Below are 57,671 nucleotides of genomic sequence, written 5' to 3'. Positions count from 1 at the left end.
GACCGCGGCGGTGCGACTCGACAGCGCGCCGTCGGTGAAGATCTTCATCGGCCCGATGCGCAGGAAGTCGTCGCCGAAACCGCTGCGCAGCCCAAGATCCAGGCCGAAGGCGTCCGGACCGACCTGGTGCAGCACCTCGTTGGCGGGCATCAGCTCCACGCGCAGCGGCAGCTCGCCGCGCTGCCGCGCCAGCTGGTACGCGGCGGCCTCGGCCGGGCTGTGCCCGATCCAGCCGCCGCCGATGCCCGCTTCGGTGACGTGCGTGAGCCCTTCGGCCGCGTAGCGCTTCGCGGCGCGGCCGATCGCCGCCACCAGCTCCTCGACCGGGTAGGGCTTGACCAGCGCGTCGACCAGCTGCTGCGCCTGCTCGGCGAGCAGCCCGGTCGGCGCCCCCTCCGCGTCGCGCTCGACCACGCCGCCCTCGGGAACGCGGGCCGAACCGTCCAGAACGCCTGCCTTGGCGAGGATTTCGGTGCTGGCCACGCACATGTGCGCCGAGCGGTGCTTGAGCCACACCGGCCTGCCGCCGCCCGCGCGGTCGATCTTGGCGCGGTCCGGGTGCCCGCCGATGACGAAGTCGTCGTAGCCGGATCCGATCACCCAACATTCGGAGGGCAGTTCGGCGGCCTTGGCGGCGACCAGGTCGTAGAGCTCCTCGGCCGATCGGCAGCCGGACAGGTCGAGCTCGGCGAGCGAGAGCCCGTACCAGACCATGTGGTTGTGCGAGTCGGCGAATCCGGGCGACACGACCGCGCCGCCGCCGTCGATCACCTGCCGTGCGGGCAGGTCGGCGATCTCCTCGTCCACCCCGACGATCCGCCCACCGAGCACGCCGATGGTGTGCGCGGTGGGGTGGTCCGGGTTCATGGTCAGCGCGCGGACGTCGCGCAGCAGCAGGTCCAGCACTTCGTTCCTCTCCTCAGCCCAGGTGGTGCGTGCGGGTCAGCGGCAGCGTTGCCGCACGGTGCACGTCGATCTCTACACCGTCGACCGACACCGGGCCCGGTTCGCGCGGGACTTCCACGCGCGGGGTCGCGGTGTTGCGCACCATGTCCGCCCTCGTCAGCCCCCTGCTGTCGCGCACGGAGGCGTAGTTCGGGCCGCTGGGCAGGCGCGCGCGGTCGGCGGCGTCGGCGACGAACACCGCGGACAGCCTGCGGGGCGCGGCGCCGAGTCCGCCGAAGAAGGGGCGCATGACCCTCGGTTGGGTGAGCCGGGTGGACCCGGATCCCGATCCGCTGGCACCCCAGGCGACGAACCCGGACTTGATCACCAGGTCGGGTTCGGCGCCGAACCAGGCCGGTTGCCACAGCACGATGTCGGCGAGCCTGCCCGGCAGCAGCGATCCGACCTCGTGGGCCATGCCGTGCGCGATCGCCGGGTTGAGGGTGATCTTGGCGAGGTAGCGCAGCACCCGCTCGTTGTCGGCGTGCTCGGGCCCGGTCTCGCCGGCGAGCGCGGCCTGCACGTGCGCGAGCTGCCAGGTGCGGCGGGCGGTTTCGGCGATGCGGCCCATGCCCATGGAGTCGGAGTTGACGATGCTGATCGCCCCGGAGTCGTGCAGCGCGTTCTCGGCGGCGATGCCGTGCTCGCGAACCCTGCTGCCCGCGATGCTCTTGTCGCTGTCCACCATGGGGTGTCCCTTGTGGACGGTCATGGTCATCGGGAAGAGCTCGGCGACCGTCGCCCGGGTCAGCGGCAGCGTCGGGGTGGTCGAGGAGGTCAGCACGTGCGGACTGCCCACGACCTCCAGCAGGTCGGGATGCCCGCCGCCGCCCTCGACGTGGTAGGCGTGCACCGTGCGGCCCCGCGTCGCGTCGAGCGTGTCGGCGAGGAAGCCGGACTCGTTGAGCGTGTCGGTGTGCAGCGCGACCGGCAGGTCCGCCTGATCGGCCACGCCCAGGCAGGTGTCCACGATGTGCGGGGTGGCGCCCCAGTCCTCGTGGATCTTGAACCCGCCCGCTCCGGACAGGACCGCCCGTTCCAGCAGGTCGTTCGACGACGACGATCCGCGTGCCAGGAACGCGACGTTGATCGGCACGTCCCGCCACGCCTCGATCATCGAGTGCAGGTTGTGGGCGGGGTTCGCGCCGACGTCCCACACCCCGCCCATGCCCATGCCCACCAGCGAGGTCACCCCGGCCGCCAGCGCGGCGGGCACCACCTCGGGGCTGGACAGGTGCACGTGCGAGTCGACCACGCCCGGCGTGGCGATCAGGCCGTCGCCGGTGATCATCGCGGTGTGCGAGTCGACGACCAGCTCCACGCCGTTCCCGGCCTCCGGGTTGCCCGCGCGCCCGACCCCGACGACGCGTCCTTCCTTGATCCCGATGTTGGTCTTGCGCACGCCCAGCACCGGATCCAGCAGCAGCACCCCGAGGATCACCATGTCCAGCGCGCTGTCCCGGCCCGCCTTCGGCGCGACGAGCAGTCCGTCGCGGGCGGTCTTGGCGCAGCCGCCGAGCATCTCCTCGCCGGGCTCGGTGTCGTCGTCCTCGACGCGCACCCACAGGTCGGTGTCGGCGAGCCGCACCAGGTCACCCGTGGTCGGTCCGTACAGCGCCGCGTAGCGTTCCCGGGACAGGCTGGTCATCGTCGGCCTCCCATCGCCACGAGGCCGAGTTCCTTGCGCTCCCCCGCTTCCAGGCGCACCGCCGTGCCCGCGGGCACCGCCAGCCGGAAACCGGCGAGCTCGACATCGCTGCGCACCGCCGGGTTGAGCTGGTCCAGCGGGAAGTGGGAGGAGATCCACACCGGGCGTTCACCGGTGTTGTGCAGCCACGCCGTCCGCCGCTCGCGGCCGGCGGCCAACTCGATCTCGCCGTCGGCGGCGCGCACCGCTCCCGGCGCGTCCGGACCGGGCGGGCCGAACGGCTGCGGCACGTGCACCAGCGAGCTGCCGTGCGGGAACAACGCCTCGACCTGGATCACCGGGACGGCGGCGGGAACTCCCGGACGGACCTGGTCGGCGGTCAGCAGCGCGCCGGCCCGCCGCACGATCTCGTCGATGTCCACGCCGTCCCAGGCGAGTTCGCAGATCTCGTCGCACACGTAGGCCACGGCGTCGGGTGCGCCGAGCAGCGCGCCGCGGGCCAGCCTGCGACGGGCCAGCTCCGCGGCGGTGAACAGGTTCAGCCGCTCCTGCTCGCGGGGCGTCAAGTGCATGAGAGCACAGTCCTCTGGTCACCGGCCCAGCACAATGATGGAACCACGCCATCTGATCGCTCTAGATTGGGCGGATGCACACTTCGCTTCACGAGCCCGTCACACCCGACGGGCCGTTGCGCAGACTGGTGCACTCCTGCCTGGACGATCTCGACGAGCTGGTCGCGGTGTTCCTGGCGGAGCTGCGCTCGATGGAGCCCTACGCCAGCGACGCGGTGCCGTGGTCGGAGCTGCGCGAACACGCCGAGGGGAGCATGGAGCTGCTGCTGCGGCTGGCCGGTGGTCTGGCGGTGCCCGACCGGCTGGGCGACCTGTGCGAGCGCATCGGGCGCAGCCGCGCGCAAGCGGGCGTGCCGCTGGAGGTGCTGCTGCACGCGGTGCGCGTCGACTTCCGGATCCTCTGGGACGCCTTCGCGCGCCGGGTGTCCGAGGACGAGCTGCCCTCGCTGGTGCGCAGCGCCTCGCGGGTGTGGGCCGCGGTCGACCACCACACCACGCGCATCCACCTCGCCTACTTGTCCGAAGCCGCGGTGGTGGCCCGCGAGCAGGAGCACGAGCGCGCCCAGCTGGTGGCGCGGCTGCTGACCACCGACGCCCGCGATCCGCAGGTGGTCGCGCAGGTCGCCACGGCGCTCGACGTCTCCGCCGACGCGGACTTCGCGGTGGCCGCCGCCCCGCTGCCGGCCACCCGGCCGCTGCGCGACGCGGCCGACGAGCTGTCGTCCCGGGGAATCTCGGTGCACCTGCAGGACGTCGACCGGCGGCCGGTGCTCATCGCGCAGCTGCCCGCCGGTGTCGCGGCGGTGCCGCAGCGCTGGTTGCAGGAAGTCCCGTGCGGGCTCGCACCCGTGGCCCGCACGCTGGCGGGCGTGCCGCGCGCGGTGCGCATCGCCGCCGAGCTGGCCGGAACCGGCGCGACCGAATCGGGTCCGAGAGCGCTGCCCGACGTCTGGTCGTCGGTGGTGGCGGGCAGGCTGGGCGAGCTCGGCGACGCGCTGGCCGCCGAGGTGTTCGGCAGGATGCGCGGCATCGGCGCGGGCGAGCGGTCGCGGCTGCTGGAGACCGCGGCCGCCTACCTGCGCACCGGATCGGCCGGTGCGGTGGCCGGTGAGCTGTACTGCCACCGCAACACCGTGCTCAACCGGCTTCGCCGCATCGACGAGCTCACCGGCTGCGATCTCACCCGTCCCGACCAGGCCGCCCTGTTCACCGTGGCGCGGGCCTGCGAGCGGAGTGCGTGATTTCGGACCTCATGCGCGATATCGAACACCGTGCGGTGCATCGGCCGTCCGGCGTACTACGGTGGACGCGGACCTCTCCCGATCGCGCAAAGGATGGGACGTTGACCGCGACGCAGATCCCGGACACCACCCGAGCCGAACTCGACGCCGCACTCCAGCGGGCCGCCGACGCCGCCGAGCCCTTCGGCGAGCAGGCCCCGGCCGAGCGCGCCCGCCAGCTGCGGGCCGTCGCCGACGCCCTGGACGCGGCGGCCGGCGAGCTGATCCCGCTGGCCCGCAACGAGTCTCACCTGTCCGAGGGCCGTTTGACCGGTGAGCTCAAGCGGACCACCTTCCAGCTGCGCCTGTTCGCCGACACCGTCGAGCCCGGCGACCACCTGCAGGTCACCTTCGACCGAGCCGACCCGGACTTCGCGCTGGGCCCCAAGCCGGACCTGCGGCGGATGCTGCTGCCGGTGGGCCCGGTGCTGGTGTTCGCCGCCAGCAACTTCCCGTTCGCGTTCTCCGTCGCCGGTGGCGACACCGCTGCAGCGCTGGCCGCCGGTTGCCCGGTGGTCCTCAAGGGCCACCCCGGTCACCCGGAGCTGTCGGTGCGGACCGGTGAGATCGTCGCCGAGGCGCTGCGCTCGGCCGGTGCGCCGGAGGGCGCGTTCAGCGTCGTGCTCGGCTTCGACACCGGCACCGACGCGCTGCGGGACGAGCGGATCAAGGCGGCCGCGTTCACCGGATCCGTTCCCGCCGGGCGCGCGCTGTTCGACATCGCCAACTCGCGGCCGAAGCCGATCCCGTTCTTCGGTGAGCTCGGCAGCCTCAACCCGGTGTTCGTCGCCCCGGGTGCCGTCGCCGCGCGCGGCACCAACATCGCCAAGGGCTACGTGACGTCCTACTCCGGCAACGCCGGTCAGCTGTGCACCAAGCCCGGCCTGCTGTTCCTGCCCGCCGACCACGGTCTGGAGGGCGCGCTCGCCGAGGAGTCGGCGGCCGTGGCATCCCACCGGCTGCTCAACGAGCGGCTGCACGAGGGCTACTGCGGTCGGCGTTCGGTCGTCACCGACGTGCCGGGGGTGCGCGTGCTCGCCGACGGCGCGAGCGGCTCCGCCGAGGACGGGGCCGCGCCCACACTGCTGGCCACCGACGTGGACACCCTGCTGGCGAACCGGGACGCGCTGCTGGAGGAAGTCTTCGGCCCGCTGTCCATCGTGGTCACCTACACCTCGGAGGACGAGGCCCGCCGCGCTGCGGAGGCGTTCGAGGGCAACCTCACCGCGACGGTCCACGCGGAGGACTCCGACACCGACTTCGTCGCCACGCTCCTGCCGCGCCTGCGGGAGCGCGCCGGGCGCCTGCTGTTCAACGGCTGGCCGACCGGCGTCGCCGTCTCCCACGCCATGCAGCACGGCGGCCCCTACCCGGCCACCACGGACGCCCGCTTCACCTCGGTCGGCACGGCGGCCCTCGACCGCTTCCTCCGCCCGGTGACCTACCAGAACGTCCCGGCGGCCCTGCTCCCCGAACCGCTCCAGGACCAGAACCCCTGGAACATCCCGCAGAAGGTCCACGCAGCGGGGTAGGACAACGCCCCATCCGGCAACGACCGCAGCCGCACCACCCGCGCGCGAGTTCCTGTGCGGGCCGGGGGTCCCGTTGCCCACCGGGGCTCTTCCAATTTCGCGCGAAATTCGACGGCCTGAGCTCGCCTTCGAATTTCGCGCGAAATTCGAATTCGTCGCCCGTGCGGGTGACGTGGGTGCTCAGGGGGTTCGGCGGTAGCGGGCGACCGTGACCGCGGCCGTCGGGGTGACGGGTGACGGCAGGGCGGCGATCTTGGCTTCGAGGGCTTCGGGCGTGGTGTGCCAGGCGCTGGGCCCCATGGCCACGGCTGCCAGGGCCTCGGCGCGGGTCAGTTCGAGCCGGAACTCGACCGCGCGCCGCTCCAGCGGGGTGAAGTGCCCTCCGAGCTGGTCGGCGAGGCGTTCCGGTTTGGACTCGTCGACGTTGAGCAAGCCCAGGTGGTCGACCAGACCGGTCAGGTGACCGGGATCGGGGATCACGACGACGAGCTCACCACCGGGACGCAGGATCCGGCGCATCTCCGAGGCGTTGCGCGGAGCGAAGACGTTGAGCACGACACCGGCCGCGCCGGTGCGGATCGGCAGCGGCTGCCAGGCATCGGCCACCGCCGCGCCCACGCGCGGGTGCGCCTTGGCCGCCCGGCGGCACGCGTACTTGGAGACGTCCAGGGCCACGCCGATCCGATCGCCGAGGGCGCGGGCCAGGTAGAAACCGGTGCCGGCCCCGACGTCGACCACCGGGCCGTCGCCGGTGACCGCTGATGCCACCGCGTCGGCGATCGGGTCGTAGTGCCCGGCGCCCAGGAACCCGGCGCGGGCGGCGACCATCTCCGCGGTGTCACCGACGACCTTGCTGCGACCCGAGAGCAGGCTGACGTAGCCCTGCCGCGCGAAGTCGAACACGTGGTTCGACGAACACCGCAGCGAGTTCCCGCTGCGCTCCAGGTCGAGTCCGCAGTGCGGGCAGGCCAGCAGCTCCACCACCTCGTCCAGCACAGCCCAGCCTCCACACACTTCGCAGATGCGCGATTCTAGGTCCTGTCACGGAATCGCCCAGCGGTACGGGTGGCGGTGAGCGGCTCCGCGGACTCCGCCGCGGCGGTGCGGGGTGAGCCCGACACCTGACACAGTGGCTCCGCCGCATGGTCACCGGCGGATGCGGCGAGCGGCGCGGAAGGAGGCGCGGCGATGTGGCACTGGCTGAGCGCACCCGAGTACCAGGCGGCGAGGTTCGCCGTCACCCACCTGATCGCCCTGATCTACCTGATCGGCTTCGTCTGCTTCCTGCGGCAGTTCCGCGGTCTGCTCGGTGAGCGCGGGCTGACTCCGGTCTCCCGGTTCGTCGCGCGGGTGCCGTTCCGCCGGGCACCGAGCGTGTTCCACTTCCGCAGCTCCGACCGGTGGCTGGCGGGCGTGGCCTGGACCGGCATCGCCGCGAGCCTGCTCGCCCAGTTCGCGGACTTCGCTCCGGTGTGGGGCTGGATGCTCGTGTGGGCGTTGCTGTGGGTGCTGTACTCCTCGATCGTCAACGTCGGCCAGGTCTGGTACGGCTTCGGCTGGGAATCGCTGCTGCTCGAAGCCGGTTTCCTGGCGATCTTCCTGGGTCCGGCGCACGTCGCCCCACCGGCGCCGGTGCTGTGGCTGCTGTGCTGGCTGTTGTTCCGCGTCGAGTTCGGCGCCGGGCTGATCAAGCTGCGCGGCGACTCCTGCTGGCGCGACCTCACGGCGCTGCACTACCACCACGAGACCCAGCCGATGCCGGGTCCGCTGAGCCGCCGGTTCCACCTGCTGCCGCGCCCGCTGCACAAGGTGGAGGTGCTGGCCAACCACGGGACGCAGCTAGTCGTGCCGTTCCTGCTGTTCGCCCCGCAACCGGTGGCGACCGCGGCGGCGGCGATCATCGTCGTGACGCAGCTGTGGCTGATGCTCAGCGGGAACTTCGCCTGGCTGAACTTCCTGACCATCACCCTGGCGTTCGCCGCGGTCGGCGGGCCACCGGTCGCGCTCCCCGATCCGCCGGGCTGGTTCGCGGTGCTCGTGCTGGCGGTGACGGCGCTGTTCGTGGTGCTCGCCTACTGGCCGGTGCGCAACATGCTGGGCCGCGGTCAGGTGATGAACCGCAGCTTCAACCGGCTGCACCTGGGCAACACCTACGGCGCGTTCGGCAGCATCACCCGGGTGCGGTACGAGGTCGTGGTGCTCGGCGCGAGCGGCCCGGCGGGCCCGTGGCGGGAGTACGGGTTCAAGGGCAAGCCCGGCGACCCCGCGCGCAGGCCACCGCAGGTCGCGCCGTACCACCTGCGCCTGGACTGGCTGATGTGGTTCGTGGCCATCAACCCGTCCTACGGACGCGGCTGGTTGCCCCGGTTCATGGCGGCTCTGCTGCGCGGTGAAGCCCCGGTTTTGGCGCTGCTCCGCCACAACCCGTTCCCGGACGAGCCGCCGAAGCTGGTCAAGGCCGACCTCTACCGCTACCGCTTCACCACACGCCGGGACCGCCGCGAAACCGGCGACCACTGGAGCAGGACCAGGGCCTCGGACCTCGTTCCGCCCCTGAGCCTCGACGACCTGTGATCACCCCTGGGCGGCGGCTTCGAGTTCGGCGATGTCGAGCTTGCCCATCTTCAGCATCGCCTTCATGACCCGGTCGGAGACTGCGGGATCCGGTGAGGTGATCAGTTCCAGGAGGCGGCGGGGCGTGATCTGCCAGGACAGGCCGTAGCGGTCCTTGAGCCAGCCGCAGGGGCCGTGCTCGCCACCTTCGCCGAGCTGCTCCCACAGCCGGTCGGCCTCCTCCTGCGACTCGCAGGTGACCTCCAGCGAGACCGCCTCGGTGAACTTGAACTGGGGTCCCCCGTTGATCCCGACGAACTGCTGGCCGAACAGTTCGAACTGCACCACCAGCACCGTGCCGGGCTCGCCCGGACCGGCCTCGCCGTGGTGCATGACGTGCACGATGCGCGAATCCGGGAAGATCGAGCAGTAGTACGTCGCGGCCTCCTCGGCTTCGGTGTCGAACCACAGGTTCGGGGTGATCTTCTGGGTGAACTCGTACATGGGTCTGCCCTTCGTCGCGGGAAACCAGACTGAAGGGGTAGACCCGCTCACGCAGCGGAACTCATCGGTCAGAACCTTTGAGAACGCGGCGAAGCCGCTTTGCCTTTTCGCCATCTGCGCAACTGGCACCGCCGCGGGTTCTGAGCGGTGCTGTGCCGAGCACGCCGCGACGCCGATGTCCACCCTGGGGTAAGCGGAATACATAAGGAGTGGCGCGCGGAGTCCACAGCGCCGCTCAGGTTCCGCTACCCGCACCGTTGAGCAAGGTGACCCCAAACCGTCTTAGAACGCCGGGCGCAGCGGCATGCGCGCGTCGGTGCCGTCGAGCTTGACGCCCAGCACCTGGTGCAACTGGATGTTGTTGCGCTCGAACCCGAGCCGGCAGGCGGCCATGTACAGCCGCCACACGCGCGCCCGCGCGTGACCGGCCTCGGCGACCGCGGCCGACCAGTTGCGGTCGAGGTTCTCGCACCAGTGGGCCAGCGTCAGCGCGTAGTGCTCGCGCAGGTTCTCCTCGTGGCGCACCTCGAAGCCGTTGTCGTTCATCGCCGACACCAGGGTGCCGACCGGTTCGAGCTCGCCGTCGGGGAACACGTAGCGGCCGATGAACTTGCCCGTTCGCGCCCTCTGGTGACCGTGCGGGCGGGTGATGCAGTGGTTGAGAAGCCGGCCACCCGGCACCAGCTTGTCCTGCAGGAACGAGAAGTAGTGCGGCAGCTGCTTGAGACCGATGTGCTCGGTCAGGCCGATGGAGCTCACGGCGTCGAACCCGGTTTCCGGCACGTCGCGGTAGTCCATGTAGCGGACCTCGGCGAGGTCGGCCAGGCCGCGTTCGGCGATGGTCTTCTGCGCCCACTGCGCCTGCTGCCGCGACAGCGTGACGCCCAGCCCGCGCACCCCGTAGTGCTCGGCGGCGTGCATGACCATGCCGCCCCAGCCGCAGCCCACGTCGAGCAGCCGCTGGCCTTCGGACAGGTCGAGCTTGCGGGCCACCAGGTCGTGCTTGGTGAACTGCGCCTGCTCCAGGGTGGCGTCCTGCTCGGGGTAGACCGCGCAGGTGTAGGCCATTGACGGGCCGAGGACGTACTCGTAGAACCGGTTGGAGACGTCGTAGTGGTACGAGATCGACTGGCTGTCGCGGTTCTTGGAGTGCCGCCAGCCGCGCGAGCGGTGCTCGACCTCCGGCACCCGGACCGGCCACCAGAACCGGTACCCGGCCAGCTTGAAGAACAGTTCGCGGCGCAGCTCCGCGGGCACGTCGTTGAGCGTCACCGACGGGAACGCCGCCAGCGCGCTGTACATGTCGCCGTGCACTTCCAGCGCGCCGCTGACGTAGGCGCGGGCGAGTCCCAGTTCACCGGGCGCGTTGGCCAGGTGCGACAGCGCCAGCGGTGAGCGGACTTCCACGCGCACATCGGCCCCAGCGGTCCCGGCTCGGCTGCCGTCGAAGGCTCGGATCTCCACCGACAGGTCGCCGCCGAGAATCCGCTCGAACACCCCTGCCCATCCCATCAGAGGGCCTCCTTTCCAGTTTGATGTGTCGTCTGCCCGCGAGTCAGCGCTCGCGAACGCACTTCTCGTACAGCCCCGGCAATCGGTCCTTCGGGTCGTAGGTGTCCTTCAGTCGCTGGTAGGCCGGCCGGTTGTAGAGCCGCCAGAACTCGTCCTCCTCGAAGTAGGAGTTGGAGTACAGCGACTTGTGCCCGTCGAGCTCGGTCACCTTCCGCTCGATCGCGCGGTTGTGCCTGCCCGGCGCCTCGCCGGGGCGCAGCGGGACCGTCGCCCAGAACCCGACGTTGACGTAGAGGGTGTCGGGATCCATCGGGTACAGCGACCAGCCCTCGCGGTCGCGCAGCCGCACCGGGCACAGCCAGATCGGCGAGATGCCGATGTCGCGGTGGAAGAACTCCAGGAACTCCGGCAACCGCTGGACCGGGATCTCGACGTCCTGGATCACCGGTTCGTTGAGGCCCTTGCCCTGCAGCACGGCGAGCCGGTCGGTCACCGAGTGCCGCCGGTCCCAGGCGACGATCCGCCGGTAGACGTCGGAGCGCTTGTACTTCGCCGGCCAGAAGCGGCGGACCAGAGGGTGCTGCACACCGATCGCCCGCGAGCACCAGAACCAGTCGGTGTCCCAGCGCCACAGGTAGTCGTGGATGCTCAGGTGGTCGGTGCGGCGCTGCTGCAGCGACCGGTAGTAGATCTGCTCACCGGTGTAGTCGCTGGCGAACGGCGCGGAGTCCACGTAGGACCCGAAGGTGAGGTAGTGCTCGGTCGGCGTGAACACGGTCCCGTCGACGAAATCGACCTGCTCGCCGTCGAATTCACCGTCCGCGCAGATCCTGGCGATCGCCTCGGTGCACTCGGCGGCGGTGGCGAACGGGACGTGGCGGAGCTTGACGTAGGGCTTGACCCGCTCCAGCTCGATCTCCAGGCGCAGCGCGTAGCCCAGCGTGCCGTAGGAGTTGGGGAAGCCCCGGAACAGATCCGCGTGCTCGTTGTCCGGCCGCGCCACCACCACCGAACCGTCGCCGGTGAGGATCTCCATCTCGCGGACCGACTCGTGCGGCAGCCCGTTGCGGTAGGAGGTCGACTCGATGCCCAGCCCGGCCACCGCGCCACCCAGCGTGATGGTCTTGAGCTGCGGTACCACCTTCGGGATGTGCCCGGTGGGCAGCAGCGCGTCCACGATCTGCTCGTAGGTCGCCATGCCCTGGACCTGCGCGGTCCCGGCTTCGGCATCGACGTCGAAGACCTTGGTGAACCGGCCGACGTCGAGCCCCGGGGTATCCGAGGGGTCGCGGAACCGGAAGAGGTTCGAGGTGGGTTTGGCGAGCCGGACCGGTGCACCGGCCGGCAGTTGTGCGTACTGCGCGACCAGCTCGGCCACGTCGTCGGAATGCTCGCCGATCATCGGCGTTACCCGATCCGCCATACCTCGACCGTAATGCCGGATCCGGTCTCAAGCACCCCCTTTAAAGAGGGACCCGAACCCGCCCGCAAGCCGACGAACAGCCCAAAACCCGTCGGCGACGGGCGGTTCCGGGATCTTCGGTGATCGCAAAACCGCTGGTTGGAGCCACGAATGGGGAGGTCTCGCAGACACTTGCGTGATACATGCAAGTTCAGCGATATTTCGATCACATTTGCTGTGATCGGAGCAATCGTGCGACTCGCTTTCACCCGCGGCGGAGGACATTGCCTCGAGCGGGTGATTCTGGAACAGCTGCAGCGCCTAGCGCCGCTTGAGGGCCCAGGCTCGCAGGCCCCGGAAGCTCTGCACCTTCGTCGGCCCCACCGAGATGAGCTTGTAGCTCTCGTTGCCGCGCAGCGCGGCGGCCATCTCGCGGTCGATGAGCACCGAGGCGGGACGGGCGACCGACGTCAGGCGGCTGGCGATGTTCACCGTCGAGCCGTAGACGTCGCCGAAGCGCGCCAGCACCGGTCCCCGCGCCAGGGCGATCCGCAGCGGCGGCAGCAGGTCGTTCTTGGCGATCTCCTCGTTGAGGGTCAGCGCGATCTCCGCGCCCTCCTGCGGGCTGTCGGCCACGAACAGGACCTCGTCGCCGACGGTCTTGATGACGCGGCCGTGGTTCTGCGCGACCACCCCGCCGGCCAGCGACTCGAAACCGTCGATCAGCCGGGTCAGCTCCAGCTCGGTGAAGTCGCGGATCAACCGGGTGTAGCCGACCAGGTCGGCGAACCCCACGACCTGCACGCGCTCGTCGATGCCCGGATCGCGCTCGTCGAGCTCGCGGGCCACCGTGGCGGCCAGGTGCCGCCGCCACACGTAGTCCTGCATCTTCTCCATGACCGGCACGATCGCCGCCGCCACCTCGGTGGTGGTGTCCACATCGGTGGCGAAGCTCTGCCCCAGCAGCGACTTGAACAGCCCCGTCTGCCACTCGGCCAGCCGGGACATGGTCTGCGCCAGCGAACGGGCCACCGCGGATTCGAGCTCGTCGGGGATCACGTCCGCCGACACCAGCGACACCAGGGCGCGCAGCGCGGCGACGTCGGCGTCGGTGAAGATCACCTCGTCCGAGTCGACATGCGCGAAGCCCATCGCCTGCCACAGCTGCTCGGCGCGCTCCAGGGAAACACCGGAGGCCTCGGCGATCTCGTCCTTGGTGTACTGAGGCGGCGAACCGAGGAGGATCTCCTCGATTCGCCGGATCCGGTCATCGCGACGTTCGGACAACGAGCACGTCGCAATCAGATCGTCGGGACACCTCGGAGGGGACCGAACCGAGGATGCGCCCCTTGAGGGTGTTGAGCCCTCGGGAACCCACGACCAGCAGGTCGGCGCTCTGCTTCTCGGCCGCGCTCAGCAGCACCGAGACCGGCTCGCCGACGGCGGCGACGGTCTCGACGTCGGTCGCACCGGCCTGGCGGGCGGTGTCCGATGCCGTCTGCACCGTGTCCTGGGCCGGAGCCGAACCCATGACCTGGAAGGCCTCGTCGCCGAGCTGATCGGCGGCGCGTTCCAGCTCCTTGGGGTCGGTCGGGTAGTAGGCGCAGACGATCACCAGCCGCGCCGACGAGGCGCTGGCGACCTCGGCGGCCCGGCCAACCGCGCGCAGCGAAGGCGCGGAGCCGTCCGTTCCCACGACGACGGTGCGATAACTGGACATCGCTCTCCCACTTCCTTTGGGGCCGACATTCGACGCTCCGGGTGAGAACACTAACGATCGAGGACGGCCGCAGTCACGGCCCGTGCGCGGGGGCCGCCGCCAGTGCCCCACGCCACGGTGACCGACCTGGACCGTTGTGCCGTTCGACAACCACCTCCCGGAACTGTCGTCCAACAGCACAGCACGACGCTCGAACACGCGACGTACGTTTCGCCGCAACCTGTGATTCGAACAATGGAGTCGACGTGTCAGCACCGAGCCTGCAACCCGGGCGGGGAATATTTCGCCGCAAGCCCATCGAGACCATCACCTCGGACGGCGAGGAAACAGGTCTGAGCAAGTCCCTGGGCTTGTGGCAGCTCACGGCCATCGGCGTCGGCGGCATCATCGGCGCCGGGATCTTCTCGCTGGCAGGCGCGGTCGCCAACGAGAAGGCCGGGCCCGCCGTGCTGATCTCGTTCCTGATCGCCGGCATCGCCAGCGCCGCCGCGGCGTTCTCCTACGCCGAGTTCGCGGGCATGATCCCCAAGGCGGGCTCGGCCTACACCTACGGCTACGCCGTGCTCGGTGAGGTCGTCGGCTGGCTGATCGGCTGGGACCTGCTGCTGGAGTACACCGCGATCGTGGCGGTGGTGGCCATCAGCATCTCCGGGTACTTCAACGAAGTGGTCGGCTACATCGGCGTCGACCTCCCGGTGTGGATGCTCGGCGCACCGGGCACCGAGGAGGAGGGCGTCGCGCCCGGCAGCTACAAGATCAACCTCTTCGCCGTGCTGCTGTGCCTGTTCATCGCCTTCATGCTGAACCTGGGCATGAAGAGCGCCGCGCGGTTCGAGACCTTCCTGGTGTACCTGAAGGTCGCCGTGGTGCTGCTGGTCATCGGCGTCGGCGCCTTCTACATCAACACCGGCAACTACACGCCGTTCTTCCCCTTCGGCGCGAGCGGGGCCATCACCGGTGCCGCGACGGTGTTCTTCGCGGTGTTCGGCTACGACGCCATGAGCACCGCCGCCGAGGAGTCCAAAGAGGCCCAGAAGCACATGCCCAAGGCGATCCTGTACTCGCTGGGCATCTCGATGGTGCTGTACGTGCTGGCCTGCCTGGTGCTGACCGGCATGATCCCGTTCGATCAGATCAAGGGCGAGAGCGCGTTCGCCTCCGCCTTCACCGACGTCGGCCTGCCGATGCTCGGCGCGATCATCGGCGTGGGCGCGATCCTGGGCATCCTCACCGTGATGTTCACCTTCATGCTCGGCGTGACGCGCGTCGGCTACTCGATGAGCCGCGACGGCCTGCTGCCCGCGTGGTTCAGCAAGACCCACCCGGTGCGCAAGGTGCCCACGCGGTTCACCTGGCTGATCGGCATCGCCTCGGCGGTCATCGCCGGGCTGCTGCCCATCGGTGAGGCCGCGGAGCTGACCAACATCGGCATCCTGCTGGCGTTCGTGATCGTGTGCGCGGCGGTGATCGTGCTCCGCTACAAGCGACCCGACCTGCCCCGCGAGTTCAAGACGCCGGGCATGCCGGTGGTGCCGATCATCGGCATCGCGTTCTCGATCTGGCTGGTGACCTTCCTGGCCTGGGAGACCTGGCTGCGGTTCGCGGGCTGGTTCGCCATCGGCCTGGTCATCTACTTCGCCTACGGATACCGGAAGTCGAAGATGAACTCCTGACCGCCGGCACCGGGCCGGCGCGCGTTGCGCCGGTCCGGTGTTGATCGGTTGAGCTCATGTCTGCTGCGTCTCAGCGTGCACTGGATCACAGCGTTATCCGGTGTCGTATGCCTAGGGTTTTCGCTGGCGCCACCGGGGCTTTTCACGGTGCTGCCAGGAGTACGACCGGGCCTCGATGCTGAGGGGTGCTTTGTGACGCGCGTTCGCGAACTGAGCCCGTACGTGGAGCTGCACCGCGCGCAATGGCGGGAGCTGCGCGATTCGCTCCCCCTCCCGCTGAGCGAAGACGAACTGGTCGCGCTGCGCGGCCTCGGCGAACCGGTCGACCTCGACGAGGTCGCCGACGTCTACCTGCCGCTGTCCCGCCTGATCAGCCTCCAGGTCGCGGCCAGGCAGCGGCTGCACGAGAGCACCACGACGTTCCTCGGCGAGGAGACCGGCGGGACCAAGGTTCCCTTCGTCATCGGTCTGGCGGGCAGCGTCGCGGTCGGCAAGTCCACCACCGCCCGCATCCTGCGCACCCTGCTCGCCCGATGGCCCGACCACCCGCGGGTGGACCTGGTGACCACCGACGGGTTCCTGCACTCGAAGGCCGAGCTGGTCCGGCGCGGGCTGATGCACCGCAAGGGCTTCCCGGAGAGCTACGACCGGCGGGCGCTGCTGCGCTTCGTCACCGAGGTCAAGTCCGGGGCTCCCGAGGTCTCCGCCCCGGTGTACTCGCACGTCGCCTACGACATCCTGCCCGATGAGCGGCACGTGGTGCGCCAGCCCGACATCCTCATCGTCGAGGGCCTCAACGTCCTGCAGCCCGGCCCCAGCCTCACCGTCTCGGACCTGTTCGACTTCTCGGTCTACGTCGACGCCCGCACCGAGCACATCGCCCGCTGGTACACCGACCGGTTCCTGGCGCTGCGCAGCACCGCCTTCGCCGATCCGGAATCGCACTTCCACCACTTCGCGGAACTGACCGACTCCGAGGCGCGCGCCGAGGCCGACCACCTCTGGCGCACCATCAACGAGCCCAACCTGGTGGACAACATCCTGCCCACCCGCCCCCGCGCGACCCTCGTCCTCCGCAAGGACATCGACCACACCATCAACAGGGTCCGCCTCCGCAAGCTCTGACCCCGCCCAGCACGGTCGAATTTCGCGCGAAATTCGAAGCCCGAAGCTCGGCCCGCAATTTCGCGCGAAGTTTGAAAAGTCCTCCCTGCGCGGCGTGTTGTGCCTGGTCAGGTCGGGCGGTGTCGGGTGCGCTTGGTGAGCAGCAGTTGGAGGTGGGTGTTGAGGCGTTCGGTCGGGTCGGCGAGGTCGATGCCCGTGAGGTCGGTGGCGCGGCGAACGCGGTAGCGCAGGGTGTTGGGGTGCACGTGCAGGTCCGAACTGGCGGCTTTGACGTCCCCGAAGTGCTCCAGGTAGGCCAGCAGGCTGCGCGCGAGGTCCGTGGCGTGCTCGGAGTCGTGGTCGTGGAGAGCGGTGAGGCGGGCGTCCCGGTAGCGCTCGTTGCCCTGCAGCACGGTGAGGATCTCGCTGATCACCACCTGCGCGCGCACGTCGGAGATCGTGGCGACCTCGGCGTCGATGTCGTGCACCAGCGCGTCCAGCACCCGGTCGGCCTCGGCCCGCGACTCGGCCACCTCGTCCAGCGTCAGCACGGCCGACCCGACTCCCGCCTGCACCCGCGAGGTCAGGTGCTGCTTGGCGGCGGCGACGATCTCGCGGGTCAGCGACAGCGCCGACTGCGCGGCGGAGCGCTCCGGCAGCTCCGGCAGCAGCACGTACACCCGCGACCCGATGGTCGTGACCAGCGCGCTGCGCCGGTAGGCCGAGGCGTGCACCGAGATCAGGCCGGTCATCTCCGCCCGTTGCAGCTCCAGCTCCGAGCGGTCGACGCTGCCCATCGGACGCAGGGTGAACACCGCGACCACGGCAGGCCGGTCCGCGTCGGCGCCGATGTTGTCGGCGACCGAGCGCGCGTCGACCCGGCCTTCCAGCAGCCCGGCCAGCAGGTTCTCCCGGAGCCTCGGTCCCGCGGTGGCCTCTGAGCGCTGCCGGATCAGCTGCAGGGCCGCCAACCTCGCGGCACCGAGCAGCGCGCGTTCGGACCGCTCCGACAGCGGGCGCCGGCCCTCCTGCACCCAGATCGAGCCGAGCGGCTGGCTGCCCGCGTGGATGCCCACGGCCATCCGGCGCCGGATGCCCAGGTCCGGCCGCTCGTCGATGCGCACCACGTCCTCACCTGCGCGTAGTCGCTGGTAGACGCCCCATTCGCGCAGCATCGCCAGGTACTGCTCGGGACCTTGGCGGCCGAGGATGGACAGCCGCCGCAGCTCGTCGACCTCGTCGTCGGAGCGCGAGTAGGCCAGCACGCGGCTGGCGGTGTCCTCGATGCTGACGATGCCGTCGGTCATCGCCGCGACCGTCTGGGCGAGCGAGAACAGGTCGCCCAGCGCCTCGCCGACATCCGCGTCGCTGGTCAGCCGGGCGTTGTCGATCGCGTTGTGGGCGTAGGCCTCCAGGCGCTCCCAGCGGACCTCCGGTCGCACGCCCAGCAGCGCGACGCCGCCCGCCATCGCGGTGTCCCGCAACGCTCGCGCCTCGGGCTCGGAGCCGACCTTGACCGCCACCACCGTGGCGCCGTCGCGGGCCGCGGCCCGCACCAGAGGTGCCGCGGCCCGGCCGCGCGCGCCGATGACCAGCACGAAATCGCTGTCGCGAGCGCTGCCGGACTCCTCCTCGGGGTCGACAATGACCACATCACGAACCTCGACGTCCAAGCCTCGCGGCGCGGCGAGCACATCCACCAGGGGATCGCCGACCGCGGCCAGCAGCTGCCGCAGCGGCACTCCCACATCGGTCACTCCGACCGACTCGACATCACGCGCCATTTGTCCGATCCCACAAGCCGACACCATCAACAATAGCCAACTGAACAAGCTCCGGGCGTGCGTCACACCCTAACCTCCAATCAACACACCCACGGCGTCTCAAGGAGGCGGAACAAGCATGGACGCGATCACCTCGGTGCCGGTGCCCTACAACGAGCCGGTCAAGGGCTACGCGCCCGGTTCGCCGGAACGCGAGTCGCTGCAGAAGCGCGTGGCCGAGCTGGAGTCCGAGCGCATCGAGCTCACCCAGACCATCGGCGGCACCCAGCGCATGGCGGGCGGCGACCGCTTCGACGTCGTCCAGCCCCACGACCACCAGCACGTCCTCGGCACCGCCGCCCAAGCCACCGCGGGCGACGTCGCCGACGCGGTCGCCGCTGCCAAGGACGCCGCCGCCGGTTGGGCCGCGACCTCCTTCGACGAGCGGGCCGCGGTCATCCTGCGCGCCGCCGACCTGCTGGCCGGTCCCTGGCGCGACACCATCAACGGCGCCACCATCCTCGGCCAGTCGAAGTCGGTGCAGCAGGCCGAGATCGACGCCGCCTGCGAGTTCATCGACTTCCTGCGGTTCAACGTCCACTACGCGCGGCAGATCATCGCCGAGCAGCCCCGCTCGGTCCCGGGCGAGTGGAACCGCATGGACTACCGGCCGCTGGACGGGTTCGTCACCGCGATCACCCCGTTCAACTTCACCGCCATCGCCGGGAACCTGCCCACCGCGCCCGCGCTGATGGGCAACACGGTGGTGTGGAAGCCGACCCCGTCGCAGCAGTTCGCCGCGCACTTCACGATGCGGCTGCTCGAGGCCGCCGGACTGCCCCCGGGCGTGATCAACCTCGTCACCGGCGACGGCCACGCCGTCAGCGACGTCGCGCTGACCGACCCGGGCTTCGCGGGCCTGCACTTCACCGGATCGACCGCCACCTTCAAGAAGCTGTGGCGCACCATCGGCGAGAACCTGGACTCCTACCGCAGCTACCCGCGCATCGTGGGCGAGACCGGCGGCAAGGACTTCATCGTCGTGCACCCCTCGGCCGACCCCGCTCCGCTGGCCACCGCGTTCGCCCGCGGCGCCTTCGAGTTCCAGGGCCAGAAGTGCTCGGCCGCTTCCCGCGCCTACGTGCCGCGCTCCATCTGGGAAGGCGGTCTGCGCGAGGAGCTCGCCGATCTGGCGCGCACCATCCACTTCGGCGACGTCACCGACTTCTCCTACTTCGGTGGTGCCGTGATCGACGCGCGCGCCTTCGCCAAGCACAAGGCGGCGCTGGACCGCGCCCAGAGCACCGACACCATCGAGGTCCTGGCCGGCGGCGGGTACGACGACTCGGTCGGCTACTTCGTCGAACCCACCGTCCTGGTGTGCACCGACCCGGCCGACGAGGTCTTCACCACCGAGTACTTCGGGCCGATCCTCGCCGTGCACGTCTACGACGACGCCGGGTACTCCCAGATCCTCGACGTTGTGGACTCCTCCAGCCCGTACGCGCTGACCGGTGCGGTGTTCTCCACCGACCGCACCGCGATCGACGAAGCCCACCGCAAGCTGCGCGGTGCCGCGGGCAACTTCTACGTCAACGACAAGCCCACCGGCTCGATCGTCTCCCGCCAGCCCTTCGGCGGCAGCCGAGCCTCCGGCACCAACGACAAGGCCGGATCGCTGCTCAACATCCAGCGCTGGACCAGCCCGCGCGCCATCAAGGAGACCTGGGACGCGCCGACCGGTCACACCTACCCCCACATGGGATGAGCACGACGGGGTGCCCCGGACGGTCCGGGGCACCCCCTTTATCCGGAACAGCTTGAGCGTGGGGAGAATTCGGTGTTGCGCAGTGCATTGCTGGCCGCGGGACGCTCGCCTTCGGTGCGACGGCTCGTCGAGGCCAACCCGCTGACCAAGCCCGTGGTTCGGCGTTTCGTGCCCGGCACGTCACCAGAGGACGCCGTGCGGGCCACCCGGGAGTTGAGCGGCCACGGCTTGTTCGTGACGCTGGATCGCCTCGGCGAGGACACCCTCGACGCGAGCCAAGCCGCCACCACCGTCCGGGATTACCGGCAGGTGCTGGGAGTGCTGGCCGAGCATGGGCTCGCCGAGCGGGCCGAGGTGTCGGTGAAGCTGTCGGCGGTGGGCCAGTTCCTGCCCTCCGACGGCGAGAAGATCGCGCTGGACAACGCCCGGCTGATCTGCGAGGCCGCGAGCGCGGCGGGCACCACGGTCACCCTGGACATGGAGGACCACACCACCACCGATTCGACCCTCGGGATCCTGCGCGACCTGCGCGTGGACTTCCCGTGGGTGGGCGCGGTGCTGCAGGCCTACCTGCGGCGAACCGAGCAGGACTGCCGCGACCTGGCCACGGCCGGCTCCCGGGTCCGGCTGTGCAAGGGTGCCTACGCCGAGCCGGAATCGGTGGCCTTCCAGGAAAAGTCGGAGGTCGACCGCTCGTACGTGCGGTGTCTGAAGGTCCTGATGCAGGGCGAGGGCTACCCGATGGTCGCCACGCACGACCCCCGCATGGTCGCCATCGCCGGTGAACTGGCCGCCCGCAGCGGCCGCACGAACGCGGACTTCGAGTACCAGATGCTCTACGGCATCCGCCCCGACGAGCAGCGCCGCATCGCCTCCGCGGGAGGACGACTCCGCGTCTACGCCGCCTACGGCGACGAGTGGTACGGCTACTTCATGCGCCGCCTGGCAGAACGCCCGGCCAACCTCGCCTTCTTCCTCCGCTCCCTCGCCACCCAAGGCTGATCCCCACCACCCCAGGCGGTTCCCGATTTCAGTGGAAACCCGGTCCCGATTTCCACTGAAACCCGGTCACGGAGTTCCACTGAAATCCGACCGACCACCCACCCGGGGTGACTCCACCGACGAGGCTGCGGAGTCGACTCGGGTGGGTGGGTTTTCAGGGCAGGGCGGTGATGCGGTCTGCTGGTGGTGGGGTGATGCCGGGGTGGGCGTTGAGGTAGCCGAGGAAGGCGTCGAGGTCCACCGGTCCGCCGACGACGTCCGTGCCCTTGGTGAGTTCGGTGAACCCGTCGCCGCCTCCGGCGAGGAAGTTGTTGACCGAGACCCGGTAGGGGGTGTTGGGGTCGACCGGCTGACCGTTGATGCTGATCTCGGTGACCTTCGAGCCGATCGGCGCACCCGCCGAGTAGCTGTAGTGCAGACCGGCCGAGACTTGCAGGATGTTGGTCTCCTCCGGGGTCCACTGCTGCTCCAGGACGGCCTTGAGCTGGGCGCCGGTGAGCGTCATGGTCTGCATGATGTTGCCGAACGGCTGGACCGCGAACGCCTCGCCGTAGGTGACCACGCCGTCGCCCTCACCGACCGGTGATCCGGGGAAGAGCAGGTCGGCGCGGATGCCGCCGGGGTTGGTGATGGCGATCTGCGGCGAGTTGGCCGCGGTGGCCTCGAACTGCGCGTCGGCGATGACGTCGCCGATCGGCGACTCCCCGGACGGGGCGGCTGCGCGGGGCAGGTCGCCGGTGATGCTGCCGACCGGGCGGTTGGCGATCGGGGCCGCCTTGGTGGCCGCCTCGTCGATCAGCGCCTGAGCGGTGGGGTCGGCGGGCACGTCGCGGGTGACGATCTCGTTGCGCGCCTTGGTCTCCGAGCGCACGACGTCCTGGCTGACGCGGTCGATGGCCAGGTCGGCGACCGAGAGCAGCCTGCCGTAGGAGGCGCCTTGCAGCACCTGGCGCGGGTTGCCCGCCGGGTCGTCGATCGTGCACTTGTACTGGGCGTGGCTGTGCCCGGTGAAGATCAGGTCGACGTTCGGCGACGCGGCCTTGGCGATCGCGCTCGCCGGTCCGGGCGTCAGGTTGCACTCGTCGGGCCCGCCGCTCTCGGTGCCGTCGCCCTGGTGCAGCAGCACGACCTGCGCCTTCACGCCCATGGTGTCGAGCATCCGCGAGGTGCGGTTGATGGCCTCGACCTCGTCCCCGAATTCGAGACCCTCGATGGCGCCGGGGGCGACCACGGACGGCAGCTCCTCCAGCGTCGCGCCGATGATGCCGACGCGCGTGCCGTTGACGTTCTGGACGTCGAAGGGCTTGAGCGCGGGACGTCCGTCGGTGAAGGTGACGTTGGCGCCGAGCTGCTCGAAGTTCGCGCCGGGGAACGGATCCCGGAACTGGCATCCGTCGGCGGTGTGGCAACCGCCATCGGACATCCGTCGCAGTTCCTCGAATCCCTCGTCGAACTCGTGGTTTCCGATGACCGAAGTGGACACTCCGAGCTGGTTGAGGAATTCGATCGTGGGCTCGTCGTGGAACAGCGCGCTGTTGACCGGTGAGGCGCCGACGTTGTCGCCCGCCGAGAGCACCAGCGAGTTCTTCACCTCTCCGCGCAGCCGCGCCACGTGGGTGGCCAGGAACTGCGCACCGCCGGCGTCGACGGCGCTGCCGTCGGGCAGCGTGACGCGGCCGGACGAACCCGCCGGGGGTTCGAGGTTGCCGTGCAGGTCGTTGAACGTGATCAGCCGGACCTGCGTGGTCAACGGATCCGTCCCCGCCGCCGGGGCCGCCGACACGGCCGGGGCCGCGGTCACCGCCGCCGCTGCCAGCACGGCGGTTCCCAGCGCCGCCGGACGGCTGAACCGAGCTGTCTTCACACCGATTTCCTTCCGCTGAATGCCCTCCGCTCCACTTCCCCGACGCGCCGGAGGGTCGCCAGCGGAATCCTCTCCCGCGCACATGCCCAAGACCAGCACCATCGGGTGAATGTCTAGAAGCGGACACACCCACGTCGCGCGGGCTCGGCGAAACCTGTCTGACCAGGCGAGAAAGCTCGGGGAAAGCCCTGGTCCTCAGGATGGACTCCGATTTGGACAGGGCCGCTGGGCAGACGTCGTTCACCTGGGGGGAGTGATCGGGATGGATTCGGGCACCCCCGATCTCTCGACCTTCCCGGAACTGCCCGGTCGCGGAGCCGCCCTGGTCACCGACGGGGACGAGCTGCACGCCTCCGACCTCGGCAATCTCGTCGACCGCAGACCCGCCGCGATCCTGCGTCCGCGTTCCACCGCCGACATCGCCGTCGCGGCCGCCTGGTGCTGCCGCAACGGCGTCCCGCTGCGCGCCCACGGCACCCTGCACACCACCGGCGGCCAGGCGCTGTGCCCGTCCGGCGGGATCCAGGTCGACATGCGCAGCCTCGACCTCATCCACGCGGTGACCGACGACCACGCCGACGTCGAGGCGGGAGTGCTGCTGCGCGACGTCGTCTGGCACGCCTGGCTGCGCGGACGCCGGTTGACGTCGGGCCCCACCGGATACCTCCAGCTGAGCACCGGTGGGGTGCTCAGCGTCGGCGGCATCTCCAGCCTGCACAGCGAAGGGGCGATCATCGACCGGGTGAAGGCCGTCGAGGTCGTCACCCCGTCGGGAGCCGTGCGGTGGTGCACACCGGAGCGCGACGGCGAACTGTTCAACGCGGTCCTCGGCGGGCTCGGCTGCGCGGGGATCATCACGCGCGCTCGGCTGGCTCTGACTTCGGTTCCGCCGCTGGCCAGGGTGTACGACCTGCACTTCCCGTCGCTGCAGGACGCGGTGCGGGCAGCGCGCGTGCTGGTCCGGCGCGGTGAGGTCGACGACCTGCTGATCCGCTGGTTCGCCCCGCAGCGCCACCGCTTCCAGCTCCGCTTCACCGCCTACCACCGCGCGGCCCGGAAGCCGGACGACGCGCACCTGCTGCGCGGACTCGACGTGACCGCGCAGGTCTGGGACGTCTCCTACTGGGAGTTCGCGACCAGCACCGACAACCGCTACGAGCCGTTCGTGACGGCCGGCTGGAACCGGGTGCACAAGGTGTGGGCGGACTACTTCATGCCCGATTCGGCGCTGGACGAGTTCCTGGCGGGCACGGCACCGGAGATCACCGACCTCGATCTCAGCGAGACCAGCATCGGGCTGCTGTTCCCGCACCGCCGCGCGTCGTTCACCCGCCCCGGCCTGCGCGTTCCGGACGACGAGCTGGTGTGGCTGTTCGACATGCTCTCCGACGCCGCGGGCCAGACCGACCCGTTCTGGCTGCCGGACCGGCTGCGCCGCAACCAGCGATGGCGCCGCCGCGCCGCGGAGCTCGGCGGCACCCTCTACCCCATCGGCACCGACCTCGATCCGGCCTCCCACGACCTGGTGCTCGCCCACCCCGCCCAGATGTCCTTCGCGCAGGAGGACCAGTGCCTCAGGTGAGGGTCTGGGTACCGATGACGTCGAGCAGCCGCAACTGCTCCGCCGCGTCCTCGTCCGGGGCGGTGTAGGCGACCAGCCGCAGGTCGCTGGCGGGCACCTCCAGCACGTCGCAGTCCACCGGGATGGGACCGAGCTCGGGGTGGTCGACGATCTTGGAGTGCGCCACGTGCTCACCGACGGTGCGGGACTCCCACAGCTCGGCGAAGCGCGGGAATCCGCGCAGGTCGTCGAGCAACGCCCGCAGTTCCGCGTCGGCCGGGAAGCGGGCCGCGGCCGAACGCAGGTCCGCGACCGTCGCCTCCTCGAACACCGCTGCCGTTTCGGGCGTCGAGCGCACCCGCATCGGGAGGCCGGCGTGGTGGGCCCACACGACGTTGCGCTCTCGCGCCGACAGCGCCGTGGGATCGCCGAACAGCGCCGCGTGCAGCGGGTTCCAGGCGGTGAGGGTCCAGCCCGCGTCGAACACGCCGACGGGGATGCCGCGCAGCTGGTCGAGCAGCCGCTGCAGGCTCGGCGTCAGGTGCGGCGAGCTGTGCCCGCTGGTGGGGTTGGCTTTCCCGGCGAGCGCGAACAGGTGGTCGCGCTCGGCCCCGGTCAGCCGCAACGCCCTGGCCAGGGCACCGACGACCTGCGTAGACGGGTTGGCGCGGCCCTGTTCGAGGCGGATGACGTAGTCGACCGAGATCCCTGCCAGCAGGGCGAGTTCCTCCCGCCGCAACCCCTTCGCACGACGGCCGAGACCTGCTGGAAGTCCCACCTCGGCCGGGCCGATCCGGTCGCGCCAGCCGCGCAGCGCCGCACCGAGCTCTGCGGGTTGTTCCGTCATCGGTCCAGTATCGCCCGCACTCGCTCCGCGTGGGTGGTACCGGCGGTCCCAGGAAGACCGTTGCATCGGAATTCGACTGCTCGGCGGCGCAGGGTGGCGGCATGACGACGACTCTCATCACCGGCGCCAACCGCGGCCTGGGTCTGGAGACCGCGCGGCGGTTGGTCGAAATCGGACACACCGTGATGCTCGGGGCGCGTGACCCACGACGTGGCGCGAAGGCCGCGGCCGAGATCGGAGCCGTTCCCCTGGTCCTCGACGTGACCAGAGAGGATTCGGTCCGCGCGGCGGCGGAGAGCCTCGACGGGCTGGACGTGCTGGTCAACAACGCGGGCGTGCCCGGTGCCGTGCTGCCACCCGGCCACGCCTCCCCCGCCGACCTGCTCGCCGCCTACGAGATCAACCTCTTCGGTCTGGTCCGGGTCCTCAACGCGTTCCTGCCGCTGCTGGAGTCGAGTCCGAACCCGGTGGTGGTCAACGTCAGCAGCCGTCTCGGCTCGATCGCCTCGGCTGCGAAACCGGATCCCGCCACGGATGATCCGCACTGGATCCCGGTGCCGGTCTACTCCTCGTCGAAGGCCGCGTTGAACATGCTCACCGCGCAGTACGCTCGGGCGTTCCCGGCGATGCGCATCAACTCCGTCTGCCCGGGTTTCACCGCCACCGACTTCAACCGTCACCGGGGAGTTCAGACCGTCGCCGAAGGGGCGGAGATCATCGTCCGGATGGCCACCACCGGTCCCGCCGGTCCCACGGGCGGTTTCTTCTCCCGCGACGGCGAGGTGGCGTGGTGAGCGCCCCGCGCGTGGAGGTCGTGCTGGACTTCGTGTGCGTGCACTCCTACCTGGGGTTCACGCGCTTCCTGCGCGCGGTCGAGGCGCATCGACGAACCGGTGGTGAGGTAGAGGTGCGGTTCGCGCCCTTCCAGCTGCGTCCCGACGCCTCTTCGGCCGGCGAGCCGTTGTTCGAGCTGCACGCGCGGGAGCGCGGCGAGTCGGTCGCCCGCGAGATCGCGACGTCGTCGATCGGCGAGCAGGACGGCCTGCGGTTGAACTTCCGGCGCGCGATCTTCACCAACACCTTCGAGGCCCACCGCCTCCTCGCCGCCGCGTCCGAACAGGACAGCGGTGAAGTCATGGCCGAGCGCCTCTTCCGCGCCTACTTCACCGACGGCCTCAACATCGCCGACCCATCCACCCTCACGGCTCTGGCCGACGAAGTCGGTGTCGCGGCACCGGTGGGCGGGGCGGATTCCCTGCGCGCCGAGCTCGATCGCGTCCGCGCCCTCGGCATCGACATGCTCCCTGTCTTCCGCTTCCCCTCCGGCACGATCACCGGAAGCGGGGAGGTCGAGCGGTTTCACCGGGCGTTGCGCGAGCTCATCTGAAACGTGAGGGGTCAGCCCACGCCTCGGGCTTCCGCGCGGAAGTCCAGCGGGGTTCGGCCGTCGTGCTTGCGGAAGAACTTGCTGAAGTCTCCCGGAGTCGTGAAACCGAGGTGGCGGGCGATGTCCGCTGAGGCGCGGTCGGTGTGGACGAGCAGCCGCTTGGCCTCCAGGACGATCCGGGCGTCCAGGTAGGACTTGGCCGAGCGACCCGTTGCGGACAGCGTTGCGCGGGTGAGGGTTCGAGCGCTGTAACCGAGGTCGGCGGCGTAGTCGGCGACTCGGTGGGTGCGGGTGAAGTCGCGCTCCACCGCCGCCTGGAATCGCTCGAACGGGCCGTCGGCCGAGGTGGTGGAGGACGGAGCCTCGCCCGCGTGGGCCAGTCGTAGCAGCAGCACCGCCAGCAGCATCCGCAGCGACCTGTTGTGCGCCTCCAGCGTCATCGAGCCCAGGTCGGCGTAGTCGGCGAGCAGGTGTCGCAGCGCCAGATCGACCGCGTCGCGGGCCGAACCTGCTGGCAGCAGAGGGGTTTCCGGTAGCGACGGATCGAAGGTGACGAAACCGGGCCGCCAGATGACGATCGTGCCGCGCGAGCGCGTCAGCGCGCCGTACTGGTGCACCTGGCCGGGGCGCACCCACAGCCAGCCGCCGGGCTCGATGACGTGCTCGGTGAAGTCGACGGTGTGCGGCAGCGGGTCGGCGTCGGCGTGGACGTGGATCAGGTGGTGGAAGTCCGGCCGCTGCGGACCGGCGAGGTCGATCCCGCGGCGTTCGGCGCGCGAGCGCAGCTCGGTGAAGTCGACGACGTCCATGCCGATCGGCGCGTTCAGCCCCGGCCGGTAGCCGACGTCGGTGATCTCAGCCATCTGCGTCCTGTCCGATTCTCCCCATCTCTTGTCGCCAGAATACCCGCTCACCTGCGTGATCGGCGCTTAGCGTGGAGCCATCAGCACGAGATGACCGAAAAGGAGAAGCGTGCGACTCGTCGTGGGGATGACCGGAGCGACCGGGGCGCCGCTCGGTGTGCGACTGCTGGAGCAGCTGGGCGAACTGCCCGAGGTGGAGACCCACCTGGTGCTCAGCCGCTGGGCGCGAGCAACGGTGGAGCTGGAGACCGGGTTGAGCGTCAAGGAGATCGGCGCGCTCGCCGACGTCGTCTACAACCCGGATGACCAGGGCGCGAGCATCTCGTCGGGCTCCTACCGCACCGACGGCATGGTGATCGTGCCCTGCTCGATGAAGACCCTCGCCGGCATCCGCTCCGGTTACGCCGACGGCCTGGTGGCGCGCGCGGCGGACGTGACGATCAAGGAGCGCCGTCCGCTGGTCCTCGTGCCGCGCGAAACGCCGCTGAGCGAGATCCACCTGGAGAACATGCTGGCGCTCTCGCGGATGGGCGTGCGGATCGTGCCGCCGATGCCCGCCTTCTACAACAACCCGGCCTCGATCGACGACTTCGTCGAGCACATCACCGCCCGGGTCCTCGACCAGCTCGACCTGCCGGCCCCGGCCGCCCAGCGCTGGGAAGGGCTCCGCACCGCCAAGCTCAAGGTTTCCTGAGTTTCTTCTGCGGACTGCGCGCGAGCGGCGCAGCCGCGAGACGTGAGGACGACTTGAGCAACCGGCACCGCCACGCAAGAGGATCTGAAGGAGGAGCACCATGGCCTACGACGACCTCCGGTCGTTCTTGAACGCCCTGGAGAAGGAGGGACAGCTGCTGCGGATCAGCGAGGAGGTGTCCCCAGAGCCGGACCTGGCCGCCGCGGCGAACGCCGCCGGTCGCATCGGCGAGGGTGCCCCGGCGCTGTGGTTCGACAACGTCTCGGGATTCACCGACGCGCGGATCGCGATGAACGTGCACGGTTCCTGGCGCAACCACGCGATGGCGCTGGGTCTGCCGAAGGAGACCTCCACCCGCGAGCAGGTCGAGGAGTTCGCCCGCCGCTGGGACGACTTCCCGGTCACCCCGGTCCGCCGTGAGGACGCGCCGTGGAAGGCCAACAGCGTCTCCGGCGAGGACGTGAACCTCTTCGACGTGCTGCCGCTGTTCCGGCTCAACGACGGCGACGGCGGGTTCTACCTGGACAAGGCCGCCGTCGTCTCGCGCGACCCGGACGCGCCGGAGGACTTCGACAAGCAGAACCTGGGCATCTACCGGATCGAGGTGATCGGCACGGACCGGCTCGCGCTGCAACCGGTGCCGATGCACGACATCGCACAGCACCTGCGCAAGGCCGAGGAGCTCGGCGAGGACCTGCCGGTGGCGATCACCCTCGGCAACGACCCGGTGGTGCCGATCGTGGCGGGCATGCCGATGGCCTACGACCAGTCCGAGTACGAGATGGCCGGTGCGCTGCGCGGCGAGCCGATGCCGATCGCGACCGCTCCGCTGACCGGATTCGACGTGCCGTGGGGTTCGGAGGTGGTCATCGAGGGCCGCATCGAGTCGCGGGTGCGGCAGATCGAGGGACCGTTCGGCGAGTTCACCGGGCACTACTCGGGTGGCAGGCGGATGCCGGTGGTGCGCATCGAGCGGATCTCCCACCGCACCAACCCGATCTTCGAGTCGCTCTACCTGGGCATGCCGTGGACCGAGTGCGACTACCTGGTGGGACCGAACACCTGCGTTCCGCTGCTCAAGCAGTTGCGCGCGGAGTTCCCGGAGGTCAAGGCCGTCAACGCGATGTACACGCACGGCCTGCTGGTGATCATCTCGACGGCCAAGCGCTACGGCGGTTTCGCCAAGGCGGTGGGCATGCGCGCGATGACCACGCCGCACGGCCTGGGCTACATCAGCCAGGTGATCCTGGTCGACGAGGACGTGGACCCGTTCGACCTGCCGCAGGTCATGTGGGCGCAGTCGGCGAAGGTCAACCCGTCCGAGGACGTGGTGGTCATCCCGAACCTGTCGGTGGTGGAACTGGCTCCGGCCTCGCAGCCGGCGGGCGTCACCAGCAAGATGATCATCGACGCGACCACTCCGGTGAAACCCGACGTGCGCGGCAACTTCGGCACCCCGACCAAGGACCTCCCAGAAACCGCCGAGTGGGCCGAACGCCTGCGCTCCGAGCTCGCCAACCGATGAAGCGCACCGCGCGGAAAGGAAACCCGATGCAGACGATCTGCCCCCGCTGCGCCGATCCGGAGATCCGCACCGTGACGACCTCACCGGTGCCGGGCGCCTGGGAGGTGCTGCAGTGCCCGCGCTGCCTGTACATGTGGCGCACCACCGAACCCGCCCGCCGCACCTCCCGCGAGCACTACCCGGAGCAGTTCCGCCTCACCCCGGAAGCCATCGCCACCGCCTCCGAAGTCCCCACCATCCCGCCGCTGCGCGGTTGAGAGCCGGGACCTAGAGCCTGGAGGCGAGGACGGCCTTGCCCTCTCCGGTGAGCTCGGTGAAGGCGGCCGACCTCCCGGCTAGGGTCATCAGCAGCGCTTCGCCCGGCCCCCCGACTTCGGGGCCTTCGCCGCGGGTCCAGTCGAGGTCCGCGGCCACCAGGCGGAGGCCGGCGGCGCGCTTCTTGACCCCGACGGGTGGTGCTTTGAACGCCAGGTCCAGAACGGCGCGCAGCCGTTGCGGCGGGATCTCGCGCGGGTGGCCGAGCGGACGGCGGATGTCCTGGTGGTGGATCAGCGCGTCCACCAGCGGGATCATGCCACCCAGCGCCGTGATCGGGCCGGTGGGCCGGAGGTGGGCGCGCAGTCGGTCGAGCAGTTCACCGTTGCTGCGGGCACGGGTCTCGGCGACACCGAGATCGTTGATGGCGTTCGGCCCGAAACCCGCTCGGGCGGCGCGCTTGAGCACGTCGGGCCAGGTGAGGTCGTCGTAGCTGATCGCGTGCGCGACCACGTCGCGCACGCGCCAGCCCGCGCACAGGCTCGGTGCCTCCCACTGCTCGCGGGTGAGCGTGCCGAGGTACTCCGCGAGATCGGTGCGTTCGGCGACCGCCATCGCCATCGTGTCGGCTCGACGCATGGACCACCTCCAGTTCCCGTGCGCCACGCCCGCACCTCCGAAGCTGCCAGTGCGTCCGATGCGCGCGGGTTCACGGTAGCCCCGGCCCCTGACAGTTGAGGTCGTCCGCCGGGAGTTCGCCGGTGAGCAGGTAGTTCGCGGCAGCGTCGTCGACGCAGGGGTTGCGCTGGCTGGCGAAGACGCCGTGCGAGTGGGAGTCGTGCAGGACCACCATGCGCGCGCCGGGAAGTCGGGCCTGCATCCGCCGGGCGCCGTCGAGCGGGGTGGTCGGGTCGTGGTCGGCCTGGGTGAGCAGCACCGGTGGCATCTCCGGGTGCCCGAACCGGGCGGGCTCGACGGGTTCCGGCCAGTAGGCGCAGGTGGTGGCTTCGAGCCCGGTGACGATCGGTTCGGGGTCGGCCGCGCGCAGCGCCCGGAGGGAGCCGATGACCTCGTCCTCGGTGGAGCGTCTGCTGTCGGCGCACTTGACGGTGCGCAGAGCCGCCTCGTAGTTGCGGGATTCCGGGTCGTTCTCGGGCAGCGCGGGGCTCAGCGGCGTCCCCTGGTGCAGGTGGGCGCCTAGGTCGCGGGCGAAGGGCTCCCAGCGCTCGGTGCGCGAGAGGGTCTTGTAGACGAGGTTGTCGAACTCTGCCGGGCCGAAGCTCCCGGTCAACCCGGCACGCGCCGTCGAATACGACTCGCGGACTCGCTGTTTCGTCTCGCCGAGCCCGAACTCCGGGTGAGCGGCGATCCATTCGAAGAGGGTCTCGCGCTGATCGAGCATCGCGAACGCCTGCCGGACGTCGAAGTCGTGCCAGCGGTCCGGGCTCACCACGCTGTCGAGCACCATCCGCCCGACGCGGTCGGGGAACTGCGCGGCGTAGGCGGCACCGAGGTAGCTGCCGTAGGAGACGCCGAGGAAGTTGAGCTTCGGTTCCCCGAGCGCCTCCCGGATGCGGTCCACGTCGCGGGCGGTGCCTGCGGTGTTCATCCACGCCGCATCCGGGTTGTGCCGCAGGCAGTCCTCGGCCATCGCGCGTAATCGGTTCAGGTGCTCGGATTCCGCTGGTCGGCTTCCCGGAACCGGCTCGGGCGCCGGGTGTTCGAACAGTCCGCCCAGCTCACCGCAGTCCAGCGGGGCGCTTCGGCCGACGCCGCGCGGGTCGAACCCGATGATGTCGTAGCTGCGCCGCACCGACTCCGGCAGCTTCGCCCCCTTGCTCACCGCGTATTCCAGCCCAGAACCGCCCGGTCCTCCCGGGTTGACCAGCAGCGCGCCCCGGTGTTCCGCGGGCGTGCCGGTGGCGCGCACGCGCGAGATCGCGATCGAGATCGACCGGTCCCCCTCGCCCAGTGGTACCGACAGCTCCGCGCACTCGGCACCTTCGAAGGGGCAGGCACCGAACTCAGGCGGCTCGGCCGCCGCAGGAGCTGCGGTGAGCAAGGGGGCCAGCAGCGCCAGCGCCACCACCGGGCGAAGCGTTCTCATCACTTCGGGTTCACATCCCTACGGCGAGTTGTCAGACTTATTGAAAACGATTATCATCGCCGAGCGTCAGGCGCAATGGCCGGGAGGAGTCGGTGTGAGTCACCTGTTGTTGGTGGAGAGCTGGGTCGGGGCGATGAGCACGTTGCTCCCCAGAGCGATCAACGAGGAGGGCCACCGGTTCAGCTTCGTCACCAGAGATCTCCAGCACTACCTGCGCTCCGCCCCCGGGACCGGCCCGCATCCGCTGCTCGGGGCGGACAACGTGCTCACCTGCGAGACCAACGACCCCGAAGTGCTGCTGCCGCACCTGGAACGGCTGCAACCGGTGCTCGGCTTCGACGGGGTGGCGACCTCGTGCGACTACTACCTGCCCACCGCCGCGAAGATCGCCCAGCGGCTGGGGCTTCCCGGCCCCGCGCCGGAGGCCGTCGAAAGCGCCTGCGCCAAGGACCGGACCCGGCGCGCGCTGCACGATGCCGGGGTGCCCGGACCGGCTTTCGCGCTCGCCGAGACGCTGCGCGGCCTGGAAGAAGCCGCTGCCGCGATGGGTTTCCCGCTGGTGCTCAAGCCCGTCGACCTGTGCGCGGGCATGTTCGTGCGGCGGGTCGACGACGTCGAGCAGCTGCGCGCAGCTTTCGCCGAACTGCAAGGATTTCCGGTCAACGCTCGTGGCCAGCAACGCAGTCCCGTGGTGTTGCTGGAGGAGCTGTTGACCGGCGCCGAGGTGAGCGTGGAGACCGTCACCTCCGGCGGACGGACCACGGTCGTCGGTGTCACCGACAAGAGCGTCGCCGGCGCACCGTGGTTCGTCGAAACCGGTCACATGTTCCCGGCCGCGCTCGACGACGAGACCCGCGACGGCGTCATCTCGACCGCCGTGGCCGCGATCGAGGCGCTGGGCCTGGACAACACCGTCTGCCACACCGAGATCAAGCTGACCGCCGACGGCCCGCGCATCGTCGAGGTCAACCCGCGTCCGGCGGGCAACCAGATCACCGAGCTGATCCGCCGCGTCACCGGCATCGACCTCGCCGGGGTGTACGCGCAGGTCGCGCTGGGCGAGAAGCCCGATCTCAGCCCGGTGGACACCGGGGCGTCGAGCGCGGCGATCTCGTTCCTGCTACCCCCGCGCACCGGACCGATCGCCGAGATCCAGGGCACCGAAGCGCTGCGCGATCCCGCGGTGGCGGAGTGGAAGCTCAAGCCCGCCGGCCACCGAGCCGGCCCCGCGACCAGCAACAACAACTACCTGGGCCACGTGATGGTGACCAGCGACCGGCCGGGCGCGGCGCGTCCGCACGCCGAACTGCTGATCTCCGGTCTGGACGTGCGCTACGCGGAGGACGCCGCGTGACGGCACTGGACGACCTGATCGAGACCGCGCTCCCCGACGCGGATTCCGAGATCAGCGTGGGTTTCCTGACCCAGCAAGGAGTCCGGCACGCCTCTCGGCAGCGTTCCTACCGCAACCACGTGCTCAGCCTCCGCGTCGGCGACGCCGTCGGATCCTGCGCGGTGGAACCCGGCGAGGTCGGCGAGGACGTCGTGCTGGACTGCGTCGGCGCACCCGTCCGCGATCTCCTGCGGCACCCGCTGCCCGCCGTGCGGATCGCCGCTCTCGACGCGCACCTGCAGCACCTGCGGCCGCACCACGAGCACGCCGAGGCCGTGCACCTCGATCGCGGTGACTCGCTGCGGAAATCGCTGCACCGGTCGCAGCACGTCGTGGACCTGCTGCCCTCCGGGGGCCGCCGGGTGCTGGTCGTGGGCGTCGTGAACTCGCTGCTGCAACGCCTGCGGGAACGCGGGATCGGCTACGTGGCCTGCGACCGCAAGGGCGGCAGCACCGAGTGGGACGAGCCGGTGATCACCGACGCCGAAGGCGCGCTGGACGACTGCGACGCGGTGCTGGCCTCCGGGATGGTGCTGGGCAGCGGAACCTTCCAGACCCTGCTCGACCACGCGCGCCGGACCGGAAAACCGCTGGTGTTCTTCGCCCAGACCGGGAGCGGCGTCCTGCCGCGCTTCCTCGGCGACGGCGTCACGGCCGTGTCCGCCGAGCCGTACCCGTTCTTCTGGCTCGACGGCGGCCCGAGCGTGCTCTACCGCTACTCGGAGGTGGCGTGCCGGTGAACGGAACACCGAACCCCGACCTTCTCGACCTGGTTCAGGAGACGCCCCTCGCTCGCGTGTCGGCTCCGCTGCCGCGTCCTCACCCGGGGTTCTGGGCGAAGCTGGAATGCCTCAGCGCGGGTGGGATGAAGGCGCGCGCCGCCCTGTCGATGCTGCGCGGGGCCCGCCGGCGCGGCGAGCTGCGCCCCGGCGCCCCGGTCGTGGAGTCGACCAGCGGAACCCTCGGCGTGGGGCTGGCTTTCGCCGGCAACGCGCTGGGACACCCGATCGTGCTGGTCGTCGACAGCGAACTCGAACCGGGCATGCGCGCCCTGCTGCGGGCCCACGGAGCCCGGCTGGAGGTCGTCGACCAGCCCCATCCGGTGGGCGGCTGGCAGCAGGCGCGGCTGGACCGGGTGCAGCGGATCTGCCACGACCTGCCCGGCGCCTACTGGCCCGACCAGTACAACAACCCCGACAACCCGGCCGGCTACGACGAGATGGGCGCCGAGATCGCCCGATGCCTGGACCGCGTCGACGTGCTGGTGTGCAGCGTCGGTTCCGGCGGTCACAGCTCGGGTGCGATCCGCGCGGTGCGCAAGCGGTGGCCGCACGCGCGGCTCATCGGCGTGGACACCGTCGGATCGACGATCTTCGGACAGCCCGCGCGTCCACGCGTGATGCGCGGCCTCGGCAGCAGCATCCATCCGCGCAACGTCGCCTACGCGCTCTTCGACGAGGTGCACTGGGTCGGCCCCGCCGAGGCGGTCGCCGCCTGCCGTACCCTGGCGCGCGACTCCTTCGTCACCGGCGGCTGGAGCACCGGCGCGGTGGCGCTGGTCGCGGCGTGGGCGTCGCGGGTGGAGCCGGGCGCGAACGTCGTGACGGTGTTCCCCGACGGCCCGCAGCGCTACCTGGGCACCGTCTTCGACGACGACTACTGCCGCGCGCGAGGACTCCTCGACGGCACCACGGCCACCCGGCCGGTGGAGGTCGCCGATCCCGAGGTCGAGGCCACGGGGTGGACGCGATGCCGGGTGATCAGCGATCCGCTGGTGAAGGTGGAGGTGCCCGCGTGAAGCTGCACTGGCGGGTGGGCGGACTCGCGCTGCGCGAACCGCTGCGGATCTCGCGGTCGGTGATGGCCGAACGGGGCGCGGTCACCGTCACCGCCGAGCACGACGGCGTCGTCGGCCACGGCGAAGTGGTGACCAGCGTCTACTACGGACTGGACGTGGACCGCATCGAGCGGGAGCTCGCGGCGGCGCAGCGCGACCTCGCCCCGCTCGACCCCACTTCCGCGCTGGTGGCAGGCATATCGGGCTCCCCCGGCGTGCGGTCGGCGGTGGACGCCGCGTTGCACGACCTGGTGGCCCGCACGCGCGGCGTCGCCGTCTACGACCTGGTCGGGACCGCGCCGAGCTGGCCGGTGCCCACGGCGCGCACCATCGGCATCACCCCGACCCACCGCGCCGTGGCGTCGGCCTGCGAACTGGCCTCCCAGGGGTTCCGGCTGCTCAAGGTGAAGATCGGCGCCGAGCCCGAGGAGCTGGACCGGGTCAAGGCCATCCGCGACGCGCTGCCGGACGTCCGGCTGCTGCTGGACCCCAACGGCGCCTGGGAACCCGAGCGAGCGGCCGACATGCTCCGCGCTGCGGCCGAATTCGACGTCGACGCGGTGGAGCAGCCCATCGCCCCGGGAACACCCGACGTGCTCGCCCGGGTGGCGGCGGACTCCCCGATCCCGGTGATCGCCGACGAGGACGCCCGAACCGTCGACGGCGTGCGCGCGCTGGGCTCGCGGGTGCACGGGATCAACATCAAACTGCCCGAATGCGGTGGGATCCGGGCCGCGCGGGAACTCGTCGACACCGCACGGGATTCCGGCGTCGACGTGATGCTCGGGTGCCAGGTCGCCAGTTCGCTGGGCATCGCACCGGCCGTGCACCTGACCGGGCTGGCCCGCTGGGTCGACCTCGACGGTCACCTGCTGCTGGCCCGAGACCCGTGGACCGGCATCGGCGGTGAGGACGGGCTGCTGCGCGTCACCGGCGCCACCGGACTGGGGGTTCGACCCTCGTGAAGACCTGGCGACTCATCCGCACCTACCCGCTGGCGGTGCAGGTGCTGCTGGTCAACCAGCTCGGCGTGAACACCGGCTTCTACCTGCTCATCCCCTACCTCGCCGGATACCTCGGGCACGACCTGGGGATGTCGGCGGCGGTGGTCGGGGTGATCCTCGGCGTGCGCAACCTCAGCCAGCAGGGCCTGTTCCTGGTCGGTGGCTCGGCCGCGGACCGGCTCGGCGCGCGCGGCGTCATCATCGCCGGATGCGCGCTGCGCGCGGTGGGTTTCGGGCTGTTCGCCTTGGGTTCCTCCGTGCCGGTGCTGCTGGGGGCCTCGGTGCTCAGCGGCCTGGCCGGTGCGCTGTTCAACCCGGCGGTGCGCGCCTACCTCGCGACCGAGGCCGGTGACCGTCGCGCCGAGGTGTTCTCGCTGTTCAACGTGTTCGCCAACACCGGGATGCTGCTCGGTCCGCTGCTGGGAAGCGCGCTGCTGCTGGTGAACTTCCGGGTCTCGGCGGTGATCGCGGCGGTGATCTTCGCGCTGCTGACGGTCGCGCAGGTGCTGGTGCTGCCGGTGCGTCGGGTGGAGCGCTCGGGAACCTCGTTCCTCACCGACTGGCGCGGCGTGCTCACCGATCGCCGCTTCCTGGCGTTCACCGGAGCGCTGACCGGCATGTTCGCCCTGCAGAACCAGCTCTACCTGGTGCTTCCGATGCACGCCGAGCAGTTCACCGGTTCGCCTGCGTCGGTGTCGGTGATCTTCCTGGTGTCGACGGCGGCGAGCTTGCTGCTGCAGGTGCGCATCACCGCCCGGTTCTCCGAGCGGTGGAGCCGGGGGCGTTCCATCGCCACCGGCCTGGCGCTGATGGGCGGCTCGTTCGCGGTCACCGCCGTCGCGGCGAGCCTGCTGCCAGGCACTGCGCCGGACTCGCCGGGGGAGGCAGTGCTGCGGCTGGTTCCGGTGCTGGTCACCGCGTTAGGGCTGTCCGTCGGCGTGATGCTGGCGCAACCGTTCGTCTACGAGCTCATCCCGTCGTTCGGAGGCGCGGCGCTGTCCGGCACCTACTTCGGCGTGTTCTACCTGGCCTCCGGTCTGACGGCCGCCGCGGGCAACGCCCTCATCGGCTGGGCCACCGATCTCGCCGCCCCGAGCCTGCCGTGGCTCCCGTCCGCCCTGTGCGTCCTCATCGGACTCGCCTCCGCACTCGCCGTCCTCGCCGTCCACCGCCGCACCGGCATCGGCCCCCGAACCGAGGAACCCGCATGCGCAACTTCCTGACCGACAACCCCGAGATCTACGAGGCCTGGTTCCCCGACCCCGACCACACCGCGGCCACCTTCGTCCACGACGTCGTCACCCGCTTCACCGGATTTCAGTGGAAATCAGAATCCCGATTTCCACTGAAATCCCAACGCCCGAGCCGGGACCTGCTCGACGTGGGGTGCGGGACGGGGCGGGACGCGCGGTACTGGGTGCGCACCGGGTACCGGGTGACCGGCATCGACACCTCCGCCGACATGGTCGCGCACGCCCAAGAGCACTGCCCCGACGCGCGGTTCGTCGTCGCCGACATGCGGGAGTTCGCGCTGGGGCGGGAGTTCGACGTGATCACCTGCCTGGACAGCGCGCTGCTGTACTGCCACCGCAACGAGGAGCTGGTGTCGTTCCTGCGGCAGTGCCACGAGCACCTCCGTCCCGGCGGGCTGCTGGTCGCCGAGGCGCGCAACGGGGCGTTCTTCCTGGGCAACACCGAACTGCTGGACGAGACCTCCGAACGAGAGCTCACCTACGACGGGTCGACCTACCGGTCCCGGACGCGACTGTGGATCGACCACGCCGGACAGCTGCTGCGGCGAGAACGCGTGTGGCGGCACGACGGCTCCGAGCTCGTTCAGCGATCCGCCTGGCGCCTGCTGTTCCCGCAGGAACTGCGCCACTTCGCCGACACCTGCGGATTCGACGTCCTGGCCCTGTTCGACGAACCCGGCCCCCGCACCGACACCCGCTGGCAGGCCGACGCGGAGCTGTCCGAGCGGATGTCCGGAGACCGCCTGCACCTGATCGCACGCCGACGCTAGAGGAGATCCCCATGCAGAACCTGAACCGCCGCGGCTTCCTGGGTCTGACCGCCGGTGCCGTCCTGCTCACCGGTTGCGCCCCGGGCGGCGGAAGCACCGTCGGAGCGCCGAAACCCGGTGGCCGGTTACGCGCCGCGTTCTCCGGCGGCGGCGCCGCCGAGGTCCTCGACCCGCACGAGACCGACCTCTACATCGAGATCGCCCGCGCCAAGGCCCTCTACGACAAGCTCGCCGACTACGGCTCGGACATGTCCCCGCAGCCCCGGCTGGCCGAGCGCTGGGAACCCTCCGCCGACCTGCTGACCTGGCGGATCACGCTGCGGCAGACGAACTTCCACGACGGCCGTCCGTTGCGCGCCGCCGACGTGCTGGCCAGCTACGCGCGCATCACCGAACCCGGCGGCAGCCGCCGCGCCAAGTCCACCCTCTCGGTGATCGACCTGGCCAACAGCCGCGCGATCGACGACCGCACCGTCGAGTTCCGGCTCAAGCGGCCCTACGCCGAGTTCCCCAACGCGCTGGCCACCCTCGGCGCCTACATCGTCCCCGAGGGCACCACCGACTTCAGCACGCCGATCGGCACCGGTCCGTTCAAGCTGGTCTCCTTCGAACCGGGCCGCTCCTTCCTCGCAGCGCGCAATCCCGAGCACTTCGACGGCGCGCCGCTGGTCGACGAGCTGCAGATCGTGGTCACCAACGACGAGGCCGCGAGGGTGAACGCGCTGCTGGGCAAGCAGATCGACTACGCCCACGACCTCACCCTCACCAGCGCCCGCACCTACGAGTCCAGCGGTCAGCTCCAGGTCCACCGGCTGCCTCTGAGCAACTTCCACGGCTTGGCGATGAAGGTCGACCGCCCGCCGTTCGACCGCCCCGAGCTGCGGCAGGCCATGTTCCACCTCATCGACCGCGAGGAGCTGCTGCGCTCGGTGCTGCAGGGCTCCGGCCAGGTCGGCAACGACCTCTACGGCAAGGGATACCGCTACTACGCCGAACTGCCGCAACGCCAGCAGGACCTGGAGCGGGCGCGGGCGCTGGTGAAGCAGGCCGGGGCCGAGGGCATGACCATCGACTTCGACACCTCCGACGCCTCAACCGGCCTGAAGGAGGCGGCGATGGCCATCAGCGACCAGGCGCACGAGGCGGGGCTCAACCTCAACGTGCGGCTGGGCAACAAGGACACCTACTGGTCCGACATCAACAAGAGCGGTGTCCTGGCCGGCTACCGCTCCGGCGGGATGCCGCTGGACTCGCACTTCTCCCAGCGGTTGCTGTCGGGTTCCACGACCAACAACACCGCGTGGCGGCGCCCGGAGTTCGACGCCCTCTACGACGAAGCGCAGTCCACCTTGGACGAGAGCCGCCGCGCCGAGATCTACCGGCGCATGCAGGAGCAGCTGTTCGACGAGGGCGGCTTCGTGTGGTGGGGCGTGTCCGACTGGATCGTCGCCTCGGCCACCAACGTCGGCGGTGTCGACGACCGGGCACCCGCCAACACCCTGGACTGGGCGCGCTTCGACAAGGTGTGGCTGGCGTGATCCACTACCTGCTTCGCCGCGTTCTGCTCGGCGTCGTCCAGGTGTTCCTCGTGGTCGTGGGGATCTTCCTGCTGACCGAAGCGCTCCCCGGCGATGCGGCCGTGACCATCGCCGGGGACAACCCGGATCCGGCCGTCATCGCCGGGCTTCGGGAGCAGCTGGGCCTGGACCGGCCGATGTGGCAGCGGTTCGCGGAGTGGGTCCTCGCCGCTGCCCAGGGCGATCTCGGCACCTCGCTGGCCGGTCCGCGCAGCGTCGCCGAGGTCATCGGTTCGGCCGCCGGGCCGACGCTGCTGCTGGCCTGCCTGGCGCTGGTGCTGCTGGTGCCGCTGTCGACCGGTGTGGGCATGCTGGCCGCCCGCAGGGAAGGCGGTCGGCTGGACCGGATGATCACCAGCACCACGCTCGGGCTCTACGCGGCACCGGAGTTCGCGATGGCGATCCTGCTGGTGACGGTCTTCGCCGTGCAGCTGGGCTGGTTCCCGCCGACGGCCGTGGGCGGTTCACTGCTGAGCCGTCCCGGTCTGCTGGTGCTCCCGGTCGTCGTGCTGCTGCTGCGGCCGATCTGCTCGCTGAGCCGCCTCGTGCGCGCCGGGATGATCGAGGCGCAGCACTCCCCCTACGTGCAGCACGCCCGGCGTCTCGGGCTCTCACCTGGCCGGATCCGGTTCGCGCACGCGCTGCCCAACGCCGCGGCCCCGGCGGTGCAGCAGCTTGCCCGGACGGCGGACTGGCTGATCGGAGGCGTGATCGTGGTGGAGGCCATCTTCGTGGTTCCGGGGCTGGGAACCACGCTGCTGGAAGCCGTCTCGGCGCGGGACCTGCCGGTGCTGCAGGGGCTGGCGCTGGTCTTCGCGAGCACGACGGTGCTGGTCAACCTCGGCGCCGACGTCGCCGCCCGCATCCTGTCCCCCACTGCGGAGGCCCACCGATGAGCAGGTACCTGATCCCCGGCGCGCTGGTCGCCGTGCCGGTGCTGGTGGCGCTGTTCGGTCCGCTGTTCACCGCGGACGATCCCGCCAAGGACGTGGCCTTCGTGCTCGGCGGCGGCCACCTGTTCGGCACCGACTTCGTCGGCCGCGACGTGCTCGACGAGGTGCTGCTCGGAGGCCGGTCGCTGGTGTTCACAGCTCTCACGGCCACCGCCTGCACCTACCTGCTGGCCCTCCCGCTGGGGCTGCTCGCGGGCATGACCCGCAACCGGCTGCTGGACGAGGTGGTGATGCGTCCGCTGGACCTGCTGCTCGCGGTGCCGTCGATGCTGATGTTGCTGCTGCTGGCGGCGCTGGCACCCGGCCGACCGTGGGTGCTGGTGGCGGTCGTCGCGCTGATCAACCTCCCGGACGTCGTGCGCATCACCCGCGCCGCCGCGCTGTCGCTGGCGGCGCGCCCCGCCGTGGAGGCGATGCGCCTGCAGGGCGAGAGCCGCGCGCGCATCGCGGTGGGCTACGTCGCCCGCGCGATGCGCCGCACGCTGGCCGCCGACCTGGGAACCCGGTTCACCGGGGCGATCTACCTGGTGGCCTCGGCGAGCTTCCTCGGCGTGGGGCTCTCCCCGCAGGCCGGGGACTGGGCGGCGATGGTGGACCGCAACCGCACCGGGCTGTTCCTGCAGCCGTGGGCGGTGGTGCTGCCCGCGCTGCTGATCATCGCGCTGTCGATCGGCGTGAACCTGCTGTTCGACCGCTGGCTGCGGCAGTCCGGCACGACCTTCCTGGAGGCCCGGTGACCGCCATCGACGTGCGGAACCTGACCGTTACCCTCGGCGACCGCGAACTCGTCTCGGACGCCACGTTCAGCCTGGCCGCAGGCGAGATCGCAGCGCTGGTCGGCGAATCCGGCAGCGGCAAGACCACCACCGCGCTCGCGCTGCTCGGCGAGCGACCGCCGGGCGCGGTGATCTCCGGTGACGTCGACGTCGACGCTCAGGTGGGGTTCATCCCGCAGCAGCCGTCCGCGGCGCTGAACCCGGTGCGCCGCATCGGTTCGGTGCTCGCCGAGGTCGCCCGGCTGCACGTGCCGAAGCAGCAGCTCCGGCAGCGAGTCCTGGACGCGCTCCGGCGCGCGCAGATCCCGGACGGCGAGCGCTTCCTGCGCCGCTACCCGCATCAGCTCTCCGGTGGCCAGCAGCAGCGGATCGTGCTGGCACAGGCCCTCATCGGCGACCCGAAGTTGCTCATCGCCGACGAACCGACGACCGGTCAGGACCCGGTCACGAGAGCGCAGCTGGCCGCGGAGCTTCGGGAGGTCGCGGAGCAGGGCGTCGCGATCCTGCTGCTCACCCACGACCTCGACCTTGTCCGCGACCTCGCGCACCGGGTACTGCTCGTGGAGGGCGGCCGCGTTCGTCCCTCCGATGTGGACGGGATCGCCGAGGCGACGGCGGTCGCACCCGCGCCTCCGCAGGCCGCGGACCCGGTCCTGTCCGTGCGGGACCTGACCGCAGGCCATCGCGGGACCGACATCCTCCACGGCGTGTCGCTGCAGGTCGCGCCGGGCGAGAGGCTCGCGGTGCTGGGACGTTCCGGCAGCGGGAAGACCACTCTCGCGCGGTGCGTCTCCGGACTTCACCGGCACCGTTCGGGCGAGGTCCTGCTCGGCTGTGAGCCGCTGTCCCCGGTGCTGCGCCGACGTTCCCGGGAGCAGCTCGCCCGCGTGCAGCACGTCTTCCAGGACGCGCGGGCCTCGTTCAGCGAGTTCACCCCGGTCCTGGACCAGGTCGCGCGGACCGCGGAGCGGTTGCGGGGCGTGCCCGGTGACCGGGCGCGGGACCGGGCCGCCGATGAGCTGGCGCAGCTGGGGATTCCCGAATCGACCGCGAGGCGGAACCCGGCGGGCCTGTCCGGCGGGGAGTTGCAGCGAGCCGCGCTGGTGCGCGCGGTGCTGGCCGAGCCGGACGTGCTGATCTGCGACGAGATCACCTCCGGTCTGGACCCGGGACGACGAGCGGACCTGCTGGACGTGCTGGCCAAGCTGCAGCACAACACCGGGTGCGCGCTGCTGGTCATCACCCACGACCTGGCCGGTGTCGCCGGGCTCGCGCACCGCGTCCTGGTGCTCGACGAGGGCCGGGTGGTCGAGCGGGGAGCCGCCGCCGAGGTCCTCACCTCGCCGCGGCACGAGGTCACCAGGTCCCTCGTCACCGCCGAAACGGGAGGTCGGGAGACATGGCGAGCCGCTAATTGAATATGATTTTCAAAATATGTTGTCGACGGAGGAGGTAGACGTGAACCAGCTCGGGGAGCGACAGATCGGCCGCTACGTGGTGCGCGAAGCGACCCGAGCGGACGCGGCGGGCGCCAGGTCGGTCATGCTCGACACCTTCTACCAGGAGTTCGGCCACGGCTACGACCCGCGCTGGCACGACGACGTCGTCGACATGGACACCGCCTACTTCGACAACCCCCGGCAGGCCCTGCTGGTCGCCGCGCTGGACGACGAGGTCGTCGCCACCACCTCCGTTCGCGCCGACGGCCCGCAGAGCCCGCCGCACGCGCCCTGGCTCGCCGAGCGCTACCCGTCGGGCACGACCGCGCAGATCTTCCGCGTCTACGTCCGCCGCGAGCACCGGCGCCGGGGGCTGGCCGGGGAACTGGTCGAGCTGGCCTGCCGCTTCGTCGCGCTGACCCCCGGCTACGAGTCGATCTACCTGCACACCAACGCCGCCATCGACGGCGCGGAACCTTTCTGGCGCAGCGTCGCCAAGGAGGTCCACGACGGCCGCACCGACCCGGCCCACAGCCCGGCCGTGCACTTCGAGATCCCGATCCCGGTCGTCTGACCGTCCGCGGACACACCCACCTCACCGGTCACATCACTCCACGGTGGGGTGATCAAACATCATTCGCGCCAACCGGTTTCAGCGCGTGATCGATTCGCCACCCCATCCAGCGATGGCTGTTCGCTAGCGTTTTCGAACGCGGCGGGGCACACTTGAAACATCAGTTCGACGGACGCGATTTCCGTTCGGCGACTTGTTGTTTGACAAGTTCAGAGTGGGAAAACACAGGCGCTCAAACGAGAAGGCGCCGCTGCGCGATCTCCAGGAATCCACCACGTCCCGACTCCACCGCGTACACGCCCAGCGAAACCGAGAACCGGAACTCGGAGAGGAACCGAACATGCGACACGAACTCAGCTCGTACGCTCCCACCGGCCTGCGCATAACCCGCGAGCAGCCGCGACAGACCGCGCTCGCCGAACGCGTTGTGGGCGGCCACGAAGTCCAGCACCGGATCGTCGACCGCGGCATCGGTCCAGTCCAGAACCCCAGTCAGACGACCGGATTCGTCCACCAGGCAATGCCCCGGGTGCAGATCCGCGTGAACCAGGCGCAGATCCGCGGCCCGTGACCAGTACACGTCGTCGTGGATCCACGATCGCCAGCGCGCCACCTTCTTCTCGGGAACCTCCAGCATGCTCTGCGCCAGCCTCAGGTGATCGTCGGCCTCCTCCCGGAGATCCCGAGCGCCTGAGACCGGCACGCCCAGCCGTGCGACCTCGTCGACCTCGGTGCGGTGCAGTTCCGCGATCACAGCACCGAGGTCGGCGAAGAACTCCTCGGCGGGCTCCCGCCACCACTGGTACTCCAGGGTTTTCGGGTGTTCCGGCCCCAGCGGCCGCCCCGGGAGCCTGCGGTAGGCGACGAGCTCCGGCGTGCAGATCTCCCAGTCGGGAACGGCGACGGGCAAGCGCGGGCGCAGGTGCTCCAGCAGGCGCCGCTCGCCCTCGATCAGGTCGCCGACCTCGCTGCGACGGGGTGCGCGCAGCACCCATCGGGTTCCGTCTGCGTCCACCGCATGTCCGACCTGGAAGTCCCAGCCGGTCTCATCGATCTCCACGACCCGGACCCGAAGGCCGTGACGTTCCGCGAGTTCTGCCAGCACCGCTCCGACGGTAGCCGATCCGGTAGCAGGTGGTGCGGCCGCGAGATCCCCCACCGCGCACCGCCCGCGCTCCGAGCCACTCGGCCGCCGGGTCAGCCGCTGGCGACCTCGCCCGCGGCGGGAACGTCGTCGGGCAGCAGCAGGCAGAGGTCTTCCAACGTCGGGGATGCCGTGCGCCGCAGTCGCTTCGCGTGCCGGGTGACCGCGGCGTCCATGACCTGGCGCGCGTAACGACCGTTGCCGAACGACGGGCCCCGCGGCGTGGACACGAAGTGCGCCCGCAACGCCGCGACCGTCGGCCCGGTGCACTCGTAGCCGGCCGCAGCGGCGTGCTGGGTGACGATGGTGACCAGCTCGTCGTTGCTGTAGTCGGCGAAGCGCACCCGCTGCGAGAACCGCGAGGACAGACCCGGGTTGGCGGACAGGAACTCCTCCATCTGCCCCTCGTACCCGGCCGCCACCACCACGACCTCGTCGCGGTGGTCCTCCATCAGCTTGACCAGCGTGTCGATGGCCTCCTGACCGAAGTCGGAGCTGGAGCCGCGCTGCGAGGACAGCGTGTACGCCTCGTCGATGAACAGCACGCCGCCGCGCGCCCGGTCGAACGCCTCGGTGGTGCGGTGGGCGGTGTGCCCGACGTACTCGCCGACCAGGTCACCACGACCGACCTCGACGACCTGCCCCCGCTGGAGGATGCCCAGCGCGGCGAGGATCTCGCCGTAGAGGCGGGCGATCGTCGTCTTACCGGTGCCGGGCGGACCGCCGAAGATCAGGTGCCTGCTCAGCGACGGCACCGGAAGCCCGGCGGCCTGGCGCTGCTTGGCCGAGGCCAGCAAGTCGACCATGTTGCCGACCTCCGACTTCACGTCGGCCAGACCGACCATGTGGTGCAGCTTGTTGAGCAGGCTCTCCACCTTGGCCGTGTCCGCGTTGGCCGCACCGGCCCCGACTCCGCTGCCCGGCAGCGCACCGATGTCCTCCGGCAGCAGGCGGGTCATCGCAACGGGATTGAGCTCGGGGTCGTCGGCGAGGCGGTAGGCCTGGCGGCCGATCATCTCCTCGAAGACCTTGCGGGCGGTGCGGCCGTTGCCGAACGCCTCGTCCCGCGGGTACTTCGAGAAGTAGCCGAGCACCGCCTCGCGGGTCTCGAACTCCAGCCGGTAGTCGTTGGCGCGGCACATGCCCTCGACGATGGTGACCAGCTCTTCGTTGCTGTAGTCGGCGAACTCGATGGTCCGCGAGAACCGAGATCCGAGGCCGGGGTTGGTGGCCAGGAACTTCCGCATCTCCATGGTGTAACCGGCGACGATGACCACCACGTCCTCGCGGTGGTCCTCCATCAGCTTGACCAGCGTGTCCACGGCCTCCTGGCCGAAGTCGGCGCCGCCGCCACCTCCACCGGAGAGCGTGTAGGCCTCGTCGATGAACAGCACACCGCCTAGGGCCTTCTCGAAGCACTCGGTCGTCTTCAGCGCGGTACCGCCGACGACGCTCGCCACCAGGTCCGCTCGGCCGACCTCGATGAGCTGGCCGGCGCGCAGCACGCCGAGTTCCTTGAGGATCTGCCCGTAGAGCCGCGCGACCGTCGTCTTGCCGGTACCGGGCGAACCCGCGAACACCAGGTGCCTGCTCATCGGTGGCATCGGCAGCCCGACCGCCGCGCGCTTCTCGGCCATCTGCTCCAGGCGGGTCAGGACCTCCACCTCGCGCTTGACGTCGGTGAGACCGACCAGCGCGTCGAGCTCGCCGAGGAGCTCTCCCAGACGGCCTTCGGAACTCCGCTTGGCCTGCACGGGTTCGGATTCGGAGCCGGACTCGCTCGGCGGCGCCGCATCGGCGCTGCGCGAGCTACCGAAGCGCTGGGAATCGTCGGATTCGGGTGCGGCTTCGCCGGAGTCGCTCTCCGAATCGCCGTTCTGCGCGCTGGTGATTCCGCTGAGCCGCACGTTGTCCCTGCGGACCTGCAACCGCACACCTGCGCCGCCGTTGTCCTTGGTGACGGTGTCGCGGACGCTGATCGACTCGGTGGAGCCGACGACGATGCCGTCGGCGGCGTTCCCGGAGATCTCGCAGCGATCGAGCACGCCGGAGGATCCGGCCGCCCATTCCAGGCCGTTGCCCTCGCAGCCGCGGATGCGGGTCTGCTCCAGGGCCACCGACGAGGTTCCGGAGGCCTTCACACCGTGCTCCCCGGCGTCGGAGAGGTCACAGCTGCGCAGCACCGATTGGCCGTCGGCGACCAGCACCGCGGTTCCCCCGCTGCCGACGACGGTGACACCGCGCAGGTCGGCGGAGCTCTGCTCACCGACGCGCACGCCGACGCCCCCCGCGCCGGAGAGGGCGACGTCCTCGACCTCGATCTGCGCCTTCTCGGCCAGCAGGACCGCATCGCCGGTCGCCTCCGCGACAGCACCACCGGAGATGGTGGCCTTCGAACCGCGCACCTCGATGCCGGCACCGGCCGGCCGTCGCAGCGTCAGCTCGCGGAAGGTCCCGGTGCCGTTCTCGGTCACGACGACCCCGGCGCCGCCGGCACCTGTCACGTCGAGCGAGGAGAACGACGGCGAGGCTCCGGCGATCCACACCCCTGCGTCGCGGGAGTCCACGATGGTGCACTCGCCGAACTCGCCCTGGGATCCTTCGAGCACGTGCACGCCGTACCCGGCGGGCTTGTCGATGCGCAGCCGGTGGATCTCCGGCTCGCCCTGCTGCACCAGCACGACGCCCTGCGCCCCGGGGGAGGTGATCGTGCAGTCCTCGATCACCGGCGTCGACCGGGAGGCGATGAGCAGGCCGACACCGGTCGGCTCGGTGATGGACGTGCCGCTCAACCGGAAGGAGCTGTTGCCCTCCACCACCACGGCGGGGTTTCCGGCGCGCACGATCCGGGAGTCGCGCATCGCGCCCCGGGCGCGTTCAGCGGCCAGCACGGCGCTGCCCTCGGCGTCGGTGATGGTGCAGCCGACGAACTGCGGGTCGGCATCGGTGCGGATGACGACCGCAGCGGCCTTGACGTTGCTGATCGTGCAGTTCCCGAAGTGGCCCTCGGCGCCGTCGATGGCGATCACTCCGGCCCCGGCGGGATTGGTGAACTCGGTTCCGCTGGCGCTGGCTTCGGCCTGCCCGTGCACGTACAGCGCTGCCGCCGACGACGCCTCGACGCGGCATTCCTCCAACCGCAGCCGACCGGTGGAGACGTCGATGGCCGAGGTCTCGGCTCCGCTGTGGACCAGCACCAAGCCCGAGAGCACCGCGGTTTCGGCTGCCATCACGACGGCCGGGTCACCGGTGGACTCGATCCGCACGCCCCCTTCCGCTCCCGCCGCCGACAGCGTGACGTCGCGGCTGAGCACGACCGATTCGGTGTAGGTGCCGGGTTGGATGGAGATGACGTCGCCGGTGGTCGCCGCCGCGATGGCGTCGCCGATGGTGCGGAACGAGTCCGGGGCCGTCGCGGAGACCGACAGCATCGATCGTGTGTTGGTCATGCTCGCCCCAGTTTTTCGTCAGCCGATTCGGTTTTCGATGGTTCGGTGAGAACGCTCATCGCGCGGTGCAGGTCCAGCCGACCGAGCGCGGGAGGCGCGGTTCTCGCGGCGACCACGTGCGACACGAGGTCGGGATCCGGCGCCAGGTGGTAGCGGTCGAGGTAGTAGTGGACCGCGTCGTTCCAGACCCAGGTGCCGTCAGAGCGGAAGTTCAGCGGCACGGTGCGGTTCGGGTCGATCACATCGGGCATGACCTGGTCGGTGGCCATCGCGATCGGTGCCGAGCGCAGGTAACCGAGCACGCGCTGCCGTTCCGCGGCCTCGGCGCGCGGGTGGTCGGGCCGGAAGAACGGCTTGCCGAGGGTGTCGGCACCGTCGAAGACGCGCGCCAGCCGCGCGGGCGGCGCCGGGTTCCAGACCAGTTCGGACGCCGCCAGCGCGGCCTCGTGGTACTGGGTCGGGGCGGCGTCGGTGTGGAAGACCTCGACTCGCGGTTCGGCGCCCGCTTCGGCGAGCCCGTGCTGGATCTCGGCGGTGAGCTCGACGAGATCGGCGTCCTGTCCCGCTTCGACGAGGTACACCGGTTCGGTCGTCTCCGCCGAGACCCGGCCGCTGCGCCACAGCGCCCGCACTCCCCCGACCCGCTCGGCGGACCGCACCGCGGCCTCGTCGGCGTCGTCGGCGGATTCCGCCGTGAACCGCCACGGCGGCGGTTCGGTCGCGCGCGGTGCCTCGGCGAGCGCGGCGGCGTCGACGTCCTGGTTCTGCGCCAGAGCCGTGACCAGTTCTACCTCCGGCTCGGTCAGCGCCAGGCCCAGGCCGACGGCGCTGATGAGCGAGTCGGCGATCTCGTCGAGCTCCTCGTCGGCCAGGCAGGTGCGCAGCACAGCGAGCTCGCCGTCTGGGATCCGGCCCGCCAGCTGGAGCAGCAGCCGGTGCACCTCGGGTCGTTCCGGGCTCACCGATCGACTCCGGCGGCCTCGGCGAACGGGCTCGTCGGCTCGCCGAGCAGCACCGAGTACCGCTCGCGGTCGGGGGCGGTGGGGTCGGCTGCGGGCCGCTCGTCGCGGTTCTTGGCGGCCTCGGTCAGGCGTTCCAGCACGCGGGCGTCGTGCCGCTTGCGGGCGTCCTCGGACCGCTGCTTCTTCCCGACTTCGGTGAGCAGCACGCGACCGGCGTCGGCTTCCACGGCCAGCACCCGGTAGGACGTGGCGGGTGGGAACACGACGTCGGCGGAGTTCTCGTCGGCGGCGAGACCTCCGAGCCGCCGCGCGGTCACCGACCAGATCAGCAGTTCCACCGAACCGGGCACGGACGCCGACTCGTCCGAGACGCCGAGCATCGGCGCGGGTTCGACGAGTTCGCTGCCGACCACGTAGTCCTCGACGCTCTCGGCATCGCCGGGGCCGCCGCGCACGACCAGTCCTTGCAGCGACGGAAGCCGCCGCAGGCCGCCGGCCAGGCAGGAGATGAACGGGTAGTGCGTGGCCACGTCGCCGGTGCGGATCGCGTTGACGAACTCACGCTGGTCAGAGGTCGCGAACACGTGCACGGCGGCGAGTTCGGTGAGCATCGCGTCGTCCACCGGCATGCCGCCTCGCAGTCCCGGCCGCTCGGCGAGCAGCCGGGTCACCGAACGCGTGGCCGCGTCGTACTTCCAGCCGAGCGACTTCTTGAACTGCTGCCGGTCCTCCTCGGAGCTGGCGTGGTCGACCAGCAGCAGCGGCTTCAGCGCAGCTGCTGCTACCTGATCATCGGTCTCGGTCTCCGCGAGGGCCTCGGACGCCTCCGCGCTCGTCTCGGTGGACTCGACGGACGACACCTGCTCCGCCGCAACGGTTTCCTGGTGCGCGAAGTCCTCTGCTGCGGAGCCTTCCTGCTCGGCCCCTGCTCGGATGTCGGCCAGCTTCAGCGTTGTCGTCTGCTCCGCAGCCGACTGCGACTCGGTGGCGTCCTGAGCGACCTCGTTCTTCGCACCCTCCGCTGCTGCGGAGCCGACAGCGCCGGAAACCGTCTGCTGCGCCGAGGTCTCGGTGGGCACTGCGGTGGTCGACACCGGAACGGCCGAGACGGCCTGCTCCGGTGCGGGCCGCTGCTGTGCCACCGCTGCCGGAGTCGCCGGTGCCGGGGCAGGGGCATGAGCCGGTGGTGCCGTCGGCGCCGAAACCGCTGGTGCAGCGGCAGGAGCGGGCATCCGGTTGACCGCGGCAGCGAGCGGAGCCGGGCCGTGCGCAGGCGCAACCGGACGAGGTGTCGGCTGCGCTGCGGGCGCCATCGGTGAAGGCGTCGGCTGGCTCGGCGCAGGTGCGGGCGGTGCCGGGGCGGCCGAAACCCGCGGGGCCGCGGGTGGCGGCCCGGCAGCCGACGCGACGGACGGCGGTGCCACAGGTGCCGGGGCTTCCGGTGTCGCGTCGGCCCGCAAGGGGGCGGTCGGTTCCGGCTCGGGTTCGGGTTCTGGTTCTGGTTCTGGCTCTGCGGGCTTCATCGACGGGAGCGGGGTGCTGGACGCGACCGCCGGGATCTGCACCGACGTCGCCGTGACGGGCACCGCGATCGGGCTCGCGACCATCGGCTTCCGCTCCTCGACCGGTTCTTCCGGCGCAGCGGGGGTTTCGGCTTCGGCGATTGCGGCTAGCGCCGGCGTGGCCGGGCCGCCCGGTTCCTGATCGGCGGGCGGCTGGACGTCCGGCACCCACGCTTCCGGTGCCTGCGCCTGCGGTGACCGGGGTTGGGACAGCTGCGGAAGCGGTGTGGCCGGGCCCAGCGCCGCGGGCACCGGCGGAACGGACGCCACGTCCGCGGCGGGAGCTGCCGCGTCGGCCTGGCCGGGGCGCCACCCGTCACCGATGGGCCGCATCCGTCCTTCGGCGTCGACGACGACCGGCGAGACGATGCGCAACGGCTCCGTCGGCTGGTGCCGAATCGGCTGCGGCGCCGAGACGACCGGCGCCGCGACAACCGGCACAGCGACAACCGGGGTCGTGGCGGGCTCGTCCTGAGCGGGCGTGGCAGGACTCCCCTGCGCAACCGTCGGCAGCTGCGCGGTGGGCTGGACCACCGACGAGACCCCTGACGGGGGCGCGGGAATCCACGCGACGGTCTGCCCACCGACACCCGCCGGCACCGCACCGGTGGACGCTTCCCAGGGGTGCGCGCCCAGCGGCGCGCTCGCGGCGCGGTCAACGGCGGGTCCCGGTCCTGCGGTGCCGAGCACGTGCACGTCGACCTCGAGCGACGCGGCCAGCCGTCCCAGGTAGTCGGGTTCGGCGTGAGGCGTGGCGATCAGTCGCAGGCGTTCCCGCGCAGCAGCGGGCAATTGGCCGGCGAGTCGTTCCACCGCGGTCAGCACGCGCTGAGGCGGTTGTCCGCCCGCGGAGCTGATGACGAAGTTGACGGCGTCCGGCGAGATGGGGAGTCTCGACGCGACCGGGTCGACCGGCACGCGGACGGGGCGCACGAGCAGACCTGCCGGCAGCACGTCGACCAGCCACCCGTCCTGCAGCCAGAACGTGCCGGTCCCTGCCTCGGTGAGCCCGGACACCGGCGGCAGCCAGTTCCGCGGGATCGGCGGCACTCCGGGCTGGTAGGTGCTCTCCAGCACGAACGGGAGCCAGCTGGGCCGACCCGAGTCGTCGGGCACCAGCCAGGTCTGCCCGCCTTCGGGCAGGTACTGCGGCACGGCGTGGCAGCCGTGCACGGGTTGACCGATCAGCTCGGCGAGCTGCTGCGCGAGGGGCCGGACGCTCACCGGTTCGGGTCCGTACCCGATCAGCCCGAACGTCTCGCGCAGCTGCGCCGGGAGTCCGCCGACGAACGCGGCGAGGGCTTCGGTCGCCGGTAGCGGCTCACCGGGTGCGCCGACGACGACGGCCAGGCGGTTGCGCGACAGCGGCACCCGGAACCCGATGTCGGAGTGGGGCCTGGCCGGTTGACCGGCGGTGCGCACCCAGATCCCGGCGGGGATGGGGGTGACGCTGATCCGCGGGTCGATCGGCCGGGTCCGCAGGCTGGTGGAGAGCCCGTCCTGCCATTCCGGGACCGGATAGCTGGGGCCGTCGTGCAGCTTCGACTGACCGGGCCGGAATCCGACCCAGCCGGTCTGCTGTCCAGCGGAGAAGAGCTCGCCGCCGGGGAGCATGACCAGTTCGCCGTCAGGGGCGACGACCTCGACGTTGAGCGCTTCGGACAGCCTCAGCGCCAGCGGGCGGGAACCGTTCGGGGCCGCGAGCCCCGCCCGGGGCGAGAGCAGCCGGATGGCGGGCAGGCCGACTCCGTCGGGACGCAGTTCACGGCGCAAGGCGGCCAGCACCTCGGGTTCGAGCTGCTCGAAAGCGGGCAGCGCGGACTCGTCGATATAGACCTGCGTGCGCCCGTCCGCCAGGGTGAACGGCGGCGGCGGTACCGGCGCACCCGATTCCTCCGCGCGCACGACCACGCCTGCACCCGTTCGCTCGACGACCAATGCGCCCATGTGCTGCCTGCCTCCTCCCTGTGGCCCCGTTAATTCCACGGATGGCGAGCGCGAGGAGGTTCAACGTGTTCTCGTGCTGCGGTGGGACCGCGTGGTCACCGACCGCGGTAGTAGGACGACGAGGACGGGTGGTCGTCGTACTCGTAGTCGTAGGACGGCGAGCGCCGCCGCCTCGGCGAACGTCCCAGCCCGAGGTCGGTGTCTCGGGTGAAACCGCTGTCCCGGTCGGCGTGCGGGTCGTAACCCCGGTACCCGGGCACGTAATCCCGGTTCTCGACGTTGGTGAGCCTGGGTGTCGTGCCCGGTAGGATCGTGCGGCGGCCATCGGGCCCCTGGTGGAAGTGCCCGCTCACGGTCATCGCCGAGTGGATGTTGCGCCGGTCCACGTGACGCACCGAGTCCCACTCGGTCTGGTACTGCATCCGCTCCAGCAGATCCCGCGGGAGGTTCTGCGACGCCATGTGAATCATGTTGCCGGAGGACTCGATCTGATAGATCTGCCCCGACATCGGCACGTACCAACGACCGTTGTACCGAACCGGCTCGCCACCGTCGGGCACCACGAACTGATGCGCCGCCGTCGCACTCGGCGTCACCGACACGTAACCGGAGTTACGCGCGGCATCACCACCGTGCACGTGACTGACCAGGTTGTAATCCCGACCCCAAGACGTCATCCCATCGCGGAAGATCTCCTCCGGCGGACGCGTATCACCCCGATACATCCACGAAGGACGCGACGGATTCGCCCGCAACTGCGGATTGTCCAACCGCACCGGACCCGCAGGCTGCGCGCTCGCCTGAGCCGAAGACGACGGAACCGCCGTGTACGTCGAATACGACGGCCGACCCGACGACGAACGGTGCGACCCCGACGAATGATGCGACCTCGAGGAGTGGTGCGACCGCGAGGACTCGTGCGACCGACGCGAGTGCGAGGAGTGCCGGGACCCGTCCGACGGCGGCAGACCGGGCGAGATGTCGGCCGAGTCGGTGTTCGGAGCGGACTCCTGGCGGGGCCGGATCTCGGCGTTGCCCAGCAGGCGGGAGACGTCCTGGATCGCGCGCACGTCGGCGTTCCCGGTCTCCAGCACGACCCTGCGGTCCTGGTCGAAGCCGGGGTGCAGCCGCACGTAGTTGGCGAAGTCCCGCGGCGTGTGCTCCTTGCCGTCCCAGAGGGTGACGTGATCGCCGTCCTGGCTGGGAGTCACTCGGATGACCTGCTCGTCCAGGTTCCGGTTGGTGTCGCGGCCCTGCTGGACCAGTCCCGACACGTCCTCGGTCGGGCTCGGGTAGTGCAGCCCGTCGCGGGTGGGCACCGCCAAGGTCTGGAAGTCGTCGGTGGCGCCGCTGCGCTGCCAGGGTTCGGTGGCCGCGAACAGCTCGACGATCTGCTGTTCCGCCGCCTTGCTCAGCGGCAGCACGTCCAGCAGGTCCAGCAGGTCGTTGAGCTGGGCTTCCTCCGAGCGGTCACCGGTTTCGTCGCCGAGCAGCCTCGGGTCGGTCAGCAGCGCCTCGACGCGGTCGTGGGTGGCCGGGTCCTGCGCTGCGGCGAGCATCGCCGAGGCGAGTTCCACGCGAGCCTGCCACTCCCCCTTGTTGGTGCTGCTGGGGAACATGCGGAATTCCCACCGGTCGTGGGGATCGCCTTGGACGTGCTCGAAGTTGAGGCCTTCGTTGCGGCTGGAGTTCAGGGTGCGAACGTCGTCCGGGGTCTGCAGGGCGTGGGCGCGGGGAGGGACGGGCATCGCGCCGACGGCGCGGAGTTCGCGCTGGCGTCCGCCCATCGTGGAGTTCGCCATCCGGTACAGCGACTGCTCGCGTGCCTTGGCCAGTCCGGCGAGCGCCACGCTGGCTCGGGGCGTGGAGGGCGCGCCGTCGAAGCTGACGTTGACGTGTCCGCCGCCCTCGTCGACCGACCCGCCGTACTTCTCCACGACGGACCGGACGATGTCGGCTGCCGTTCCGAAGCGCTGCCAGGAGCGCGAGTCGCCGCCGAGCTTCTCCGACACCGCCTCGATGCCGTTGTCGAGGGTGTCCTCGTCCACCAGTCGCCAGCGGTCGGGCGCCTTCTTGACCAGGCCGGACCCCAGTTCCTGACCGTCGCGCCAGTCACCGAGGCCGGCGTCCCGGAAGGCGGTGCCGAGTTCTTGCACGGCGACGTCGAAGTGCTCGTCGGGGACGGTGAACTCGATCTCGGTGCCGAACCGCGCGTCGGGCCGGCTGCTGGCACCGCCGGGAACGCCGTCTGCGTGGTACTGGACGGGGTTGACGCCCGAGGACACCGCGGATCGCGCGGCCCGGTAGGTGTCGAGCATCGCGGCGAAGCGCTGGTCGCGCGGCACGGACGACGCCGGTTCGGGGTCGTGGGAACGGTTCGTGCTGTCGACCGGTCCGTCCTGGCTGGGCGGGAGGCCAGGCCGCCGGTCGTAGTAGTACGAGCTGCTGCTCGACGGGGCGTAATACGTCGACGAGGAAGAGCTGGTCGTGGGGTAGTAGCTGGAGGTCGTCGGGTACGTCGAGGACGACGGGACGGATCGGCTCGACTCGTGCGAGGAACGACTCGGCGGAGGCGGTGGGGCGAGTCCGAGGTCGGTGCGGCGGGTGAATCCGCTGCGCGAGTCGGCGTGCGGGTCGTAGCCCCGGTAGCCCTCCTCGTAGTAGCGGTTCTCCACGTTGGTGAGTTGCGGCGTCGTACCGGGCAGGATCGTGCGGCGGCCGTCGGGCCCCTGGTGGAAGTAGCCCCGCACCGTCATCGCGGAGTGGATGTTGCGCCGGTCGATGTGCCGGACGGAATCCCACTCGGTCTGGTACTGCATGCGGTCCAGCAGATCCTGCGGCAGGTTCTGCGAGGCCATGTGAATCATGTTTCCCGAGGACTCGATCTGGTAGATCTGGCCCGTCATCGGCACGTACCAACGGCCGTGGTGGCGGATCGGTTCGCCACCGTCGGGGACGACGAACTGGTGCGCGGCAACGGAACTCGGGGTGACGGACACGTAGCCGGAGTTGCGCGCGGCGTCGCCGCCGTGCACGTGCGATACCAGGTTGTAGTCCCGGCCCCACGAGGTCATGCCGTTGCGGAAGATCTCCTCCGGCGGTCGCGTGTCGCCCCGGTACATCCAGCGCGGGCGTGGTGGGTTCGCGCGCAACTGCGGGTTGTCGAGCCGCACGGGTCCGGCCGGTTGTGCCGGGGTGGCCGTGTAGGTCGAGTACGTCGGTGTGCGGTGGCTCGACGAGGAGTGGTGCGAGCGCGACGAGTGGTGCGAGCGCGAGGAATGATGGGACCGCGAGGACTCGTACGAGCTGCGGTAGCGGTCGTCGGGCGAGACGCCGGGAGAAACGTCGGCCGGGTTGGCCTCGCGCTGGGAGGACGTCGTGGTGCCCGACGAAGGCGGAACCACACCATCGGTCACCAGCGAACCCGGCAGATGCGGCGAAGCCACGTCCATGATCTGCTGCATGTGCCGATCCAGGACCCGGTAATCGACACCCTCCTGCCGGGTGTCCATCAGGTCGCCCGGCACCGGACTGTCCGAAGTGCTCAACAACTGACGCGGATGCGGATAAGCATCCCGCACACCGAAGAAGTGCATCACCTCATGGGTGAACTCCGACGGACTCGCACCCACAGCCCACCGATGCTGATCCATCGGATTCTGCACATCATCCGGCCGACCCGGCACCACCTCGACGACACCATCCGCATCAGCCGGGTCGTCTACGAAGGTGACCTGGCCGTGCGCGCGGACACCGGGCCCCGGCAGGACGTTCTCGGGCTGGTTGAGCAGCCGTTCGATGCCCGCAGCGGTGTTGGCGCGCACCGCCGCCAGATCCGCCGCGCTCACGCCATCAGCCGGACGCAAGTGCAGCTTCGTCTCGAAGTTCCAGCGACCCGGTTCCGGCGTGAGGCTGTAGCGGACTTCCTGCCGGATACCGCTCGCCGGGCCGCGCTGGATCGTCCTGCGGTCGCCGTTGCTGTCCACCACGAAGGCGTTGTCCAGCGGCTTCCACCGCTCGGCCTCCACCGCGAACGTCGGCGGCTGCCGGCGAGGCGGTGCCGGTTCGGTGGGCTGCTTCGAGGACACCGTGGTGGTGGCGGTCGTGGCGGGTGCGTCGTCGCGAACCACGCGCGGCCGGGATCCGTCGGGGTGGAAGCTGCGCCACTGGAACTTGCCGCGACCGTTGTCGACCAGCGCCACGACCTCCTTGCCGAGGTCCATGGCTACCCGGGTGCCGCTGTCGGCGAAGTCGATGCCGCGAGCACCGGAGTTCGGGATCAGCACTACGCGGTCCGCGCTGGGGTCGACCTGGCCGGACAGGGCCTCGGTGGTGACGGGACCGGCAGGGGCCTGGATCCTGGGGCTGTCGGCGAGTGCGCTGGGCACGTGAACCGAGCCGGCGCCGTCCTGGGCGCGGGTCGCTTCGCCGGGAGTGCTCGTGGAGTCCGGGGGAAGTCCCGGTCGCCGGTCGTAGTAATACCTGTCGTTCGACGTCGGGTAGTACCTCGACGACGAGGAGGAACTCGTCGGGTAGCGCGAGGACGACGGCGCCGAGCGGGTCGACTCGTGCGAGGACCGGCTCGGCCGGGAGCGTTCGGCGAGCCCGAGGTCGGTGTCTCGGGTGAAGCCGCTGGTGGGATCGGCTTGCGGGTCGTAACCCCGGTATCCGGAGACGTAGTTGCGGTTCTCGACGTTGGTGAGGTTCGGTGTCGTGCCCGGCAGGATCGTGCGACGGCCATCGGGCCCCTGGTGGAAGTGGCCGCTCACGGTCATCGCCGAGTGGATGTTGCGCCGGTCGACGTGGCGGACGGAATCCCATTCCGTCTGGTACTGCATCCGCTCCAGCAGATCCCGCGGCAGGTTCTGCGACGCCATGTGAATCATGTTGCCGGAGGACTGGATCTGGTAGATCTGCCCCGACATGGGCACGTACCAGCGACCGTTGTGG

Annotated in this window: 44 protein-coding genes (1 of these 44 running past the window's edge); 24 read left to right on the top strand and 20 right to left on the bottom strand. The window is 70.5% G+C overall.

Translation table 11 applies throughout. The features are described 5' to 3' along the window. The 3 genes in view from AB0J78_RS30410 to ureA are tightly spaced (at most 13 nt apart) and all read right to left on the bottom strand, a layout consistent with a single transcriptional unit that may run on beyond the window. A protein-coding gene (locus AB0J78_RS30410) for an amidohydrolase (RefSeq protein WP_363794976.1) crosses the window boundary here: on the bottom strand, positions 1–906 show its 5' portion. The gene continues 723 nt to the left of window position 1, outside the view; 906 of the gene's 1,629 nt are visible here — the first part of the coding sequence; its start codon is at positions 904–906; its stop codon lies beyond the left edge, outside the window. Positions 907–919: 13 nt separating this feature from the next. After that, complete coding sequence (locus tag AB0J78_RS30405; protein WP_363794974.1) at positions 920–2,593, bottom strand: urease subunit alpha; 1,674 nt, start codon at positions 2,591–2,593, stop codon at positions 920–922. Beyond that, a complete protein-coding gene (gene ureA / locus AB0J78_RS30400; protein WP_363794972.1) occupies positions 2,590–3,165 on the bottom strand; it encodes an urease subunit gamma in 576 nt (191 codons plus the stop codon). Before ureA ends, AB0J78_RS30405 begins: the two co-directional genes overlap by 4 nt. A gap of 74 nt (positions 3,166–3,239) precedes the next feature. Between ureA and AB0J78_RS30395 the strand changes: the two genes are divergently transcribed. After that, complete coding sequence (locus tag AB0J78_RS30395; RefSeq protein ID WP_363794970.1) at positions 3,240–4,406, top strand: helix-turn-helix domain-containing protein; 1,167 nt, start codon at positions 3,240–3,242, stop codon at positions 4,404–4,406. Positions 4,407–4,507: 101 nt separating this feature from the next. Then, positions 4,508–5,977 carry an aldehyde dehydrogenase (NADP(+)) gene (locus AB0J78_RS30390; protein ID WP_363794968.1) on the top strand — a complete coding sequence of 490 codons (1,470 nt, stop codon included), beginning with the start codon at positions 4,508–4,510 and terminating at the stop codon, positions 5,975–5,977. A gap of 180 nt (positions 5,978–6,157) precedes the next feature. Here the strand turns inward: AB0J78_RS30390 and AB0J78_RS30385 are convergent, their stop codons facing one another. Further along, positions 6,158–6,973 (bottom strand): putative RNA methyltransferase, encoded by an 816-nt coding sequence (locus AB0J78_RS30385; protein WP_363794966.1) that lies wholly within the window; start codon positions 6,971–6,973, stop codon positions 6,158–6,160. Positions 6,974–7,165: 192 nt separating this feature from the next. Between AB0J78_RS30385 and AB0J78_RS30380 the strand changes: the two genes are divergently transcribed. After that, entirely contained in the window at positions 7,166–8,551 is a 1,386-nt protein-coding gene (locus tag AB0J78_RS30380; protein WP_363794964.1) for a lipase maturation factor family protein, read from the top strand. Here the strand turns inward: AB0J78_RS30380 and AB0J78_RS30375 are convergent, their stop codons facing one another. The 5 genes from AB0J78_RS30375 to AB0J78_RS30355 form a co-directional block, all read right to left on the bottom strand. Further along, the gene (locus tag AB0J78_RS30375) at positions 8,552–9,034 is read right to left on the bottom strand and encodes a VOC family protein (RefSeq protein WP_363794962.1); all 483 of its coding nucleotides are present in this window, start codon (positions 9,032–9,034) and stop codon (positions 8,552–8,554) included. A gap of 282 nt (positions 9,035–9,316) precedes the next feature. Beyond that, positions 9,317–10,546: a cyclopropane-fatty-acyl-phospholipid synthase family protein gene (locus AB0J78_RS30370; protein ID WP_363794961.1), complete on the bottom strand. Its 1,230-nt coding sequence runs from the start codon at positions 10,544–10,546 to the stop codon at positions 9,317–9,319. Positions 10,547–10,589: 43 nt separating this feature from the next. Next, the gene (locus AB0J78_RS30365; RefSeq protein WP_363794959.1) at positions 10,590–11,969 is read right to left on the bottom strand and encodes an FAD-binding oxidoreductase; all 1,380 of its coding nucleotides are present in this window, start codon (positions 11,967–11,969) and stop codon (positions 10,590–10,592) included. Positions 11,970–12,269: 300 nt separating this feature from the next. Next, entirely contained in the window at positions 12,270–13,235 is a 966-nt protein-coding gene (locus tag AB0J78_RS30360; protein WP_363794957.1) for an adenylate/guanylate cyclase domain-containing protein, read from the bottom strand. Next, on the bottom strand, positions 13,216–13,668 hold the full coding sequence (locus AB0J78_RS30355) for a universal stress protein (protein ID WP_363794955.1): 453 nt from the start codon (positions 13,666–13,668) through the stop codon (positions 13,216–13,218). Before AB0J78_RS30355 ends, AB0J78_RS30360 begins: the two co-directional genes overlap by 20 nt. A 245-nt stretch (positions 13,669–13,913) precedes the next feature. Here AB0J78_RS30355 and AB0J78_RS30350 point away from each other — a divergent pair, with 245 nt between their 5' ends. Both AB0J78_RS30350 and coaA read left to right on the top strand, forming a co-directional pair. Then, complete coding sequence (locus AB0J78_RS30350) at positions 13,914–15,341, top strand: amino acid permease (protein WP_363794953.1); 1,428 nt, start codon at positions 13,914–13,916, stop codon at positions 15,339–15,341. A gap of 192 nt (positions 15,342–15,533) precedes the next feature. Then, entirely contained in the window at positions 15,534–16,466 is a 933-nt protein-coding gene (gene coaA / locus AB0J78_RS30345; RefSeq protein ID WP_363794951.1) for a type I pantothenate kinase, read from the top strand. Between the two features lie 107 nt (positions 16,467–16,573). Here the strand turns inward: coaA and AB0J78_RS30340 are convergent, their stop codons facing one another. After that, the gene (locus AB0J78_RS30340; protein WP_363794949.1) at positions 16,574–18,229 is read right to left on the bottom strand and encodes a helix-turn-helix domain-containing protein; all 1,656 of its coding nucleotides are present in this window, start codon (positions 18,227–18,229) and stop codon (positions 16,574–16,576) included. A gap of 118 nt (positions 18,230–18,347) precedes the next feature. On the opposite strand from AB0J78_RS30340, the gene pruA reads away from it, so the two are divergent. Together pruA and AB0J78_RS30330 are read left to right on the top strand one after the other, a co-directional pair. Beyond that, positions 18,348–19,976: an L-glutamate gamma-semialdehyde dehydrogenase gene (pruA, locus tag AB0J78_RS30335; RefSeq protein ID WP_363794947.1), complete on the top strand. Its 1,629-nt coding sequence runs from the start codon at positions 18,348–18,350 to the stop codon at positions 19,974–19,976. Positions 19,977–20,048: 72 nt separating this feature from the next. After that, the gene (locus AB0J78_RS30330; RefSeq protein ID WP_363794945.1) at positions 20,049–20,978 is read left to right on the top strand and encodes a proline dehydrogenase family protein; all 930 of its coding nucleotides are present in this window, start codon (positions 20,049–20,051) and stop codon (positions 20,976–20,978) included. Positions 20,979–21,132: 154 nt separating this feature from the next. On the opposite strand, the gene AB0J78_RS30325 is transcribed toward AB0J78_RS30330, so the two are convergent. Further along, the gene (locus AB0J78_RS30325; protein ID WP_363794943.1) at positions 21,133–22,842 is read right to left on the bottom strand and encodes a bifunctional UDP-sugar hydrolase/5'-nucleotidase; all 1,710 of its coding nucleotides are present in this window, start codon (positions 22,840–22,842) and stop codon (positions 21,133–21,135) included. Between the two features lie 262 nt (positions 22,843–23,104). Here AB0J78_RS30325 and AB0J78_RS30320 point away from each other — a divergent pair, with 262 nt between their 5' ends. Next, the gene (locus tag AB0J78_RS30320) at positions 23,105–24,424 is read left to right on the top strand and encodes an FAD-binding protein (protein WP_363794941.1); all 1,320 of its coding nucleotides are present in this window, start codon (positions 23,105–23,107) and stop codon (positions 24,422–24,424) included. Here the strand turns inward: AB0J78_RS30320 and AB0J78_RS30315 are convergent. Continuing rightward, positions 24,417–25,250 (bottom strand): helix-turn-helix domain-containing protein, encoded by an 834-nt coding sequence (locus AB0J78_RS30315; protein ID WP_363794939.1) that lies wholly within the window; start codon positions 25,248–25,250, stop codon positions 24,417–24,419. The two genes, AB0J78_RS30320 and AB0J78_RS30315, sit on opposite strands and share 8 nt — an antisense overlap. 101 nt (positions 25,251–25,351) lie before the next feature. On the opposite strand from AB0J78_RS30315, the gene AB0J78_RS30310 reads away from it, so the two are divergent. Together AB0J78_RS30310 and AB0J78_RS30305 are read left to right on the top strand one after the other, a co-directional pair. Next, on the top strand, positions 25,352–26,044 hold the full coding sequence (locus AB0J78_RS30310) for an SDR family NAD(P)-dependent oxidoreductase (protein WP_363794937.1): 693 nt from the start codon (positions 25,352–25,354) through the stop codon (positions 26,042–26,044). Then, positions 26,041–26,637: a DsbA family protein gene (locus AB0J78_RS30305; RefSeq protein ID WP_363794935.1), complete on the top strand. Its 597-nt coding sequence runs from the start codon at positions 26,041–26,043 to the stop codon at positions 26,635–26,637. Before AB0J78_RS30310 ends, AB0J78_RS30305 begins: the two co-directional genes overlap by 4 nt. 11 nt (positions 26,638–26,648) lie before the next feature. On the opposite strand, the gene AB0J78_RS30300 is transcribed toward AB0J78_RS30305, so the two are convergent. Further along, positions 26,649–27,500, bottom strand: a complete 852-nt coding sequence (locus AB0J78_RS30300; protein ID WP_363794933.1) for an AraC family transcriptional regulator — start codon at positions 27,498–27,500, stop codon at positions 26,649–26,651. A 109-nt stretch (positions 27,501–27,609) separates the two neighbouring features. On the opposite strand from AB0J78_RS30300, the gene AB0J78_RS30295 reads away from it, so the two are divergent. The 3 genes from AB0J78_RS30295 (at position 27,610) to AB0J78_RS30285 (ending at position 29,976) form a co-directional block, all read left to right on the top strand. Then, entirely contained in the window at positions 27,610–28,194 is a 585-nt protein-coding gene (locus AB0J78_RS30295; RefSeq protein WP_363794931.1) for a non-oxidative hydroxyarylic acid decarboxylases subunit B, read from the top strand. A 100-nt stretch (positions 28,195–28,294) separates the two neighbouring features. Continuing rightward, positions 28,295–29,719 carry a non-oxidative hydroxyarylic acid decarboxylases subunit C gene (locus AB0J78_RS30290; RefSeq protein WP_363794929.1) on the top strand — a complete coding sequence of 475 codons (1,425 nt, stop codon included), beginning with the start codon at positions 28,295–28,297 and terminating at the stop codon, positions 29,717–29,719. Positions 29,720–29,745: 26 nt separating this feature from the next. Next, positions 29,746–29,976, top strand: coding sequence for a non-oxidative hydroxyarylic acid decarboxylases subunit D (locus AB0J78_RS30285; RefSeq protein WP_363794927.1), 231 nt, complete (start codon positions 29,746–29,748; stop codon positions 29,974–29,976). A gap of 10 nt (positions 29,977–29,986) precedes the next feature. Here the strand turns inward: AB0J78_RS30285 and AB0J78_RS30280 are convergent, their stop codons facing one another. Beyond that, positions 29,987–30,613, bottom strand: coding sequence for a maleylpyruvate isomerase family mycothiol-dependent enzyme (locus AB0J78_RS30280; protein ID WP_363794925.1), 627 nt, complete (start codon positions 30,611–30,613; stop codon positions 29,987–29,989). A 70-nt stretch (positions 30,614–30,683) separates the two neighbouring features. Further along, positions 30,684–32,081 (bottom strand): alpha/beta hydrolase, encoded by a 1,398-nt coding sequence (locus AB0J78_RS30275; RefSeq protein WP_363794923.1) that lies wholly within the window; start codon positions 32,079–32,081, stop codon positions 30,684–30,686. A 94-nt stretch (positions 32,082–32,175) separates the two neighbouring features. On the opposite strand from AB0J78_RS30275, the gene AB0J78_RS30270 reads away from it, so the two are divergent. From AB0J78_RS30270 to AB0J78_RS30220, 11 genes are read left to right on the top strand one after another with little or no spacing between them, the layout of a single operon-like run. Then, positions 32,176–33,435 (top strand): ATP-grasp domain-containing protein, encoded by a 1,260-nt coding sequence (locus tag AB0J78_RS30270; protein ID WP_363794921.1) that lies wholly within the window; start codon positions 32,176–32,178, stop codon positions 33,433–33,435. Then, positions 33,432–34,214, top strand: coding sequence for a DUF364 domain-containing protein (locus AB0J78_RS30265; RefSeq protein WP_363794919.1), 783 nt, complete (start codon positions 33,432–33,434; stop codon positions 34,212–34,214). The genes AB0J78_RS30270 and AB0J78_RS30265 overlap by 4 nt, the downstream gene beginning before the upstream one ends. 29 nt (positions 34,215–34,243) lie before the next feature. Next, a complete protein-coding gene (locus tag AB0J78_RS30260) occupies positions 34,244–35,272 on the top strand; it encodes a PLP-dependent cysteine synthase family protein (RefSeq protein WP_363795080.1) in 1,029 nt (342 codons plus the stop codon). Further along, on the top strand, positions 35,269–36,276 hold the full coding sequence (locus tag AB0J78_RS30255) for a dipeptide epimerase (RefSeq protein ID WP_363794917.1): 1,008 nt from the start codon (positions 35,269–35,271) through the stop codon (positions 36,274–36,276). Before AB0J78_RS30260 ends, AB0J78_RS30255 begins: the two co-directional genes overlap by 4 nt. Continuing rightward, entirely contained in the window at positions 36,273–37,538 is a 1,266-nt protein-coding gene (locus AB0J78_RS30250) for an MFS transporter (RefSeq protein ID WP_363794915.1), read from the top strand. The genes AB0J78_RS30255 and AB0J78_RS30250 overlap by 4 nt, the downstream gene beginning before the upstream one ends. Beyond that, complete coding sequence (locus AB0J78_RS30245) at positions 37,523–38,338, top strand: class I SAM-dependent methyltransferase (RefSeq protein ID WP_363794913.1); 816 nt, start codon at positions 37,523–37,525, stop codon at positions 38,336–38,338. The genes AB0J78_RS30250 and AB0J78_RS30245 overlap by 16 nt, the downstream gene beginning before the upstream one ends. Positions 38,339–38,349: 11 nt before the next feature. Further along, a complete protein-coding gene (locus tag AB0J78_RS30240) occupies positions 38,350–39,876 on the top strand; it encodes an ABC transporter substrate-binding protein (protein ID WP_363794911.1) in 1,527 nt (508 codons plus the stop codon). Further along, a complete protein-coding gene (locus AB0J78_RS30235; RefSeq protein ID WP_363794909.1) occupies positions 39,873–40,811 on the top strand; it encodes an ABC transporter permease in 939 nt (312 codons plus the stop codon). The genes AB0J78_RS30240 and AB0J78_RS30235 overlap by 4 nt, the downstream gene beginning before the upstream one ends. Further along, positions 40,808–41,605, top strand: a complete 798-nt coding sequence (locus AB0J78_RS30230) for an ABC transporter permease subunit (protein ID WP_363794907.1) — start codon at positions 40,808–40,810, stop codon at positions 41,603–41,605. Before AB0J78_RS30235 ends, AB0J78_RS30230 begins: the two co-directional genes overlap by 4 nt. Continuing rightward, the gene (locus tag AB0J78_RS30225; RefSeq protein ID WP_363794906.1) at positions 41,602–43,062 is read left to right on the top strand and encodes an ATP-binding cassette domain-containing protein; all 1,461 of its coding nucleotides are present in this window, start codon (positions 41,602–41,604) and stop codon (positions 43,060–43,062) included. The genes AB0J78_RS30230 and AB0J78_RS30225 overlap by 4 nt, the downstream gene beginning before the upstream one ends. Positions 43,063–43,102: 40 nt before the next feature. Next, positions 43,103–43,657 (top strand): GNAT family N-acetyltransferase, encoded by a 555-nt coding sequence (locus AB0J78_RS30220; RefSeq protein WP_363794904.1) that lies wholly within the window; start codon positions 43,103–43,105, stop codon positions 43,655–43,657. Positions 43,658–43,889: 232 nt separating this feature from the next. Here AB0J78_RS30220 and AB0J78_RS30215 read toward each other — a convergent pair whose 3' ends face one another. The 5 genes from AB0J78_RS30215 to AB0J78_RS30195 all read right to left on the bottom strand — a co-directional run bounded on the left by AB0J78_RS30215 (position 43,890) and on the right by AB0J78_RS30195 (position 57,646). Continuing rightward, positions 43,890–44,762: a macrolide 2'-phosphotransferase gene (locus AB0J78_RS30215; RefSeq protein ID WP_363794902.1), complete on the bottom strand. Its 873-nt coding sequence runs from the start codon at positions 44,760–44,762 to the stop codon at positions 43,890–43,892. Positions 44,763–44,854: 92 nt separating this feature from the next. Next, positions 44,855–48,250 carry a right-handed parallel beta-helix repeat-containing protein gene (locus AB0J78_RS30210; RefSeq protein WP_363794900.1) on the bottom strand — a complete coding sequence of 1,132 codons (3,396 nt, stop codon included), beginning with the start codon at positions 48,248–48,250 and terminating at the stop codon, positions 44,855–44,857. Further along, positions 48,247–49,212, bottom strand: coding sequence for a hypothetical protein (locus AB0J78_RS30205; RefSeq protein WP_363794898.1), 966 nt, complete (start codon positions 49,210–49,212; stop codon positions 48,247–48,249). Before AB0J78_RS30205 ends, AB0J78_RS30210 begins: the two co-directional genes overlap by 4 nt. Then, positions 49,209–52,721 (bottom strand): hypothetical protein, encoded by a 3,513-nt coding sequence (locus tag AB0J78_RS30200; protein ID WP_363794896.1) that lies wholly within the window; start codon positions 52,719–52,721, stop codon positions 49,209–49,211. The genes AB0J78_RS30205 and AB0J78_RS30200 overlap by 4 nt, the downstream gene beginning before the upstream one ends. A gap of 95 nt (positions 52,722–52,816) precedes the next feature. Then, positions 52,817–57,646 carry a hypothetical protein gene (locus AB0J78_RS30195; protein ID WP_363794894.1) on the bottom strand — a complete coding sequence of 1,610 codons (4,830 nt, stop codon included), beginning with the start codon at positions 57,644–57,646 and terminating at the stop codon, positions 52,817–52,819. Between the last annotated feature and the right edge of the window lie 25 nt (positions 57,647–57,671).

Source organism: Saccharopolyspora sp. NPDC049426, from assembly GCF_040676935.1.
Lineage (GTDB): Bacteria > Actinomycetota > Actinomycetes > Mycobacteriales > Pseudonocardiaceae > Saccharopolyspora.
Note: the sequence above shows the minus strand (reverse complement) of the source record. Positions and strands in the feature narration are given on the sequence as shown.

What these genes read in the sequence shown, in the direction of transcription:
- AB0J78_RS30195 (WP_363794894.1), bottom strand. Translation starts at nt 57,646, where the DNA reads ATGTCGGGGCAGATCTACCAGATCCAGTCCTCCGGCAACATGATTCAC.
- AB0J78_RS30285 (WP_363794927.1), top strand. Translation starts at nt 29,746, where the DNA reads ATGCAGACGATCTGCCCCCGCTGCGCCGATCCGGAGATCCGCACCGTG.
- AB0J78_RS30275 (WP_363794923.1), bottom strand. Translation starts at nt 32,081, where the DNA reads ATGAGAACGCTTCGCCCGGTGGTGGCGCTGGCGCTGCTGGCCCCCTTG.
- AB0J78_RS30395 (WP_363794970.1), top strand. Translation starts at nt 3,240, where the DNA reads ATGCACACTTCGCTTCACGAGCCCGTCACACCCGACGGGCCGTTGCGC.
- AB0J78_RS30315 (WP_363794939.1), bottom strand. Translation starts at nt 25,250, where the DNA reads ATGACGGAACAACCCGCAGAGCTCGGTGCGGCGCTGCGCGGCTGGCGC.
- AB0J78_RS30300 (WP_363794933.1), bottom strand. Translation starts at nt 27,500, where the DNA reads ATGGCTGAGATCACCGACGTCGGCTACCGGCCGGGGCTGAACGCGCCG.
- AB0J78_RS30405 (WP_363794974.1), bottom strand. Translation starts at nt 2,593, where the DNA reads ATGACCAGCCTGTCCCGGGAACGCTACGCGGCGCTGTACGGACCGACC.
- AB0J78_RS30365 (WP_363794959.1), bottom strand. Translation starts at nt 11,969, where the DNA reads ATGGCGGATCGGGTAACGCCGATGATCGGCGAGCATTCCGACGACGTG.
- AB0J78_RS30370 (WP_363794961.1), bottom strand. Translation starts at nt 10,546, where the DNA reads ATGGGATGGGCAGGGGTGTTCGAGCGGATTCTCGGCGGCGACCTGTCG.
- AB0J78_RS30230 (WP_363794907.1), top strand. Translation starts at nt 40,808, where the DNA reads ATGAGCAGGTACCTGATCCCCGGCGCGCTGGTCGCCGTGCCGGTGCTG.
- AB0J78_RS30240 (WP_363794911.1), top strand. Translation starts at nt 38,350, where the DNA reads ATGCAGAACCTGAACCGCCGCGGCTTCCTGGGTCTGACCGCCGGTGCC.
- AB0J78_RS30290 (WP_363794929.1), top strand. Translation starts at nt 28,295, where the DNA reads ATGGCCTACGACGACCTCCGGTCGTTCTTGAACGCCCTGGAGAAGGAG.
- pruA (WP_363794947.1), top strand. Translation starts at nt 18,348, where the DNA reads ATGGACGCGATCACCTCGGTGCCGGTGCCCTACAACGAGCCGGTCAAG.
- AB0J78_RS30310 (WP_363794937.1), top strand. Translation starts at nt 25,352, where the DNA reads ATGACGACGACTCTCATCACCGGCGCCAACCGCGGCCTGGGTCTGGAG.
- AB0J78_RS30245 (WP_363794913.1), top strand. Translation starts at nt 37,523, where the DNA reads ATGCGCAACTTCCTGACCGACAACCCCGAGATCTACGAGGCCTGGTTC.
- AB0J78_RS30210 (WP_363794900.1), bottom strand. Translation starts at nt 48,250, where the DNA reads ATGACCAACACACGATCGATGCTGTCGGTCTCCGCGACGGCCCCGGAC.
- AB0J78_RS30200 (WP_363794896.1), bottom strand. Translation starts at nt 52,721, where the DNA reads ATGGGCGCATTGGTCGTCGAGCGAACGGGTGCAGGCGTGGTCGTGCGC.
- AB0J78_RS30280 (WP_363794925.1), bottom strand. Translation starts at nt 30,613, where the DNA reads ATGCGTCGAGCCGACACGATGGCGATGGCGGTCGCCGAACGCACCGAT.
- AB0J78_RS30340 (WP_363794949.1), bottom strand. Translation starts at nt 18,229, where the DNA reads ATGGCGCGTGATGTCGAGTCGGTCGGAGTGACCGATGTGGGAGTGCCG.
- AB0J78_RS30380 (WP_363794964.1), top strand. Translation starts at nt 7,166, where the DNA reads ATGTGGCACTGGCTGAGCGCACCCGAGTACCAGGCGGCGAGGTTCGCC.
- AB0J78_RS30320 (WP_363794941.1), top strand. Translation starts at nt 23,105, where the DNA reads ATGGATTCGGGCACCCCCGATCTCTCGACCTTCCCGGAACTGCCCGGT.
- AB0J78_RS30355 (WP_363794955.1), bottom strand. Translation starts at nt 13,668, where the DNA reads ATGTCCAGTTATCGCACCGTCGTCGTGGGAACGGACGGCTCCGCGCCT.
- ureA (WP_363794972.1), bottom strand. Translation starts at nt 3,165, where the DNA reads ATGCACTTGACGCCCCGCGAGCAGGAGCGGCTGAACCTGTTCACCGCC.
- AB0J78_RS30375 (WP_363794962.1), bottom strand. Translation starts at nt 9,034, where the DNA reads ATGTACGAGTTCACCCAGAAGATCACCCCGAACCTGTGGTTCGACACC.